Here is a 57,365-nt window from a genome sequence, read left to right as displayed (position 1 = left end):
AGCCACCGGCCCGCCCGTTGTGCCCGCCGCGCATCCGCCAGCCCGCTATTCACCCCCCACGGCACCGACCGCGCCAGCCGCAAGGCAGCCCGCCGCCAACTCGCCGAGGCCACCGCCAAAGCCCGCGCTCAAGCCGGCCACCCGAGCGAAAGCACGCCCGCAGAGCAGCAGATGCCCACCGCGCTCTACCCTCCGAGCGGACGTCCCGGGCCCGCCTCCGCGCGCAACAACCGGCTGAAGCTGCCCGCACACCGTATGACGACCGCGGTGGCCGCCGGCGCGTACCCGTTCCTGGCCGAAGGGGGGCTCGGCGCCGAGGGCATTTACATCGGCCGCGACGTCCACGCGGAAGCGTCGTTCGTCTTCGACCCGTTCGCGCTGTACGGGAAGGTCGAGGGGTTCACCAACCCGAACCTGCTCCTCGCCGGCGTGATCGGCCAGGGCAAGAGCGCCCTCGCCAAGTCCTTCGCCCTGCGGTCGGTCGCCTTCGGATACCGCGTCTACGTACCGTGCGACCCGAAGGGCGAGTGGACGCCGGTGGCGGAGGCCCTCGGCGGCCGGTCCGTCGCCCTCGGGCCCGGACTGCCCGGACGCCTGAACCCCCTGGACGCGGCCCCGCGCCCGCATGGCGTGGCCGAGGCCGACTGGGTCGGCGAGATCCGCAAGCGGCGCCTGCTCCTGCTCGGCTCCCTGGCCCGCACCGTCCTGGGCCGGGACCTGATGCCCATGGAGCACACCGCCCTGGACGTCGCCCTCGACGTCGTCGTCGCCCGCGCCGCCGACACCCGCCGTACCCCGCTCCTCGGCGACGTCGCCTCCACCCTCAACAATCCCGGTGCGCTCGACGAAGCGGCCGGGATGATGTCGGGCCAACTTGGCGACGCGGCCCGCGACCTCGCCCACGCCATGCGGCGCCTGGTCCACGGCGACCTGGCCGGCATGTTCGACGCCCCCTCCACCGTCGCCTTCGACCCGAACGCGCCGATGCTCACCATCGACCTTTCCCGCCTCGGCGGCTCCGGCGACGACACCGCCCTCGTCCTCGCGATGACCTGCGCCAGTGCCTGGATGGAATCCGCCCTCTCCGACCCGGACGGCGGCCGTCGCTGGATCGTGTACGACGAGGCATGGCGCCTGATGCGGCACGTCGGCCTCCTCCAGCGCATGCAGGCCCAGTGGAAGCTATCCCGCGGCCTCGGCATCGCCAACCTCATGGTGATCCACCGGCTGTCCGACCTGCTCACCGCCGGCGACGCCGGATCACAGGGCCGCGCCCTGGCCGAGGGACTCCTCGCCGACTGCTCCACCCGGATCATCTACCGCCAGGAGACCGACCAGCTCCACGCTGCAGCCTCCCTCCTCGGTTTGACGTCCGTCGAGATGGACGCCATCGCCCACCTCAACCGAGGGCGCGGTCTGTGGAAAGTCGCAGGTCGAAGCTTCATTGTGCAGCACCTCCTGCACAGCCACGAACTGGCGCTCTTCGACACCGACGCCCGGATGCACTGACAGTAAGAGGACCGTGAACCCCGACTTCCCACGCGACCTGATCCCGCGCGACGACGCCCTGCACCTCATCCACGCACTCCACGCGACGAAGGACAAACTGCACGACGCCGCCCAGCGGTGGGAGCTGCTCGACGAGGAGGGGCACGTTCCGGCCGCGCCGTCCTACACCGCGCTGCTCCAGCACGCCACCGACGCGCAGGACCTCTCCCGCGATGTCCTCCGGCTGGCCGCTGACTTCGCCCGGAGCCCCCACCACGCCACCCGGACCGGCAGAACCGTCCTGAAGCACCTCGCCTCGGCGGCGACCATCTCCAGCCACGCAGCCCCGCACTTCACCGAGGCCGCGGAGAACGCCCTGGCCCTGTCACGGACCGCCGACCCCACCGACCGGCACTACCTCACGAATCGCATGGTCATCGACCACGCCTCAGCGCGCGCTCTTCTGCGGCGTGCCTCGGAGTCCCTTCGCGACGCAGCCATAGAACTCGACGACCACCTCGGCGTCCAGCGCTTCCTTGCGCCTCTGACCCGCCGGGAGGGACCGCCGGAGCCTCCGCCGTCCCGGCCTGGCGGTCTCCACCGCTGACCGCGCCGGAGCCGTGAACTGTTTGTGCAACAGAGCGCCACCCCAGTGCAGTTCGACCGCAACGACCTGCAGCCCGCACCAGCCCGAAGGACTCCTGCATCATCCCCCGCGACCCAGACTTCGATCTCTACGACAATGTCGGCCGCGACGCCGACCAGATCCATGCCGCCCGGTACAACCTCGCCACCGACAACGACCTGAAGCGGTGGGCACGACGGGACGCACGGGCCTTCCGTGAAGCACACCCGCTGCCCGACCAGCCCTGGGCCGCACCCCACCTCGGCCCGTACCTGGACGCCCTCACCGCGGCTCGGGCCCCGGCGGAGATCGACGCGGTCACCGACCACGTCCTGGACGCCGCCGAACCCGCACTGCGCGCCCTGAGCAACTACCTCATCGCCGCCGCCCGGTGGCGGGGCGAGAATCGCGACGCTGTTGAGGGATCCCCCTCGCACCTGCTGATGACAGCGGCCAGCCGGGCGCTGTCCGCGCTCGCTCTCGCCGACGAAGCCGGTGTGAACAGGCTGCGCGCCGCCTATGACCCGGTCCCCGCCCCCACAGCGTCGGGCGACGCCTCGCGTGGAGCTACCGCGAGTTTGCCGCCCGCTCCCCCGTCCACCGGCCCCGCGCCTCGCAGGTAGCTCTCCATCGGCCGCGCCCGTGCGCGCCCCCACCCACTGCACTCCGGAAATCCCCGACGCAACACCCGTCGCCGCTCTGCCTGCCGACAGGAAGGATCACCACCTTTGACCTCTCCCCCGCGCCCCGACAACGCGCACCCCTACCTCCGGGCCGCAAGCGGCGGCAGCCGCAGGAGGAGCCATGGCCGCTGACGAGACGACCACCCCGGACCCCCACCCGATACCGCTCGCGCCGCTGCCCGAGCACCGCGACGCGAGCACCCCGTGGTGGCAGGAACTGTGGCGCCGCCACGCGCACGTCACCACACCGCTGCGCGAGCGCGGACTGCCGTGTGACATCGAATTCGGTCTCAGCGCGTACGTCGTGCGTGTCTCGCTGCCCGACGGCAGCCACCTGATCATCGGCCCGCCCCAGGACCCTCCCTCCGAGCGCCGGCCCGGAGACCCCGAGGGGTGGATCGCGACCCGGGAACACCCCGACGACCCGACACTCTTCGAGGTCCTCTACGACTCGGCCCCCTCCGCGGGCCCCGCAACCCCGCAGCGACCCGAAGCGCTCCACGGCGGCAGCGCCCAACCCCTGATCGAGGCGATCGACACCCGTCTCGCCCGACTGGGGCTGCTGGCCCACTCCGCCCCGACTGCTGAAAGCCCCCACGTTCCCCCTACTGACGCGACGCCCCCGACCCGCCGGGAGGTCCCGGGCACGCCGGACCGTGCCGCCCGCTACGTCTACGGTGACGCGCTGCGTGCTCTGACCGACCGGATCAACGGCACCGAGTCGCACGCGGACGCAGCCGCCCTGCTGCACCAGGTCCTGGATCCGATCAACGGTCTGCTGCCGCAACTTGGTGAGTTCTTCGAAGCGGCCGGGGAGAAGGCCAAGGAAGCCAAGGAGGACGACGGCTTCGACCTGTCCTATGATCTCGCCGACGCCGCCGCCGAGATACGCCACCTCGGAGAGGTCCTGCATGTGGCCGAGGACCGGATGCGGGCCCTCACCCCGCTCATGCCCCGACCACAGCGACCCTCCGCCCCCGCGCCGTCCCTCCCACCGCAGGCCCCGTCGGCACCGCCGCGGCACAGGCGCTGACCCCGGCCCTACAGCGCCATCCTGGCCGCACCGCGCACAGACGCGCCCTGACGGCCGCCGCACCTCCCCCGCCGCCTGTCCGCTCCCTCACCGCAGCCCGGCCCGCGCTCCGCGGCCACTGGCCGCTCTGTCCCGACACCGTCTGGAGTCTCCCGCCCCCCGTTGCAACCCACCTCCCTCTTCTCCTTCGGCGACCACGAGGAACACGGCTTCGTCGCCTCCTTCAACGCCTCCGTCCCCGAGCACCTCGCCCACTGGTTCCTGGAGCGCGAGCAGTTCGAGCCCGTCCCCGGTAAATCGAGGCTGTACCGGCTCAGCGAACCCGAGCGCGACGGTCCCCGCCGTACCCGCCAGGCCGTTCACGACGCACGCCGCCTCGGCTACCTCGTGCATGCCGACATCCGCCTCGACCCCGCCGTCTCGGCCGGCCCGCCGCGCCCCGTCCGGCCCAACGGCTCCCAGGAACGCCGCAGCCGTCTCGCCCAGGCCGCCGCTGGCCGAACGACGCAGCGCACACCGCCCACCACCTCGCCGCCGGCGGCCCGGCCGATCCCTCCGAAACCCGCCTACGCACCGACCGTCCACCTGACGGCCACGGCCGGCAGGCAGGCCCGATGACGCCCGGGAGCGGTCCGGCCCCCCACAGCCACCCGCCGGCGCCCGACCTGGCGAACAGCGCACGCGACTTCCGGCTGCGGATGGCAGTCATCGACCGCGAGACCGAAGCCGCGCTCGACATGACACGCGACCGCTACGGCCGCACCGTCCACGCAGGCGCCGCCGCAGCCGCACGGGCCCACCGTGACCAGGCGGCGGTGGCGGCGTACGCCACCCATCTCGGCCCGCACGCCGAGGCTCTCCTCGATACCGCCCGCCTCGCGCTCGACGAGCTGCCGCCCGCCCGGCACCTGAGCGGATGGCGGACCGTACTGGACGGCCTGGCCTCCTCCGCCGCCGAAATCGACCGGGCCCTCGACCGGCCGGCCGCCCCCGGCTCCCCGGCCGAACTGGCGCAGCACGCGGCCCTGTGGCCACACCTCACCACCTGGGCGGACCACGGCCCGATCGCCAGCAACCTCGTTGACCAGCGCCAGGGCCAGCACCACAAAGCACCGCTCACCGACGAGGAACAGCGGACGTGGACGGAGAGGGCCCGGACCGCGCAGCGACGCGGCGAGCTGGAGCCGACCGAGTCGTGGTACGCCGCCGACGGACAGCCGATCACCCTCGCCCACCTGGTCGAGAACGACGACTCGACGGTGGTCGCGCTGCGCGGCGACCCGGATGCACCGGGCTGGCAGGTGATCGGGCACTATGCCCACGAGTACGCGGCAGGGAAGGTACTGCCCGCCCCGGCCCCGCCCGGTGTGCTGCGCGCCGACGTCTCGGCGTTCAACCGGCCTGAGCCCGTCCCCGAGATCCCGCTGCAGGAACTCATCCGGGATGTCGTCGAGGCCCAGCACGCCGGCGACGCCTCCAACGCCCTGCTCAGCGCCACCCAGCGCGGCTATGACGCAGGGCCGATGGTCCGCCTCCAGGAACTCCTCGAAACCAGCCGGCAGTTCGCCAGCGCGCTGGAGACCGTGCAGGGTCGCCAGATCGCCGCCCGTCTTTCGGTGCTGAGCCGGCAGATCGAGTTCCTCACCCGCGAAGTCGAAGAGGCGGCCGAGGACCTCGGCGCAACCGTCGCCGTCCTGCCCCCGCACCGCACCCCCGTGCCGCGCGCCCGCCAGCGCCCGGCCGTGGACACCACCCCACCCACGCCGTCACCCCGCGCCAGCACGACCGCCCGCCACCGCTGAACACCGAGAAGGCCCCCGCTGTCGCGACCGTACCCCGCCATCGCGGATCACCTACGACCCCGGGCCGGCCACCGCCGCACACTCCGAGGCCGGCACAAGACGCCCTGATCTGGGCGCAACCCACTCCTTCAACCGCCCCACCACTTTCCCGCCACCACTGATAGGAGATCCGCCTTGCCCGAAGCACCAGCAGAGCCGTTCATGACGATCCGACACACCATCACCGGCGAGATCACCACCACCGGCTACAACGCCGCCGCCCGGCGGATCCTGCTCCAGACAGGCTTCGAAGAGACGCCAGGCTGCGCCTGCCGCACGACGGAATCAGGTACGGAGCGGACGCACGGGCCTGCTCGGCAGCCAGCGAGCTGCTCGTCGCCGGCCATCTCCTGCACCTGGACCGAGCCCTCGGTCGGCCGGTGAGCGCCGACAGTACGCCCCGGTTGACCCTGTCGCCGATGTCGGCGCAGTCCGTGATCCGCTCCGAGAGCGGCCAGCCTCTCCAGCACATCGCCAACCCCGCCCGTACTCGCACCTGTTGAAGGGGAGTCGTTTTTGACCACACCCCGAACGCCTACCAGTCCAGCGCGCACCAAGGGCGGCGAACTACGGGCCAAGGTGGCCCGACTGCTGGCCGACCGGCCGGCGGACACGCTCACCATCGGGGACATGGCCAGGCATCTGGGCCACTCCCACGGCGCCGTCCGCAACGCCGCCCTCACCCTGGTGCGACGCGGCGAGGCCGACCAAAGCGGAACCGGACAAACGGAGTTCCGCGCGAACGCGAAAACTGCCGCAGCCGCGCAGACCGCTGTGATCAGCCCACCGGGCACCCACTCTCCCCGCGCCCAGGCGGCCACGGTCCGCACGACCATTACCGCAGCAGCCACGCCCAGGCAAACCGGCCCGATCCGCCGCGCGGGGGGCCAGCTCTACCATCCCCGGGAGCTGGCCGATCTGCCCGACGTCGAGGCGTTGAATCGCTTGCGCGACGCCGACGTGCCGGTGCTGCTCTACGGCCCTCCGGGCACCGGCAAGACGAGTCTGGTCGAGGCGGCGTTCCCGGACCTGCTCACCGTCGCCGGTGACGGCGACACCGAGGTCAGCGACTTGATCGGCGGGTACACACAGGCCGACAGCGGAGGCTACGTCTTCCAGTACGGTCCGCTGGTCACCGCGATGACCGAGGGTCGCGCCCTGCTGATCGACGATGCCACCCTGATCTCGCCGAAGGTGTTGGCGGCGCTGTATCCCGCGATGGACGGGCGCCGGCAGATCCAGGTCAAGGCCCACAAGGGCGAGACGATCAAGGCCGAGCCTGGCTTCTACGTGGTGGCGGGCCACAATCCCGGCGTCCACGGGGCGGTTCTGACGGAGGCGCTGTCGTCCCGGTTCAGCGTGCAGATCCAGATCGGCACGGACTATGACCTCGCCCTGGCGCTGAGGATCGATGCACGGGTGGTACGGGTCGCCCGACACCTCTCCCGCCAAGTCGAACTCGGCGAGCTGGGCTGGGCCCCCCAACTGCGGGAACTGCTGAGCTACCAGAAGACCGAGGCCGTCCTCGGCACCAAAGCCGCGCTCGCGAATCTCGTCGGCATCGCTCCTGCGGAGGATCGCGACGCCGTCGCCGCCGCCGTCATCAAGGCTGCCGGCGTCAAGGAGGTCGCTCCCCTCACTCTCGGCAAGCAGCTCCCCTCCTCGGCCGTCCGGCAGCCCCCAGGCAGCACCGGCTCCGCGCACCGGGGCCGCTCGCGGTGAGCGCCCACCACCACGTCCAGTCCCCCGCCACCACGCCGGACGACGACGCCGACCTCGCGCGATGGGACGACGACGGCGCCCCGCCCGCACAACCCCGTTCCTCCCCGGCCGCGTGGCTGCGCGTGGGAGCCGAACTCGGCGACCGGCTGGTCGCCCTCTCCGGCCGCCAGGACCTCCTCGTCACCTGCCGCCCCGGCACGCGCAGCGGCGCACCGGCCGCGTTCTTCCCCACGCTGGGCGAGGTCGAGTTCGACGCCCGCCTGTTCGCCCCCCTCCAGCCCCACGAGGTCAATCCGCGGATCATGGGCGACGAGGAGCGGTATCCCGCCGCCTGGGGAGTGTTCGTCCACGAGGCCGCGCACGCCGCCCACTCCGTCTGGACGGCCCCTGCCGGAGCGGACCCCCGTGTCGTCGAGGCCGCGCTCCTGCTGGAGGAGAGCCGCGTCGAAGGCGCACACCTGATCACGCGGCCCACGGACCGCACGTACCTGCGCACCAGTGCCCGCACCCTGGTCATGCCCGACATCGCCCACCCCACCCTCCGGGGCATCGAGCACGCCGCCGCCGTGGCGGCCCTGGTCCTCGGCCGCCGTGACGTCGGCATCCTGGACGCCGGCGAGACCCGGGCCGTCGCCGATCTGTGCGAAAAGGTGCTGGGCGCAGACCTGCTGGCCACCCTCACCCGCATCTGGACCGCAGCCCGCCAGTGCGCCGACCACGACGCCACGACCATGCTCGCGCGCGGTCAGGAATGGTGCGACGCCCTGGACACCGCGGCCCCTGCCCTGCCCGTGCCGGAGAACCTCACCGATCTGCTGTCCGGCGCCGTGGGGGTCGTCATGGACAGCACGGCAGCCACCGACGCCGCCGACCTAGCGGCACAGGCCGCAGCGACCAACGCCATGGCCGCGCAGTCCAAGGCGCAGGCTCGGAACCGCGCCCAGCGGGCCGGCCAGCGACGCAAAGCCGCCGCCACCGCCAAGTCGGTCTTCAACGCCCGTGGCACCACCGTCACCCCCGACGGCACACCGGCGCCCTACAACAACCCAATCACCGGCACCCGCAGGCCCACCGCCGCCGAGCGGAGTGCCGCCGCGCGCCTGAGCCGCGCCCTGCGTGCCGCCGCCTACCGCGAGCGGACCGAGGAGCGGACCACCAGCCCCACCCCGCCCGGCCGCCTCAACATGCGCGCGGCCCTCGCCCGCGACGCCCAGCGCGCGGCCGGGTCGGTCCCCACCGCGGAACCGTTCACCCACACCCGCCGCCGGAACTCCCCCACCCCACCGCTGCGTGTGGGTATCGCCGTCGACGTCTCCGGCTCCATGCGTGCCGCCTGCGCGCCCGTCGCGTCCGCTGCCTGGATCGTGGCACGCGCAGCAGCCCTGACCGACCCCGACTCCCTTACCGCCACCATCGCCTACGACAGGCACCTGACCGCATTGACCCGACCCACCCACCGAGCCCCCGAGCGCGTGACGACGTTCGATGCCAACGGCGGCCACCACAACCTCGGCGACGCCATCGACGCACTCGACCACGGCCTCGAACTCAGCCGCCCCGGCGCCGGCCGCCTCCTCGTGATCGTCACCGACGCCCACTACTACAGCGACGAAACCGCTCAAGCCGTCACCCGCGTCAAGCAGCTCACGACCGCCGGCTGCGCCGTACTCCAGCTCACCCTCACCGCAGAGTCCCACCACTTGCCGGGGACCACCTTGCTGCACCTGCCCCAGCCCTCCAGCGCTCCCGTCGCCATCGCCAAGGCGGCCACAGACGCCATCCGCAGGACACGCTGAGACGACGCCAAAGGCGGAAGCGTCCCCGAAACCACCGCGAAGCACTCCAGACCAGCTCCGTCCGCCGCATGCATCGTGCATCTCATGCAAGACCCTCCGCGACGAGGCAGGCCACCACCCCAACCGCCGACGAAAGGCACTCGATTTGAAGCCCCGGACCAGCAGCCCGACCTCAAACGTAACGCCCATCAAACGGAACTCCCCCGGGGTGAGCACGCACTGGACCGTCGAACACGGCTGCTCCCACGCCGTAGTTCATGACCTCTCCGGCCGTCCCGCCGACAAGCGGGCGGGCTTCGCACGCTGGCTCGCCTCCAAGGACTGCACCGACTGCTGGAAGGCGGCGCGCGACGCCGACACCGAGTCCAAGGAGGAGTGGCTGGCCGCCCGCCGCGCCGCCGAGCAGGAGGCAGCCCAGGAGTGGGCGACGAAATTCGACATGCCACCGCTGGAGGGGCCCGAGAAGGCCCTGAACTGGGGCGAGCGCTCCCGCCACCAACTGATGACAGCCGCGCACACCCTGCTCGTCGTGGAGGGAACGTGGGACGAGGCGGACTGGGCGGAGCTGGAGGAGAAGGCCCGCGCCGTCACCCGTGCCGGGTGGTGGATCGACCAGCGCGACGCCGAGGGCGCTGACCTGCTGGAACTCCTCGACGCGGCGACCGCGGCGGACCGCGTGACGGAGAACCCGTTCCACTGACGGCGAGGCAACATAATCGGAGAACGCCGGTTAGCCAAACCGGCGTTGCTGCGGACCATTGATGTTCCCACCCCGCCAGCAATCGCGTGGAAGGACCTCATGTCCCAGCCCCCGACTCCGCCCGCCTCGGCGTTCGCGCCGGTACCCGACCCGCTCACCCCCGACCGGGACATCACCCACGGCCACTTCCAGGCCGGTGACACCGTCGTCGTCCTGAAGGGAATCGCCGGCGGGGAACTGTGGGGTGACGCGATGCGGGTCGTCGCTCCGTCCTGGCACACCCCGACCGACGAGGACGGGTGGCGGCTGCGGGATTCGACCGGCGGCGCCCAGTCCTACGTCACCGCCCACCCCCGCTACCTCGCGCACCTCTCCCGCCGCTGCCCGGACTGCCTGATCTACCTGCGGGCCATGGAGGACAGCCTCCTGCCGCAGTTCGCCGGCCGCGACGAGCTGATCGACTGCGGCTGGTACACCGTCACCGCCCTGGGCCAGCTCGTGCACATCGCCGACATCCGCAGCGGCCGGTGATCCCCTACCTGCACGAGCGGACTCACACCCCGCGCGACCCGCTCGGAGAAGCGCTCGGACGACCGGTCTCACCGCACGAGGTGCTGACAGAGCACACGATCGTCGCCCACTGGCCCGGCCTGGATCACTTCACCCTGGACGACGAGCAGAAGACCTGGACGTCCCTCCAGTGGGCCGAGCACCTCGAAGGGGCTCTCCTGGAGCATCCGTTCGCGGCCAGTCCCGACGACGACCGGCGGGCGATCCTGCACCTCAAAGTCCGCCTGCACCCTGACGACCGAGACCTGAGCGGACCGGAGTGGGCCGAGGCCGCTCACCGGCTCGCACGGGCCGCCGGCATCGAGAAACCCGGCAAGGACAGCGGCTGCCGGTGGATCGCCGTCCGGGCCCAGCCCGGGCGCCTCGACCTGATCGCCAACCTGATCCACCTCGACGGCGCATGGCACACTCCGGCCGCGGTCGAACTGATCGCCCATGAGGCACGGCGCATCGAACAGGACCTCCGCCTGATCCCCGCCCGCTCCCACGCCGCCTCACAGCCCGCCGACGAGCAGACCGGCCCTCTGGCCGCGGTGCGAGGACTTGTCGAGCACACCGCGCACCGGATCGCCCGCCAGCCGGGCGCGGCCGGCACCGAGGCGGCACTGCGCCTGGAGTTGATCGCCCGCCGCCTCCACGCCATCCAGCAGGACCTGGACACCATCGCCACTCTCCTGGCCCAGCCCCGCCCCGTCCCCGCACCAGCCACCGTCCGGCGCGACACCCACCGATCGCCTTAGGAGAAACGTCTCCTTGCCCCGCACCGACCGCTTCCTGGACATCCGCCGCGACCCGCACTCCGACGAACTCCTCGCACGCGGCGGCGACTCCGGGGCACACGGCTTCCTCCAGCGCGCGGGCCTCGTCGCTGTCGTCCGCGTCCACGAGACGTACCACCGCGCCCCGACCGGCCTCGCCGGGGACGACGTGTCCCGGCTGGCCACCGACGCCGTGGCCCGCCTGCGAACAGCCGGATACCACGTCGACTGCGATACGGGCCTCGACACCGACTCGCGTCCGGCCAGTTACCTGCCGCTGGGCGCCTCGGTCGCGCATCTCGCCGAGCGCCTTCGCGAGGCCGCCACCACCGGCGAGGCGGCCCAGGTGCTGACCGAGCTGACCGCCTCCCACGACGGCGTCCTTGCCGCGCTGGAGGAAGTCCTCACCGCCACCGCCGAATTCCACGAAGGACTCGGCCAAGCGGTCGGCCCCTCCATCGCGCGGCGGCTGCGCTACCTCGCCGACGAGCACCTCCGCGTCATCCGCAGCGACCTCCCCGAGACCCGCGACCAGCTCGCCGACCGGCACGCACCGCACCCCGGCCGCAGCACGTGCACCGGGGAAGTCCCGTCGACCGAGCAGGAGCGCTCTGCCGTGTGCGCCTGCCCGCCACCGCCGCGCACCCTCCCGGTCCCGCCGCGCCCGATGGCTGCCGGACCGCGCCGCTGACTCCCACCTCGCCCAAGGACACCATGCACGACCACGACACCTCCGAGCGCCTCGCCTCGTTCGCCGACGTTCTCGCCGGCGAACTCCCCGGCAGATGGACCAGCTCCCACCTGCCGGCCGACGCCAAGGACGACCTCGCCGAACTCACCGACCGCACGTGGGACTTGGACCTGGTCGCCGCCTCGCTCACCCGGCACCCCCTGCGGCAGGCCGCCGTCCTGAGCCGCCCGGATGGCGCACAACTCGTCCTGCTGCACCGGCACGACGAGCGCGACGGCTTCCTCATCGCCGCCGTCGCCCCGCCCTCCCTGCCCGACGAGGCGTTCCGCGACGTTCCCGAGCCCAACGGCATCGCCCTGGCCGACGACCCGTTCCTGAGCGCCGAGCAGGTCGCCGGCGACCTGCTCGCCCGCTACGACGGCGCCCTCGCCCAGGTCCGCCACAACGCCCTGGCCAGCGTCCAGCCCTCCCAGCCGGACCAGATCGTCCTGACCTGGCAGTCGGACGGCAGCATCGCCACCGCCCCCGCCGACGACCGCGCCGGAGCCGTCCTGGCCGCCCACGGCTTCGTCACGGACCCGCACAGCGGCCTGTACCGCCTGAGCGGGGACGACACCCAGGCTCAGGCCCGCGCCCTGCGCGAGATAGGCCCGCGCCTCGACGCGCTCGGCATCGGAACCGCTCTCCAGCATCCCGCAGCCCGGACCACACCGACCGCCGTGCCCGCTTCCGGGCCGCCCGTCCCGGCCGGTTCCCGCACACCGGCCACCCGCTCTCGGTGAAACAGACGGAGCCCGACTTCTGGGTGCTGGAGTACGTCACGATCACCAAGGCCCCCGCACCGACCTTGTCGTGGCCATCGGCGGCACCGAGAAGGCCGCGGACATCCTCCAGCGAACCGGCGGCTTCCTCTCCGCTCCCGGACCGCGCGGGGATTATCACCGCCTCCCCCACGGCCTGCCCGTCGAGCAGCAGCGCCGGAAAGCGACCGCCGCCTCGCCCGCCCTGCTCGCCGCCGGACACAGCGTCCACCTCGACCCCGTGTGAACATGCTGGCCGCACCGGACAGTGAACGCGAGGCCGCCCAGCGCTACCTGGCCCGTCTCACCGAGCGGGCCAGGCGCCGCCGAGAACGGCAGCGAGGTGGCCGAGGTCCTGACCGAGGTAGCCGCCCCCGTGAACGGCCTGCTGACCCTGACGAGAGAAGTGATCGTCCGTGCCTGGCTCGCCGCCGCAGCCTCCAGGGCGCCAGACCCGGCGAGGAAGCAGAGCCCCTCGCACGGCTCGGGGAGACCGCCGACTTCCTGAGCCAAGCCACCCTCGTCATCCTGCGCGCCCGTAACCACGCCGCCCGCACCGCGCAGCAGACGGCCACCACCCCACCACCGCCGAGCCTTGGCCGGTCCCCGGCAACCCGTCCCCGTTGACCGGTAATACGCGTGCCGCCGTGCGCGACTCCTGCCCGGACCGACCGAGCCGTCCGCTGCCGGGCCATCGCCGGCTGATCTCTCACCCCCTTCTCCGAGAGGTACTCCCTTGCCCTTCATACCCGCTTCCCTCGCTCGCCCCGCCACCGCTCTCGCCTGCGCCGCGGCGTTGGCGTCGCTCACCGCGTGCGCAGGAGGCGACACCAACAGCGCTTCTGCGCAGAGTTCTTCAGCGACCCGGCCCGCCGCGGCGCCGTCCGGCGCCCAGCCGAACGGCATTGAGAGGAAGACCGCCGCGGAGGTCTACAACCTCTCCCACGCGGCGAACGCGGAAGCCGGGAGTTCGCGCCAGCAGATGTCCCGCTCGGACGCCGAGTCCGACCTGCGCGTGTCCGCGACCGAGTGCGCGGGCACCGTGTCACTGCGGGACACCGGCTCCTACGACCTTGTCCTGAAGAAGGACGAGGCATGGGTCCAGCCGGACGCCTCGTTCGCCAAGTGGATGAACGAGGCGACGGGCGAGGAACTGCTGACGGCCGGCACCTGGTACCACGCCACCCTGGAGAACCGGTTCATCAGCAGCCTGGCCTCCTACTGCCACACCGACCAGTTCACCTCCCCCGACACACTCGACGACGACACCACGGCCACCAAGGGCCCGGTGACCACCCTGGACGGCCGGCGAGTCGTCCCGGTCACCCTCACGGGAAACGGCGAGACGGTGACGTGGTACGCGGCAGCCACCGGTGAGCCCTTCCACGTCGCACAGGTCAGCTCCCGCGAGGACATGGCCGACGTCACGTACTCGGACTTCGGTACACCGGTGAAGGCCACCGCGCCCTCCGGCTCCGTCCAGGAGGCGCCGACAGGCTGACGCGCGCCACCGGGGCTCCGGATCGTCGTCCGGAGCCCCAGGTCACCCCTCGCCTGACCACCGCCCTGTTCCGCCGCTACCTGCGCGCCTGCGTCGTCACCGGTCCCCACCCCGCCGCGCCGCTCCCGGAGACGACCGGGACACCGTCCATGCCGTTGGCCGGCCCCTCGGCCGCTGACATCGCCCCTGATTTCGCAGCCCGCCCCGGAGGACCATGCCCCAGCACACACCTGCCCACATCGAGCTGGCCGACGACATCACCCGCCAACTCGGACGTTTGACCAGGGATCTCACGAAGCTTCCCCCCCGCCACGCTGCCCAGCTCCTCGCCCACATCCTGCACGCCACGGACGGCGTCCTCAGTGAACTCACCCACCTCATAACCACCGACAGTTGGCTCGCCAAGCGACAGGCCGAGTGCGGCGCGATCTCACCGGAGGTGGCACTCGCCCTCGGCCAAGCCTCGAACGAACTGCACGCTCTCAGCCCGGACCTGGAAGAGGCGACCGAGGCCCTGATCACCTTCGGTGCCCGCCCGGCCGCCACCCCAGCCAGGCTGCCGACCCCTGACCCGCTCGTCATACGGCGGCGCCGGTGAAGCGGAACACGGCGCGCGGCAGGCCGCCGGTCGAACAGGCACAGCAGCACTACCTCGTGGAGCCCCGGGGACTGGCCGGCGGAGGCGACATCCGCCATGTCTCCGCCTATCTGCACGCCTGCGGTTGGCGGAACAAGTCCAAGCGGGACGGTCCCCTCGTACTCGTCAGCCCCGACCGCAAGATCCATGTCGGCTACGACCCCCAGGGTTCGCCCGGCGGATGGACCATCCACCAGGAGGCGAGTGCCCACCAGGGACAGTGGACAGCGTTCCTCGGCAAGCAGACACCCGTGGAGATCGTCGCCGGGCTCACCGACACGCTGCTCGATCCCCGCTCCGCGCACGCCCCCAGCGTGTGGGCGCCGCTGCAGGAACAGCAGTGGAAGACCGGCTGGGCCGCCGGACAGTTCACCGCAAGAAGCCCGGACGGGACCGGCTGGGTGCAGTACCACGAGGACGAGCCCGGCCAGGCGCTCTGGTGGGCTGGGGCCGGCGACCAGCAGGGCAACGGATGGACGGCGACCTTCACCACCGCCACCCCCCTGCACGTGGTCCAAGCCTTCGCCACCGCGCTCGCCAGCCCCGTCCCCGTGATGCGACCGCGGGGACGGGTACCGCACAGCGCGAAGATCCGCACCACCTCCGTCTCGGTCCTCCCCTCCCAGCTCAGCACCTGGCAGCAGGCCCGCCTCCAGGCCGCCCACGCCGCCACATGGGCCCGCAACCGGACGGCCGCCCCTCCCCGCACCAGCACCGCGCCTGCCGCCGCAGGTCAGCGGGCCCGCGCCAGGCGCTGACCCGGCCGACCCCTACCCCGAGGAGCCCCTTGTCGTCCGCCCGCATCCACCACGTCACCGCGTCCCGGCCCCGGCCCACCGCGTACCCGCGCGAGGTCCCCCATCCTCACGCGCGACTCGCGCTCCGTGGCCGCTTGAGGACACCGGGGGGCTGCTCGTGCCGATGAGCCGACGGCAACGCGCCGAGTACGAGAAAACGCACCTGTGGCGTGTCCCGTACGACACCAGTCCCCGGTACCTGGCCGGCCCCGGCGACGCACGGCACGTCACCCATGGCCTCGCCGCCACCGGATGGACCCGCACCTCCGATCCCCTGAACCCCCACATGGTGCTGACCAGCCCGGACCTGACCCGGCGCCTGGAGTTCACCCCGGAGCCAGGCCACCTGTCCTCCTGGTGGAAGCTGACGAGCCTGCCCACCGACACCGACCCCTACTGGTGGATCGATCTGGGCCAATTGGTCCCCGTCGAGATCCTGGGCAGCCTGACCGACGCTCTCCTCGGTGCACCGCCAGCCGGGCAGCCGGATCCGTGGCAGTCGGTGCCCTCGGCCGGCTGGAGCCGCGAAGCCGAGAACAAGGTCCTCTCCGCAGACGGCATGTGCACCATCGAGCTACGGAACAGGCGGTACCTGCCGGCACCCGACGACGCACCGGCCTGGCACATCGAGACACACGAGAACAGCTTCGACGGCCATCCCGGCCGCCGGATCTGGCACGCCTCGTTCCACGAGAACACCCCCGCCCACCTGGTGAACGCCTTCGTCGCCGCCCTCACCGACACCACCCCGCTCGTGCGCGGGATGTACGACTCCGCCGCGCACCACACCGCCGCCAAGACGCAGAGCCGACTCACATCCGAGCGGGTGGTCGCCGCCCACAACACTCGGCTCGATGCCCTCCGAGCACAGGCACGCACCGTCCGGCGGCAGCAACGCCCGACCACCACCCAGCCCCCCGCACCGCCGGAGGCACCCGCACCGGCCCGGTGCTGACCTCCACGGACGCACCACCCACTGCCGACGACCGCAAGGACCCGCCATCCACCCCACCTCCCAAGACCGCCCCGAGCCGCTTCCCGAACTCAGCGGCTACCTCAAGGACAGCGAAGACATCCTCAGCTCCTGGGACGCCTACTCAGACGAGAACACCGACCTCGACGGCTGGCCGCTCGACGACGACGCCTACGGACGCCGGGCCAGCGCCCGCGACGCCTCGACCGCCGATGCCTTCGAGGCGGTCCGCGACAGCGCACACCACCTCCTCGCCACGGCGCAGGCCCAGCTCGGCCGACTGCCCGGGAGCACTATGCAGCCCCGCTGGGTCTGGCAACTGGGAGTCCTGCAGGACGCGCTGGAGCGCCTGGACGCCCTGGAAGAGGAGTGGCAGCAGACCCGGGGCGAACTTCCCGCCGGCGCCGGCCCCGGCAGCAGCGTCTACGACGACGCCCTCGCCGAGCACCACGCCGAGTGCTGGAGCTACCTCGATGACTGGGCGACCCAGGGACACGCCCTCATCGAGATCCACACCGCTGCCCGGAACACCCCCTCCCCCCTGGCCCCCCCGCCGACCACCGCGCCCGCACCCTCCATGTCACAGGCCGGGAAGGTACGCCGGTGACGCTGAGAATGGCTTTCGTCTCCCCGCTCTACCTGGCCGGCGGCGGCGATCCGGCCTGGGTAACCGTGCCCCTGCACCGGGCCTGCGGGTGGAGTCACGGTCATGACCCGCTGCAGCCGCGCGTGCTGCTGTCCAGCCCCGATCAGAAGGTGCTGCTGCGGCTGGAGCCGAAGGCAGACGGCCCCTGGTGGACCATCCAGCACGCCCGCACCGCGGACCAGCCAGCCTGGTATGCCAGCTTCGGCGCACGCACACCGGTGGAGATCATCGCGGGGTTCACCGATGCGCTGACCGACCTCACTGCCGATCGAGCAGACGACTGGGATCCGCAGGAACCGCTCCTGAACGCGGGCTGGTCTCCGGCCTACGGCCACCACCGGCTCGCCTCACCGGACCGTACCGCCCGCGTCGAGGCCGACTGGACAAGCGGGTCCTGGTGGGTCGACACCGCCCTCCGCGACTTCCGGTCTCCTCAATGGCAAGCCCACTTCAGTGAGCACACCCCACCTCACCTGATCACCGCGTTCACCGCCGCGCTCGCCGATCCCCGACCGGTGCCGCGCACCGCAGACCCCTCAAGCCTCCCGACGCACGACCCGGATCTCATCACCCTCTCCCACCGGGAAGTGCCCGCCACACAGGCCGCCGCTGCCCTGAAAGACCGCATCCGCTCCCTCGCCGCACGCCGATCCGGCCCGCCGGCGAGTACGAGTCCTCCGCAACGGCCGCAGGCAGAACGCCACCGCCTGCGCTGATCCCTCCGTCCCCGCCCGGAAGCACCGAGCCCCTTGCCTCCTTCCTCCTCCAGCACCAACACCGACGGATACGACCTCGTCCTGCGCATCCTCCTCGGCGTGCTCGCCGTCGTCGTCCCCCTATCCCACCTGGCCTGGGCGTCCGGCAATATCACCGCCTACCTCACCGGACACAGCTTGGCCTCCTACCAGCCGACCAACGCCTTGCTCCACCCGAAACAGGTCTGGCCCGAGGCCGGGGAGAACTCCCTGCTCATCGGAGCACGCATCGTTCCAGTTCTGTTCCTTCTGGCTCTCGGGGTGACGGTGGTCGCCCTGTGGATCCGGTACAAGAACCGCAGTGGCGGCCGGAAGAGGATCACCGGCATGGCCAAGGCCCGGGACATCAAGCCCTTGATGGCCAAGGCGATCACCGACAAGGCCCGCTCGCTGCGCCCGAGCCTGAAAGACGCCAAGCACATCAAAGCCCGCGACACCGGCGTGCTCCTCGGCAACCTCCAGGGCACCCGGCGCGAGGTCCGCATGGGATTCGAGGACGTCGCGGTGGCGATCATGGCGCCGCGGTCCGGGAAGACCACGTCGCTTGCGATCCCTTCCATCCTCGCCGCCCCCGGCCCGGTCCTGCTCACCTCCAACAAGGCCGCCGGCGACGCCTACACCGCCACCCGGGACGCGCGCTCCGCCGTCGGACGGGTGTGGTCGATGGACCCACAGCAGATCGCGCACGCCGCCCGCGAGATGTGGTGGAACCCGCTGGCCGACGCCAAGACCCTCGACGGCGCCGGCCGCTTGGCCGGGCACTTCCTCGCCGCGTCCGTGGACGCCTCCCAGCAGGGCGACTTCTGGTCCAAGGCCGGATCCAACATACTCAGCCAGTTGTTCCTCGCCGCCGCGCTGGACGAGCGGCCGATCACCGACGTGATGCAGTGGCTGGCCTTCCCCGCCGACCGTGGCCCGCTGGACGTCCTGCGCGACCACGGCTTCGCGGCCGTCGCCGCCCAGCTCAAGGGCACCGTGGAAGGCCCGCCCGAGACCCGGGACGGCATCTACGAAACCGCCCGCCAGTACGCCGCCGCGCTCCTCAACAGCGAGATCGCCGCCTGGGTCACCCCACAGAAGGACGTCCCCGAGTTCCGCCCGTCGGAGTTCGTCACCTCCACCGACACCCTCTACCTGCTGTCCAAGGACGGCGGCGGCGGCGCCAGCGCGCTGATCGCGGCCTGCGCCGACTCGGTGATGCGCGCGGCGACCGCCCAGGCCGAGCGAGCCGGCGGGCGCCTGGACCCGCCGATGCTCGCGATCCTCGACGAGGCCGCCAACGTGTGCAAGATCAGCGACCTGCCCGACCTGTACTCCCACCTCGGCAGCCGCGGCATCATCCCGATCACCATCCTGCAGTCCTACCGCCAGGGCCAGAAGGTCTGGGGCGACGCCGGCATGGACGCCATGTGGTCCGCCTCCACCGTCAAGGTCATCGGATCCGGCATCGACGACCCCGACTTCGCCGACAAGCTGTCCCGGCTGATCGGCGACCACGATGTGGAGACCACTTCCACCTCGCGCTCCGAGTCAGGCAAGTCGACCTCGGTGTCGATGCGGCAGGAACGCATCCTGCCCCCGGACGCGATCCGCGCCCTGCCCAAGGGCACCGCACTGTGCTTCGCCACCGGCATGCGCGCCGCCATGCTCGACCTGCGCCCCTGGTACCTCGAACCCGGCGCCGACGAGCTGTCCACCGCCTCCGCCCGTGCGTCCAAGGCGATCACCGCGCGCGCTGTCGCCAAGCACTCCCCCCAGCAGAGCGACTACGACACAGCCACCTGATCCACCGACTCCCTCGAAAGCAGCATGGCACTCACCGACCATCACGACGTCTTCATCGGCGCGACCTTCGACGGGCACACCTTCCTCGTCCTCAACCGCCCGATCCCCGGGGCCGTCCACATGCTGACCGGCGCTGGCTTCACCGTCCGCCGGCACCAGGGCCGCACCCTCTACCTCTTGCCGCCCGATACCGCCGAGGACGCCCACGAGCGCGCCGGCGTCGCGGCGTACGGCCTGATGGCCCACACCCACGACCTCGTCGACCTGGCCTGGACCACCCGCCATTACGACGGCGGGCAGAATCCGCCCGATGTGACGTTCCAGTTCACCGACGGCACTGTCACCGCGACCGCCGCCACGGACGCGGCACACGCCGTCCTCGTCCGCCACGGCTTCACCACCACCGGACAAGAACGGCACTACCTCCTGACGGACGCCCTCAGCGAGCGCACCACCCTGCACGCCGTGGTCAGCGCCGAGGCCCACCTGCACGCCCACGGCGTGAGCGTCCACGTCGACCTCGGCATCGCCACCGTGGCGGACATCCCGCCGGCCCCGCCTCGCCCCAACCCCGAGCCCATGTCGGCGCCCAATTCCGCAGTCATCCGGCGCACCCGCTGACCGCCCATACGCCCCTCTCGGAGCCCTATGCATCCCATCGACCTTGAGGCCGAGGCCACACGGCTGCGCACCCTCGGCAGCGACTTGGAGGACCTGCACAGCACCATCCTCCACCTGCGGCTGCAGCCCGGCACCGACGCCCGGCAGAAGATCACTACGGCGATCGTGACCACCAACCGGCTGGTCGAACGCGCCCTGGAGCGTCTGGAAGCACTCGCCCGCAGCCAGTACACCGCGGTGCCCGGCAGCCGTCCCTCACTGGAAGCACTCGCCTCGGTCGTCCACACCGCCACCACCGCCGCCGGCTACCTGGCCACCGCCCTGAGCGGCAACCCGGCCGGGGGAGCCCCGTTCCCCGGCTGGACCGGCGGCCAGGACACCCGGCACCAGACGGCGTCCACCGCACTCCCCAAGCACCTCGCCAAAGCCGCCCACCAGCTCGATCTCGCCTTCACCGGCTGCTACTACATCGCCCGCGGCATCCCCCAAGATGTTCGACAGCATTCCGGGCAGCAGCGTGCCGTCACAAGGCCCAGGCTCTCCGCCACCCAGTACGAGGCGCTCGTCCGGCTGTCCGAAGGCGGCGGCCAGCTCCACAACAGGGGCCGCTTGGCGATCCGGGCCATCGACGCAAACGGTCGCACCCTCAACCAGGCCGCACTGAGCGCCCTGGTCAAGCACCAACTGGTCACGGTGGACACCCCCACCTCCCCGTTCACGGGGCAGCGCCTGGTGGTCACCGAGGCGGGCCGGCAGGCCGTGGCCGCGTACGAGCCCTCCGTCTCTCCCGTCCGGCCGGCAGCCCCCGCTGGCGCCCCGGCGGTACGGCGAGGACGATGACGAGCTTCGCTCCCTCCGACCGTGTCCTGGTCTCCCCGCGTCACCTGGCAGGTGGCGGAGCGGACCGGCTCGGCAGCGCCCTCGGCCCGCTGATCACCCTGTTCGGCTGGCATCACACGCACGATCCGCACACCGGGCACACTGCCCTGACCAGCCCCTGTGAGAGCCTCTTCGTCGACTTCGACCCCTGCGACCCGCGCGGCGTCTGGTGGCGGATCATCCACCATGAGCCCTACTGGCAGGCCCGCTTCACCCGGCAGACGCCGATCGAGGCGATCGCCGCCGTCACCCAGGTACTGCCCCAGTCTCTCGGCGACCGTCGGCACGCAGAGCGTATCCCGCTCACCACGAGCAGCCTCGCACAGACCGCCCGTCTCACCGACTGGGCCGAGACCCGCGACGGACAGTCGACGACGTTCACCTCCGCCGACGGGCACTGCACCCTCACCCACCAGCCGGACGATCACCTGCGCTGGCACATCCGGCACTCCTTGTTCGACGGCTTCGACACCGACTGGAGTGCCGCCTTCACCCGCGCCGCCCCCGCCCGGCTGGTCGCCCAGTTCTTCGCCCACCTGACCGCAGACACCCCGGTCGAGCGGACGTACGGCGACCTGCCCTACCTGGCACAGCGCTCCAGCGACGCACTGATCACGCCCGTCCACGGCGCGGCGGTCAACCCGCATGTCCACCACGCCCTCGCCCGCGCCGTCCACCCCCAGGGCCGCCCTCGTTGACGCGGCGCCCGCGACCGTCTCGGAGAAGATGACGTCCGTTCCTTCCCCGCCCGAGCGCCTGCTGGCCCTCGACGCCGACTTCACCCGGCCCCACGACATCCCGCAGTCGGCCACGCTGCTGGACGGTCCCCGACCGGCCGGTCCCCTCGTGCAGCACATCTCCCGCACGCAGGCCATGGCCCGCGGCGCTCAGGACGTGCGGGACGCTGCGCAGGCCGTGCCGCACCTGCACCACGCCCTCGCCCGCGTCGGCCTGGACCGCACGGTCCAGCTCGCCACCCTGGCCACCCTCGCCGCCGACCACCTTCTGTACCTGCCCTCGAATCACTTCTCGGCACTGAGTGGGCCGGGCCCGCAGCACCACCGCCGTCCGCGCCGGCACCGAAGACCCCCGACCCGTCCCGAAGGGGCGGCAGCGGCCCGCCCTGGGCCCTGGCTCCGCCCGCCGCCGCTGACCCAGCCCACCTCACGGACCCACTTCCGATGACGAAATCACCCGACTCCGACCCCACCCCCATGTTCGACGTGGACGCGCCCGCGCCGCTGACGCCGGTGGAGCAGTTGCTGGCCCTCGCCGACCTCTACACCCGGCACAACGACCGGATCGACCTGCTGTTCGCCGGCCGTTCCACCGTCGCCCCGGATGTCTTCGTCTCCTCCGCCCGCGGGCTGGAACGCGAGATGCTCGCCTGCCTCAAGACCATCCGGCAGCAGCGCCTGCCCGCCCGGGAGCCGGTGCCCAGCGCCGTCGTGCGGCTCAAGCAGATCGCCCACCTGACCAGCGGCGCCACCCGCTACCTCACCTCCGCCCAGCAGGCCCTGCCCGCAGGCGATGGGGAACCCGGGCGCCCCGATCCCCGCCGCAGGTTCGGCCAGCACCTGCGCCTAGCCCGCGAACTCACCGCCCTCGCCCCGGCGACCATCGTCGAGTCCGCCCGGCACATCGCTCCCAGACTGCACAACAGGGCACGCACCAGCACCACCGTTCCCGGCATGGCCAAAGCCCAGCGCGACACGCTCCTGGAAGTCGCCCGCGGCCACGTCAGCCTCACCGAGCAGAACGGGCAGCCCGACTACGGCAACACCGCGACCGTCGACACCGACGTGCTGCATCACCTGGAAACCCAGGGATGGGTCACCCGCGAGCCCGGCTCCGCGCCCCCTTTCTTCCCCGGCGGACCAACGCGCGACCGGCTACGTCTGACAGCCCTGGGACTCCCAGTCCTCAGCACGGTCGTCGACGCACCCCTGGTCGTCAGCCTGCCCACAGCCCGCCCCGCCCCCGCCCCGGCTGCGACCACCGCCGCACGCACACGCCGCTGACAGCGCCGCACGCTCTCGCCACGTCTGTCCCGCAGCCCCGTCCACGTCAGGAAGTCCCCGATCACCGACTCGCCCACGTTTCTCTGCATCTCGCTGGGAGCCGGCGTCCAGTCCAGCGCCATGCTCGCCCTCTCCGCCAACGGCGTTCTCCCCAAAGCCGATTACGCGATCTTCGCCGACACCGGCTGGGAACCGAGAGCCGTATACGACCATCTCGACCGGCTGGAGCGGGAGATCGCCGCTCCCGCCGGAATACCGGTCCTGCGGGTGTCCTCCGGCAACATTCGCCAGGACGCCCTCGACCCGGCGCACCGCTTCGCGTCCATGCCCCTGTACATCCTCAACCAGGACGGCAAGCAGGGCATGACCCGGCGCCAGTGCACCGGCGAATACAAGATAAAGCCGATAAAACGACAAGTAAGGGGACTCCTCGGATACCCCTATCCGCAGCGCATCCCGAGGGACGTCTTCGTCGAGCAGTGGGTCGGCATCTCCACGGACGAGTTCCACCGCGCCAAGGACGCCGACGTCCGCTACATGCGCAACCGGCACCCGCTGATCGACCTCGGGTGGTCCCGAAGCGACTGCCTCCGGTACCTCACGTCCGTGGGGTTCGCGGACACGCCGAAATCGAGTTGCCTTGGGTGTCCGTTCCACGGCAACGCGCAGTGGCGGCACATCCGCGACACCAGCCCCGACGAATGGCAGGACGTCGTCGCCTTCGACGCCGCCATCCGCGCGGGCAACGCCAGGGCCAACGCGAGCGGCAACCCGCTGCTGGGGGAGGCGTTCCTGCACCGCTCCCGGGTGCCGCTCAGCCAGGCGCCGATCGATCACGTCACCGCCGCCGAGTGGGCCGCGCGCCAGGACGCGCTGCCCGACACCGATCCGGAGGAATGGGAGCGGGGCGTCGTGGACGGCTGCTCGCCGTGGGCGTGCCGCGGGGAGGCGGATGCCGCGCTGACACGGGACGATGTCGGACTGGCCTCTTGACCGTCCTTGATCTGTTCGCCGGTCCGGGTGGCTGGAGCCACGCACTGTCCGTCCTCGGCGTGCGGGACATCGGTCTGGAGTGGGACGAGTGGGCCTGCAAGACCCGGGTCCGCGCGGGCCAGTTGACCTTGCGGACGGATGTCGCCCTGTATCCGGTGTGGCCGTGGGTCGGCCGGACACGGGGGCTGATCGCGAGTCCGCCGTGCCAGGCGTGGTCGATGGCCGGCAAGCGCCTCGGGCTGGTGGACCAGCCGCTGGTGCACCAGGCCGTCACCGACCTCGCCGCCGGCCGGGACACCCGCGAGCAACTCCTCGCCGCCTGCCGGGACCCCCGCTCACTGCTGGCCGCCGAGCCGATGCGCTACCTCCACGCGCTGAACACGGTGGGCGAGCCCGAGTGGGTGGCGATGGAGGAGGTCCCCGATGTCCTGCCCCTGTGGCGGCAGTACGCGGCCGTCCTGCGCCGCTGGGGGTTCTCGGTGTGGACCGGCATCCTCAACGCCGCCGACTACGGCGTTCCCCAGACCCGCCGCCGGGCGATCCTGATCGCCTCCCGCGTCCGCACCGCCCAGCCACCCGAGCCCACCCATGCCCAGGTCGCGGAGCCGGAGTCGCTGTTCGGGCCGGGCCGCGCCCGGTGGGTCAGCATGGCCGAGGCACTCGGCTGGGGCGCCACCGACCGCCCTGTCCCCACCGTGTGCGCCGGCGGCGGACCGGGCGGCGGACCCGAACCCTTCCCCTCCGGCTCCCGCAAGACGCTGTCCGACGCCCGCGACCGCGGCACCTGGACACCCCGCTCCGGCGGGGGCGTCCCGCGCTCCCGCCGCGCGGGCGGGTGGAAGTCACAGCACGGTATCCCCGACCCCGCGTGCACTGCCGGAGCCCACCGCTGGTCATGGTCGCTGCGCAGCAACAACCAGGCCAAGGCCACCGTCCGTCCGCTGTCCGAGCCGGCGGGCACGCTGTTCTTCGGGCATCGCGCGAACGAGTGCACATGGATTGCCGAACCGGCCGGCCACGGGCTGGGAGAGCAGGAGGAGTGCCCGGTGGTGCCGGAGCCGATCCGGATCACCGCCCACGAGGCCGGCCTGCTGCAGACCTTCCCCGGCGACTACCCCTGGGCGGGGAACAAGGGCCAGCAGTTCTCCCAGATCGGCAACGCCGTCCCCCCGCTGCTCGCCGCCCACCTCCTCGCCCCGCACCTCGGCGTCCCCCTCGGCCCCGACGACTTCACCCTGGCAGCCTGATGCCCCACCCTCGCGTCCCCGACCCGGACGACGACACCCCGCTTCCCGCGCCGCAGCCGGTGTTCCACGTCGAGCAGGCCCTCCTCGGAGCCCTTCTCCTGGACCCTCACCGACTCGGTGACATCACCGGCATCACCGCCGACTCGTTCTCCACCGCCGCGCACGCCGCCCTGTTCACCGCGGTCAGCACGCTGCCCGCCCCCGACCCGGCCGAGCACGTGAAGAACACCCACTGGCTCGACCAGGTCCTCGCCACGGCCGGCGAACAGGTACGCGGGCTGACCGCCTCCTACCTTCACACCCTCATCCAGGTCTGCCCCTGGCCCCGGCACGCACCGGCCTACGCGCGCATGATCGAAGCTGAACACGCCCGCCGCCGCCTGCGCGCCGCCGCCGAGCACCTCCTGACCACCGTGCACGACACCGCCCTCCCGCACCCCGTCGACACGGTGCTCGCCGAGGCCGACACGCTCGCGACGGTCGTGGACGACATCGCCGCCCGCTTCCCTCCCCGCGCCGGCGTCCTGCCCCGCACCCCGGCGCCGCCGCCGGCCTCCACCCACCCTGACGAAGCACTGGCGGAGGAGCAGGCGCTGCTCGCGACCGCCGCCGCCTGCGCCGCGGACATGGAGTCGGTTCGGTGGCTGGTCCCCGAGGATTTCACCGTCCCGCTGCACGCCGGGCTGTGGCAGTGCCTGACCGCCCTGGCCCGCCGCCAGGAGCCCGTCGACCCCGTCACCGTCCTGTGGGAAGCCCAGCAGCGCGGTTTGCTCGACCACACCACCACGCCAGCCCAGGTTCTGCGCCTCCTGGCCCAGCCGCAGGTGTCCCTCGGACCCTGGGCCGAACGAACGCTGCAACGCTCGCTCCTGGCCACCGCCGCGCACACCGGCCGCCATATCCAGGCATACGCCGCCGACCCGGCCACCACACCGTTCCAGCTCGTCGTCGGCGCCCGCCGCTCCCTCGCCGACCTCCGCGCCATCCGCACCCGCTGGCACCACGCCACCACCGCGGTGGAGACCCGACAACCACACCGGAAGCCTGCCGCCCGCGCCGGCCCCCCGACCACCACGGCCGCGCGCGCCCCCCACATCCCCCGATGACCCCCCACGAACACGCCGGTGGCCGGACCCCCAGGTCCGGCCACCGGCAGGAAAGACAACGCCCCGCCATGAGCGATACCCCCGCCCTCGACGCGCACGTCCGCCTCGACACCCACCCACGCCATCCCAGCGCCGTCGTCGCCACCCTCACCGGCACCGACCGGCACATCCCCCACGCACATCTGAGCGTGCGCGGCTTCGACCACGTCGACGAGCGCACGCTGGTGATGGCCCGCATCGACCACGAGGAGCCCTACTGGGCCGAACGCGCCGCCCACGACCTGACCTCCCTGAACATCACCGTGGCGGTCACACCCGGTCTGCGCGAGGCCATCGACGACGACTGGACCTGGGCCAACTACCCCTACCCCTGGTGCAACCGCCAGGAGATCCGGCAGGTCTCCGACGAAGCCCAGAAGATCTACGACGACATCCGCCACGGGCGGCTCGTCATCCACGCCCACGCCCACGACCCGCACACCATCGTGGCCGTCGGCTCCTACCGCGACGGCAGCAGCGTCACCCTTCACGGAGAGAATCACCTGCGCACCGTCGAGCAGACCTTCGAAACCGCCGCCGAGGCCCTCGCCGACTTCCACGACCAGCACGGGGAGGCGGTACGTCCCGGGCCCGCTCCCTCGACCGACGTCGAACTACAGGCAGAACAAGCCCGCAGCCCCCTGCACTCCCCCGGCCTCACCGAACCCGAACCTGCCGAGCAACACCCCGAGACAGTGCCCGCCTACGCCGCCGACCCGGCCGACCACGACACCGTCCTCGACGCGTTCGTCACCGGGCACCGGGACTGGGAAAAGTGGCGCACATGGTCCGATGACACCACTCATCTCGTTCACGAGGACCAGACCCTACGCGCCGAACTCGTCCACGAAGCCGGCCCACGCGAGACCGCCTGGACGTTCGCCGCCTACGAGACCCCCGTCTCCGACCGCATGTGGCACCTCACCCTGACCGGCACCACCCCCGACCCGCTCCTGCAGACCCTCCTGATCAGCCTCTCCCACGGCGACGCCTTCGACACCGCCCTCGGCAGCCCCGTCACCGAGAGGACCGTCTCCAGCGCCACTCGCCCTCTCACCGACGCCGGCTGGAACCACACCGTCGACGGGCGCTGGATCCGCTGGGAGAACGCCCAGGGCGACGCCGGCGTCCAGTTCGACGCCTTCGCCGCCCAACACCCCAGCACTTCCGCCACCTGGACCCTCTGGGCCGGCCCCAGCATCGACCGCCCCACCTGGGCCGTCCACGCCTCCCCCTACACCCCCGCACCCCTCCTGGCCACCCTCACCGAAAACCTCGCCCACGGCACCGGCACCCGCACCCGCACGAAGCCGACAGCACCTCGCGCACCCGCTCGCCCCAGGACCACTCCCCCCGGCCTCCCACAGCCCACCACCCACCACTCCGCCAACCGGACCCTGCAGAGGGCCAAGCCATAAGCCCGATGAGGGCCGGCCCTCTCACATCGCGGTGGCCTGAACTGGCCATTGCCGACAACTCACCGCGCCCCAAACCCACCCCCGGGCTCCGGACGAGGTCAAACACAGGCACTAGCCCTCCAAATAGCCCAGCTCCGCGTCGGGGCGACACGTCCCGCACGCTGCCACCCCGTCTGCGAGCGCGCGCAGTGCCTGGTCCCGGTCGATGCCCCTGATACGCCCGCTCCCCCGCGTCTTCCAACAGTCGCCGTGATGGACATGAGCGGGCTCCCCGTTCAGGCCCCGCTCCAGCAGCCAGTCGGGCGCGGGAGGCCGCGCGGCGGGGGCACGTTGCCGCCCGGCCTCCCGTATCTCAACCTCCGCGATCTTCCTGCGCACCCTGTCCAGCCATAGGGCGTGCCACGTCTCCAATACACGGAGCCGGGGCAGGTCAGACGGCAAATCGATCACAGGTTCGATTATACGCCTCGGGGCTTCGAGGCCGCGGCGCGACCCGCGCATCCCGCGCCGGCGAACACTGAGCGCTTGCCACCGACCTTGAGCGCGGGGGCCGCAAGCCGTCGACCACTACCACGCCTTGAGCAATCAGCTTCGGCCATTTGCGCGTCTCACTTGATGGTCACGCAACGCATTAATGCGATTTACGCATTTACCTTTCACGACGCCCGAGGGGCACCCTTTCGGGGGACGGTGACGCGGACACCAGAGGACTAGAATTTCACGCATTCTCATCAGCGCGTGAAATTTTCACGCCCTCGCGAAAGTAGGACGAAGCGGTTCCGGAGTGACCGGCAGGCGAGCGAAGCCGCCGGTAGAACTAGGAAAGCGAGCAGACCATGAGTTCAATCTTCAACGGTATCAGCGCTGGCGAGCTGGCGGGCGCATGCTGGATCAAGGCGTCCCGAAGCGACGGTGTGGGAGAGTGTGTCGAGCTTGCCGAGGTCGGCGAGAACGTGGCCCTTCGCAATTCAAGGGACCCTGAGGGACCGGCACTGATCTTCACGCGAAGTGAACTGTCCGCATTCATCGATGGTGCGGCCAAGGGGGAGTTCCGGCAGTTGGCTGGCTGAAATACTCTGGCCCTGACTTGATCCGGGCTGACCGGGCCGACGAAGCTGTCTCCGCTGCGGCGAGGTGCCGCTCACGCGCAAGGAGTAAGCATCATGTCTGCTCGGATCGTCAGGCTCCCGGGCCAAGGCAAGAAGTCGTCACGGTCCGCGCCGCATCCGCTGGCGCGGACCGTCGGCGCCCTGATGAAGCAGCACCGCGAGGAGATGGGCTGGACACAGGGGGACGCGGTGACCGCGGTACCCACGATGGGTTCGGTGCCCACCCTGAGCCGCTACGAGACGGCTAGTCAGCCACAGGATCCCAGCAAGGTCGAAGCGTTCCTCCGCGCCTGCCGCGCACCGGCCGAGGTACTGGAGGAGGCTGCGCGGTGTCTGCGCCGCATAAAGGATTCTCCGTCCTGGGCGAACCCGTCGGACGTCGTCTCGGAGCCGCTGGCCGGGTTATTCGCGCTGGAGGCCACCTCCAAGGTAATCCGCACCTACCAGGAGAACGTCATCCCGGGCATGCTCCAGACCCGTACGTATGCCAAGGCCCTGATGACGGATGTTGTCGACGCCCAGCCCACGGCTGAACGCCGGCGCATCTACCGCGAGTTGCTCGCCCGGCGACTGGAAATCCGGCTGCGCCGTCAGACGCTCCTGGACGAAGAGGACGCGCCCCTTTTCGAGGCGGTCCTGGCCGAGGCTGTTCTGATCATGGAAGTGGGCGGCAGAAACGTTCTTCGCGAGCAGCTCATCCAACTGCTCAACTTGGCGCTGCACCGGCCGCACATCCATATCCGCATCCTCCCGGGGACCGCTCTGCACCAGGGCACGGCTCTACACCCGTCGATGGTGCTGCTCAAACCGCACGATGAAAGCGTCGGGCGAGCCGTCTACCTGGAAACACGGAACCGTTCCGGAGATCTGCTGGTAGATGACGAGGAGATCGAGATGTACCAGGCGTCGCTGGACGATCTGTGGACCAGGACGCTGTCCAAGCAGGACACCACCGACTTCCTGGTGCACCACATCAAGCGGCTCTGCGACTAGCTGCCTCAACCGCTACCAATCCTTGCCACGCCGCCGTACTCAATCCACTCCTCGCTGCGCTGACGGGGAGCCAAGTCGCTGTCCGGCTGCCAGCGGGAGACCTCCACCGGCCCTTCCGAGTCCAGCAGCTCCAGCCCGTCAAAGAACCGGCTAACGTCGCCGATCGACCGGACCTGACCCCACCGGCCATCGGTGATGTCCGCCATGAAGTTCGTAACATCCGCCCGCAGTTCGGCATCATCACTCGCGAGTTGTGAGATGACCATGAAGCTGCCGGCCGGAAGACGGTCAGCGACCCGCCGCACCAGCTCCCACGGATCATCGCGGTCAGGGATGCAGTGCAGGACCGAGACGAACAGTGCGGCAACCGGCTGCTCCCCTTCCAGCAGCCTTCGCACCTCGGGACTGGCGAAGATGCGGCCTGTGTCGCGCATGTCTGCCCCCAGGACCGCCGTGGTCGCCGGGTCCTCGGCGAGCATCATGCGCCCGTGGGCAAGAACCATCGGGTCGTTGTCGATGTAGACGACCTGGGCCGCCCGGTCCACCTCTTGTGCCACCTGGTGGACATTGGGCTGCGTCGGCAGACCGGACCCATGGTCGAGGAACCGGCGCACACCATGATCACGGGCAAGGCAGCGCACGGCGCGGACGAGGAACGCCCTGTTCACCAACGCCAATTCGCGTGAGCTGGGGGCGATCCGCAGAAGTTCCTCACACGCATCCCGGTCAACCTGGTAATTGTCGGTCCCGCCAAGTAAGTGGTCATACATTCGGGCCACACTGGGCTTACTGACATCAATGATGAGCCGCTCCCCACGCTCTCGGCCACGTACACGTCCCCTCCGGACGCTGCGGAACCCCGAAGCCAGGCACGCATGTTATGAGGCCGGTCCGACTGACTGCTACCCGTTGCCACCATCGAGCGAAACACCGCCGAAGCGTTTCATGCGCGGCTTGCGCCCCCGGTGCTCCGGCGTACGTTTTCCCAGGTCAGGAGGCACGCGACACTGACATATGCCCGTGCCAGTCGAGTCGGCTCACCGTGCGCAGGGCACTCCGCCGGAGCAGTTCGAACGTGACGGGCGGTACGCCCATGGCGCATCCGCCCTGCACTGCTGTCAGCCCCAGCCTGTAATGCAGCAGGAACGCATCTGCTTCTGGAGGGCGCAGACTGTCATGCAGTACTCGGACGGCGGGCGTGCGCTTGGCGCTGGTGGTGGCACGCAGCAGAGGCCAGGCAGCGGCGCACGGAGCAGCACTGCGGAGGACGGTCGGCCATTGAGCCCCCACTTCCCTCAGGGCCGCGTGGGCGAGAACGGAGGCATGGTCCGTGACGCCTGTGACGGCTCCGGCGTACCGCCGGTAAACGGGCCAGTGATTCTGGCAGAAAGCGGTGAAGGTGGCGGCGGCACGCGGCCCCACAGCGGCAGGCAGACCGTGCAAATGGTCCTGGGAGCCTGAGGTGGTCCGAAGCCCAGGCCGGCTGGAACACAACATGGGAATCACCTGGCAGCTTGCATTTGGTGGTTCAGCCGAGGGAGGGGACGTCGGCATCGCGTGCCGGTAGGGGATCTGGTATCAGCTCAGAGACAGCGGCTGCCGCTTAGCGGCAGCCGCTGTCAGGCGTTGGACACCGACGGGGTTACTCGGTGCGGCGCACCCGCACATAGGTGAGCCCGCTGCGATCCCAGGCCGCCGCGGCCAGCACCGCGATCACCAACCTCGCGGGAATCGGCTCCGGCCAGACGGCGGCACCCGCGGTGACGCCGGCGGTCAGCGCCGTACCGAAGCGAAGCGTCAATGTGGTGACGCTCGCGACTCCGTTTTGCAGGACCGTCGAAATTGGAATGCTAATCTCGTGCGTTACCGGAAGGAAGCTTTCGATCTTCCGGCGGGCGTGCTGAATCATGCCCAGCTCCTCACATGGGTGTCGGTCTGGCACGTCTGGGAGGGCCCCGTCGCTGACTCCAACCAACTCGGGGCCCTTTCGCGCCTTCCAGCACGCTAATCGCCCTCCTCTCAGGATCACTGCTCGCGAAAATCGTGAAAACGGAAACGGACACTCCACCGTGAGGCGCACAGGACCTTTCAGAATGACCGAACTGAAACACGAAGGCGCCGCAGAATAGTCGATAAAGGTTGGTTTCCGATCATTACCGGAGAGAGACTCCTACCCGTACCGTGAAAACGCACCCCCGCCCCACCTGACAAGGTCACTCTTTCGGATGAAGTCGTGATCCACTCAGCTTTTAGGGGTGTGACCGAGATACACCCCAGAACGGCGAACCGTCGTTGGCAGCGTTGGCGATGACCTCGCGGCGGGCAGAGGGCTCCGCCCGAGCAGAGGTCACCCGGGTAGGGTGATGAGCTTCCGCCCCCAGGCGCCGCACGGCTCCTCCGCTCGCGCCGCCCGTCAGTCAGGGATGCGCTCCGCCGCACCAACAATTGCCGTGGCCCAGGACGCGTCCATCCTCATGCCAAGGCCCCGCTGAAGCTAGGGCCTGCTGTTCATGCAGTTCAGACGGCTGTCCTGATGCAGAGTTCAAGGATGGACTCTCCCGATACACGTCCGAACGATCGGGCGGCCGCATCCAATACGTCGGCGGCCGCGTCGAGCAGCTCCCGAGCGCGGTCCCTCCCAAGTCCCTCTGCTGTGGCGCCGGCGTCCGGGCCGGCGAGCGCGGCGATGGTCGGCAGAATGCGCTCGGCAAGTCCTCGCGGGCCTTGGAGGACGGTGGGGCGGGTGCGAGCCTGTGAGAACGTGACGGCGGCCGCGTCCTGGGCTGTCATCAGAGGCTCCGGGTCGTGCCGGAGCTGGCGGGCGCACTCCGCCACAGCGGGCAGGGCATCGACGAGTGCGTCACGGCGCGCCCTCCGTCGGGGGATCGGGAAAGGCAAGATCATCCATCATGCAAGATCATGCGCCGACAGAACCTAGAAGTGGTCGGGTAGCCAGGGCTCATGCTCCGTGGTGACGTGGATCAGTCCGGTGAGCGCTTCCTTCGATCTGGCGGTGATTCCAGCGAGGTGTGCTGAGGCTGCTGTGCGGTAGCCGCCGGCGTACCAGACGGCCAGTTGTCGGAGGGTGAGCCGGACTTCGCCTGCGGCATGTGTCTTGGTGAGCTGTCCGGCGCCGTCCTTCACTTTGAGCAGGTACCGGTCCCAGGTGCCGCCGTTCTCCCCTTCGATCTCCAGGGGCATGGTGATCTCGTCGGCGGCGGGCCATCCGCGCAGCCGAACCGCTTCCTGGGGGTCGAGGATGCGGAGCATCCACGGATGCCACGCTTCTGCTGTCGGCCGGTACCGGTGGAGGTTGTGCAGCAGCGCGGGGTAGGGAGGGAGCGCGGATCGCCGGAAGCGGATGGCGGGGGCGCGGGTGTGGTGGCTGGCGAGAAACGCCATCATGGCGGTGATGGCCTCCTCGTCGGCGGCCCAGAAGTCGTGCACGGTCAGCTCCATGCCGTGCCGTGCGCTGCGTTTCGTGGTGAGGGACAGCAGCCCGGTCGGGGACTGCTCCGGGCCGAACCGGTAGGTGGTGAGTTCCTGCTTGCGGTCCGTCCAGGCCGGCCACCACGGCGGGCGCAGCACAGCGCCGTTCCAGTGGCGGGCGAGGTGGCGTTGGATGTCGTCGGATTGCGGTGTCCGGCCGTGCGTGACGGGCAGCGCCGGCCGGGTGTAGGCCCGTTTGAGGTCGTCGGTGGCGATGGACCAGGCGAATACGGGGACGGGTGCCTCCCAGTGGAGCCGGCGGACGTATGCGCTGGAGGTCGTCCACAGTGTGGAGACCACCGCGCCCTGGTCGCGGAGGTGGCGGAGTCGTTCGGCGAGCATGTCGACGGAAAGCTGGGCGCCGCGTTCCTCGGGGGCGACACACCCGGCGCTGAGCAGGGCGGAGGGCACAGGTGCCCCGCCGAAGAACTGCGGGACCAGAAGGCCGAGGCCGCCGGCGATGACTTGTCCGTCGCGGAGGGCGACGCGGATGTCGGCGTGCTCGCGCAGGCGTGTGATGTCGCCGACGGGGTGGCCGTAGCTGCGGGTGGCGAGGGCGTCGTACTGGCTCCACAGTTCCTCGTCGGCCTTCACGATCTGGATCGTGTCAGGCATGTCGCCTCCCTCGTTCAGTAGTTGGTGCGGTCGCGGGCCGTCTCGGCGTCGACCGGGACGAAGAAGCTGCGGGTGAAGGTCATGACGGCCGTGCCGTCCTGGTTGTGGCCGGTGGTGCGGCAGGTGACGATGCCGGTGTCCGGGTGGCTGCGGGACAGGCGGCGGCCGGTGATCTCCGTCTGCGCGTAGAGGGTGTCGCCCACGAACACCGGGTGGGTGAAGCGGATCTCCTGGAATCCGAGGTTGGCGGTGGTCAGGCCGCTGGTGCTGCGTACGGTCATCCCGCCGACGATGTGGAGGGTGATGCTGCCGCACACCACGGGCCGGCCCCACTCGGTGCGGCTGCTGTAGTGGGCGTCGGTGTGGATCGGGGCGTCGTTGCCGCCGAGTGTGGTCATCAGGACGTTGTCCGCCTCGGTGAGGGTGCGCCCGGGCCGGTGCTCGATGACGAGTCCTTCGTGCAGTTCGTGGTAGCCCGGGCCGACCACTTCCCGGTAGCGGCCGGCGTTGATCAGCCGGTATCCCGCGGGCGCGGGAACGCCGGGGGTCACGCGCCCACCTCTCGTGGCGTGTGGGCCGCCGCGCGGGCCAGCAGGGCCTGGGCGGCTTTGACCATGGGCGGGCCGACCATCTGTTCCCCTACGCGGATGATGCGGCCCCCGGCGTCCGCGGCGGCGGCCACGATGGCGCGGGCGGCGGTGATCTGCGCGCCGGTGGGGGTGAACACGTCGGTGACGATGGGGATCTGGTCGGGGTGTACGCAGCACTTCCCGGTGAAGCCGAGGTCCCTGGCCCGTTCGGATTCGTGCCGTAGCGCGTCCAGGTCGTCCAGGTCGAAGAACGGGGAGTCGATGGCGTGGATGCCTGCGGCGGCGGCGCTGGTGACGAGCGCGGACCGGGCGTGCAGCACGGCTTCCCATGCCTGGGAGCAGCCAGTGGCGGTCGCGTAGTCGGCGGTGCCGAACACCAGGCCGGCGATGCGGTCGGCCCGTGCGATCGAGGGCAGTTCCTCAAGGGCGCGCGGGGTCTCGATCAGGGCGTACAGGTGTGGCGTGTAGCCGGGTGCGTCGAGGGCCCCGGCGGCGATCTCGATGTCCCGGGCGGACTCGGCCTTGGGGATCAGCACGAGGTCCGGCCGGGCCGGGTAGTCGGCGATGGCTGTCAGGTCGAGGATGCCGTCGCGGGTGGTCGGAGAACTGATCCGCACCCCGCGCACGGGGCCGGCCGCTGCCGGGGTGGTGAAGAACGCGGCGGCGTTCTGGCGGGCCTGCGGCTTTGCCGCGGCCGGCACGGAGTCCTCCAGGTCGACCAGGGCGACGTCCGCACCGCTGCGGTGCGCGGCCGGGAAACGGGCGGAGCTGTGGCCGGGCGTGATGAACCACACCCCGGCCGGGGCAGGTGTCCGCGTCATCGGCTCGCCCTCTGCTCGGCCAGGGTGCGGGCCACGTCCGGGATGAGGTCCTCCTGCCCGGCGATGGCCCGGCGCCGGCCGAGTTCGGCGAAGATGTCCCAGGGGTGCACGCCCTCCTGCTCGGCGGCGGCCAGGACGGGCCTTTTGAAGCCGGAGAACACGCCGGCCAGCCCGGAGGCGAGGCTGGTGGAGTCGATCACCGGCGGTGCGGGCATCAGCGTCTTCTCGGCGAGATCGGCCGCGTCCGCCAGGCGCCGCAGGTCGATCCCGGTGCGGTGGCCGTAGCGCTCCAGCACGGCCACGAGGACTTCGAGCTGGGTGTTGCCCGCGCCGGCCCCGAAGCCTCGCGCGCACGCGTCGATCGTGCGGGCGCCGGCCTGGACTGCCGCCACCGAGTTGGCCACGGCCATACCGAGGTTGTTGTGCCCGTGGAAGGCGACCGGCACGTGCACCGCGGCGGTGATGGCGGTGATCCTTTCGGTGACGTCGGCGGGCAGGTAGTGGCCGGCGCTGTCGAAGACGCACACCGCCTGCGCGCCGTAGCCGGCCATCAGCGGGCACTGCTCGGCCAGGTCGCCGGGGCTGGTCATGTGGCTCATCAGCAGCACCCCGTGGGCCTCGGCGCCGAGTTCGCGGATGACGCCCAGGTGGCGTTCGGTGACGGTGGCCTCGGTGCAGTGCGCGGCAACCCGCACGATGTCGACGCCGTGCCTGATGGCGGTGTGCAGATCGGCGGTGGTGGCCCAGCCGGGCAGCATGAGAGCGGCCAGCCTGCTGCGGGTGAGGGCTTCGCGGGCCGTGGCGAGCATCTCGTCATCGCTGAGCCTGCCGTGGCCCACTTGAAGGGAGGATGCTCCGAGGCCGTTGCCGTGGCCGACTTCGACCACGGGGACACCGGCCGCGTCGACGGCGGCGGCGTAGGCGCGTATCTGCTCGCGGTCGAGCTGGTGCCGTACGGCGTGCTGGCCGTCGCGCAGTGTGGGGTCGTGGACGGTCACCTGGGCCGGTGCGGTCATCGGGCGATCTCCTTCGGCGCGAGGGCGTGCTGCTCGGCGGTGTGGATGGCGGCGGCGCTGAGCACTTCGAGGTTTCCGGCGTGTACCGGCATGCGGCCGCGGGTGGTGGTCACCTCCGCGATCACGCGGATGATGTCGTCGGTGACGGTGCACGAGGTCACCCGGTAGCCGGGCACCATGGTCCGCATGGCGGTCGCGGCCGTTTCCACGATGGTGCTGACCGGGTTCTGCTCCACGCCGGGGGCCACCATCGTCATCGTGATGCGGAACGGCTGCGGTGGTGTGGCCGCGGAGATGTTGAGCATCGTCTTGACGGCGGGGGTCCGCGTGAACTGGCGGATGGCGCCCTGGGTCGTCTCCACGTACTGGTCCAGGTTGAGGCGGCTGGCCCGGCCCACACTGACGCTGGCGGCGGTGGCCACCATCTCCACGTACTGGGGCCGGTAGTGCTGGGCGAGGGCGTGCAGGACGGGGATGGCGGCCTGCCCGCCGCAGGAGATGAGGCCGATGTGCTGGTGTTCGGCTGCCTGGGTGCCGTTCACGGTGGGCACGATCAGCGCACTGCTGCGTGTGGGGGTCAGGTCGATCAGGACCGCACCGGTGCCGGCGAGCCGGCCCCAGTGTTCCGGGTGCTCGAAGGCGTTGGTGGCGTCGAAGACGATGTCGAAGGACTGTCCCGATCCGAGCAGCGCGGTGACGCCGCCCGCGGCGGTGGCGCAGCCGAGGCCGGCGGCTTGGTCCAGTCCGCGGCTGTGGCGGGTGCGGCCGACGACGAGCCGGCAGTTCAGATGCGGGGAGTGCCGCATGCGCTCGACAAGGTCGAGGCCCAGCAGTCCGGAACCGAGGACGGCCGTGTTCAACACGGTGTTCGCAGGCATGTGTGCTCCCTGAAGGCGGTGGGTCAGAGGGCCCGCACTTGGACGGCGGGGAGCCGGGTGGAGGTGGCCCGGAAGGTGGTGCCAGGGGTCAGCGGGAGACTGGCGTGTACGGAGCCGGCCAGGATGATGTCGCCGGCGCGCAGGGTGGTGCCGAGGCCGGGCAGGCGGTGTGTCAGCCAGGACAGGGCCTGAAGCGGGTCGCCGAGGATGTCGCGTCCCTCCCCTCTCGCGACCGCCGTGCCGTCCGCCTCTGCCGTGATCTGCTCTTGGGCAAGATCCCACGATGGGGTGAAGGAAACAGGGCTGCCGGTGATGACGCCGGCGCATGCGGCGTTGTCGGCGATGCTGTCGACGAGCGTGATGTTCCAGCTTCTGAAGTGGGTGTCGAGGATCTCGAAGGACAGGAACACCTCCGCCACGGCCTTGCGGACGGCGTCCGGGCCGCAGGGCCGCGCGATGTCGCGGCCGAGCCGGAAAGCGATCTCCGTTTCGATCCGCGGGTTCATGAAGTCGGCCGAGCGCAGCCGGGCCCCGCTGGCGGCGACCATCCGGTGGATAACAACCCCGGAGTCGGGCTCGTGAATGCCCATCTGCTTCTGCATGGCGGCCGACGTGAGACCGATCTTGTGACCGGCGATCCGGGCCCCCTGCGCGACCTGCTGCCGCACATTGATCTGCTGGATCCGGTAGGCGTCCGGCAGGGACAGGCCCGGAACGCGTTCGGACAGCAACCGGACCGGGGTGCGGGTGCGGGCGGCTGCGGCCAGTTCCTGGGCCAGACCGGCGAGCACCTCCTCGCCCACCGCGGAGCCGGTCCCTCCCGCTGCGGCCGGATGCCGGGTACCGCTCTGGGACTTGGCCGTCATCTGCTACCTCCTCAAGTGATCGGTCGGCCTGCTCGCTGTATGGCGCGCGGCGAGCACCGGCAGGAAGTCGGCGCTGCGGCCGCCGAGGCCCGCCACGTCGCCAGCCGACCGGATGAACGCGAGGCGGTCCAGCTCCGGAGTGCGGCCCTGGGCCCTCTCGGCGGCCACGAGCGCCGTGTACTGCTCGCCCAGCGCCTCGGCCGGGCAGGCCGGTGCACGGAAGTGCACGCCCACGTTGCCCTTGTCGCCTCGGGTCACCGCCCACAGCTCCATGTCGCCGCAGGGGACGTTGTGCCCGATCTCCTCGGCGAGTTCGCGGGCCGCGTGGCGGCGCAACGCCTCCATGTCCAGAGCAGCGCCCGTCTCAGGGGGTTCGATCGTCCCGCCGGGAAGTTGCCAGCGGCCGGGAGCCGCCGTGGACGACGCCATGCGCCCCACCAGCAGCCGGCCGTCATCCGTGGGCTGAGCCACCGACACGAACACCGACGGCGCGGACACCGCATGGACAGGGTCCAGGCGCAGGACGTACAGGCGGTAGGTCGCCCGGTACCAGGTCACCAGCAGCGTGTCCGAACTCTTCCGCTCCAGCCCCGCACACACCACCGTCGGCCCGTCGAACAGCGCCGGATTCGCGGCGACAGCCTCCTCCCACCCGCGCGTCATGGCCACGATCTGCTCGTCAGTCAACGGAGGCGGAGCTGTCTCCCTCAGGAGCAGCCGGCGGACTCCAGGAAAAGCAACCGCGGCTGCGGGGAACTTCGGTTGGGTGGACATCGAAACCTCCTGATGGGCGCCCTGCGGGCAAGGCTGATCGAGAACGCGGAACACGGGTACGGCAGCGGGCCCCAGACCGTACCCGCCGCCCAGGGGCACCGCGCACCGGAACCGGCCGCCTGAGAAGAGGCCGCCCCGCGAACCAGTCCCCCTCCTCGGCCCGGATGAGGACGGCGGCCGTGGGTGGACCGCCAGGACGAGAGTGCGCTCACCCGTTCGACGCCGTCCACCGCCCGAGGGGGGTCCCGAGGGGGTCCCGTTACCGCAAAGGAGTCACCGGCCCTCGCGCTGAGTGATTCGATGGAATGCGTGGACGAGACCACCCCGCACCCTCTGATCGTGGCGCGCCTCGCGGCCGAGATGACCATGGAGGAATTCGTCTCCGGAATCCGTGCCGCGGCCGCGCGGCGCGGTCTGCGCTCAGGTACGGACGAGGCACGGGTACGCAAATGGCAACGCGGAGCCGCGCAGCCCAGCGAGGAATCCCAGGTCTACATCGCCGAGGCCCTGGGCTGGCCCGCGGACATCGTCCGGGCCGACGACTGGCCGAACTGGCTGCCGCTCACCACCAACGGCGTCGTCCCGCTCGGCCCGCGCAGCTCCGTGCCCGCCCTACGAGAGGCATTCCGAACAGCGATGCAACGCCGCACGTTCCTCACCATCTCCAGCACCGCGCTGTCCGCCCTGGCCGCAGACTGGGCAGCCCTCCCCGGCGACGCACTCGCACAGGCCCACAACGGCAAACCGATCGGCGAGGAACTCCTCTCCTTCCTGGAAACTTCCGCGCAGCACCTCACCGGCCTCGCCACCGAACAACGACAGCACACCGCAACCCTGCTGGCCGCCCACCTGGCCACAGTGACCGACCTCCTCGAACACGGCCACTACACGCCCGCGTCAGCACTGCGCCTGCACACCCTGGCCGCCTCTCTGGCACAGACCGTCGCATGGCACCAGTTCGACCAAGGCCGCCACACCCACGCCAGCCAGCACTGGATCGCCGCACTGCACAACGCACACGCGGTCCAAGACCACGACATGGGCGCCGGCCTTCTGAGCGATCTCGCCTACCAGGCCACCTGGCGCCACGACCACACCACAGCGGCCACCATCCTCAACCGGGCCCTGATGCGCGCCGAGAACCCGGCCGCCCGCTGCCTGCTCCAACTACGACTCGCCCGCACCATCGCAGCCCGCCGCGACCCGAGCGACCGCCACACCGTCCTGCGCGCCCTCGCCGCAGCCGAACAGCACCTCACCGACGCCGGCACCGACCGGCCCGCCTGGTGCGCCTGGATGTCCGAAGCCGACCTCGCCGTGGACACCGGCCAAGCCCTCCTGGACCTCGGCGACACACACCGTGCCCACCAACTGATCACCGAAGGCGAGTCGCTGCTGCCCGCGGCCCGGGACAAGACCCGCGGCGTCTTCCTGGCCTACCGGGCCACAAGCTACCTCGATCAGAAAGAACCCGAACCCGCAGCGGAAGCCGCCACCCAGTCCCTGCTCCTGGCCCGCCGTATCGGCGCCCCTCGCTGCATCAGCCTCATCGACAACCTCCTGCCCCGCTTCCAGCCGTACCACCGGGCCCAAGGCGTCGGCGAACTGCTGCAACTCGCTGCCTCATGAGCGGGCGGAACCCGGCCGCGCAAGGCCGGACGTGTCCGGTCTCCGCCCACTCTCCTTGCCACCCTGCTGTTCCCCTTCAGCCTGACGACAGCCGTCAGTAACGAACCCGGTACGAGAGGACCGCCACCTCACACGAAGCAACGGCCACACTCGCACCACCTCTGCTGTGGGCAAGACCGGTCGGAAGGCGGCCCCCAAAACCTGCACAACCGATCTGAGTGCTCAGCTTGACTCCGTCGGGGACTGGAAGGGGTTCTCCGCTCACCTGACCGAGACCTGTGCTCCCGACAGCCCCAACGTGATCACGGACGTGGCCACCACCGCGGCCACCACCCACGACAGCAAGGTCCTGCCCGGCATCCACACCCGCCTGGCCCGTCGCGGACTGCTGCCCGCCGAGCACCTGATCGACGCTGGCTACACCTCCCTGCGCCACCTGGAACAAGCCGCCCGTGACCACCAGGTCACCGTCTCCGGGCCGCTGAACAGCAACCCCACCCGCCAGCACCGTCGGAACGAGGGCTTCGCCCGGGACGACTTCCACATCGACTACGACCGCCAGCAGGTCACCTGCCCCCAGGGACAGGCCAGCGCCGGCTGGCACGGCCCCTACCCGACCTCCTCACCCACCGCAGCCCCGCTGATCGTGGCCAGTCGCTTGCCGAACCCGCGCCATTTGGCAGTGCTGGTACGTTCCGGCTTTGTCAGGGCCGCTCCCGCCCTCCCCGGCACCACCCGGATCAGGCTGCCCTCAGCCGCACTGACCTACTGCGACAGGCCAGAGGTGATGGTCCACCTCCACTCGAACCACAGCGCCTCACGGCGCAATCAAGATTCCCGACAGCGTCAGGCACTGAACGGCACCGGCACAGCACCCGCGTCTGCCCACTGGCGAGTGCCGTGCCGGGAGAAGCAGTCACAGACGTGCACGGCCACGAACAGGTCACCGGAGGTAACCTGCCCGCCGGGCCGCCGAGTTCACGGACCCGAACTTCCTGCTCTGCGCACACACGGGAGCGAACCGACAATTGGCGGGGGTTTCGCGACCGGCGCCACACCCGCCGCCCCCTCCGCAGGAGCTTCACTCACTCCCCTCGCCGTGATCACGCTTTCGGTATGCTCCGAGACGCTCCATTCGCACCACCGAGGGGGGAATCCTCATGCAGATCCGCCGTACCCTGACCACCGCCGCGACCACGGCTGCCGTCGCCGCGCTCGGCCTCGCCGCGGCCGCCCCCGCGCAGGCCGCGGAGTACACCTCCGCGCTGAAGATCAAGGGCGTGCAGTACGACGCCCCGGGCACGGACTCCAACAAGTGCTCCGGCGGCAACACCAAGAACGAGTACCTGGCGATCAAGAACTACTCGAAGACCAAGAAGGTGAACCTCAAGGGCTACGTCGTCAAGGACGCCGCCGGCAACTCGTTCACCTTCAAGGCCGGCCACACCCTCGAGCCCGGTGACTACGTCAGCCTGCGCGGCGGCAAGGGCACCGACTCCGACGCCAAGAACGTCGTCTACCGCCAGAACTGCAACTTCATCTGGAACAACGACAAGGACACCATCTACCTCCACAAGCCCGGCGGTGCCCGCGCCGACGTGCACTCCTACACCAAGAAGACCGACGACCGCGACGGCAACGGCTACATCAGGTACCACGGCTGACCCGCGGTGAGGCGACGGCTGCCCGCCGCTCGCGCAGCGCGGCCGGCGGGCGGCCGGGCGGGCGGGGGCGCTCTCCTTCGATGGAGTGAACCCGCGTGCATGCCTGTCCGGCCCGTCCACGGCAGCCGGTATCTGTGGTGCCGTGATGAAAAACGTGATGCGTGCCGCGGCCGTCGCCTCCCTCGCCGTCCTCCCGGTGACCGCCCCGGCGTCCGCTTCCAGCGAGACCAGCACAACGCGCGCGGCGATCGACTGCCCGGACGGCTACGTCTGCATCTACCCCGAGATCAATTTCGGCGGGCAGCCCTGGGTGCGGCGGGCAGTGGACGGCAGCGTGAAGGACCTGCCCTCCGCGATCCGGGACCGCGGCAGCTCGGTCCGCAACAACTCCGACCGCACCGCCCGCGTCTACGAGAAGCGCAACCACGCCGGCCGGTGGGTGTGCGTGACCCGAAGCGGCGGCTCCATCCATGACCTGCGCGGCTACAACCTCAACGACCAGACCCGCTCCCTGAAGATCAACCGCGACGACTGCGGCTGACCCCCAGCGTCACCCCGCGCCCGGGACCGGCCACCGGCAGCGCAGCGCGCCCCCGGCAGTGCGTGAGCCCGGGGGCGTTCGTCTGACTATCCGCCCCCGCGGGTGAACCTGTGCGGAATGCGGTGTGTCCGGGCCTCGCCGGCCGTTACGAAGATCTGGACCTGTCGGATCTTCTGCAAGAGGTGACCGTGCGTATCCTCGCCACTTTCGCCACCGTCGGTGCTGCCCTCGCCGCGCTCATCACCCCCGCCCACGCCGCTGACCCCGGCACGACCAGCACCCTGCCCGTGCGTTCCCTCCTGGAGGCCCTGCCCGTCCGGGAGGAGACCGGTGCGGGATACGACCGCGGGGCGTTCCGTCACTGGACGGACGCGGACAAGGACGGTTGCAGCACGCGTGTCGAGGTCCTCCTGGAGGAGGCCGTCAACGCCCCCGTGCTGTCCGGGCGTTGCACCCTGACCGGCGGCACCTGGTACTCCCCCTACGACGACACCTACGTCGACGGCGCCCGCGGCCTTGACGTCGACCACCTGGTCCCGCTGAAGGAAAGCTGGGATTCCGGCGCCGGCACCTGGTCGGCGGCCGAGCGCGAGGCATACGCCAACGACCTCGACGACCCCCGCGCGCTCATCGCCGTCACCGCCAGGTCCAACCGCAGCAAGTCCGACCAGGACCCCGCCACCTGGCAGCCCCCGGCCGAGGCATACCGCTGCAAGTACTTCTCCCACTGGGTGACCGTCAAGACCCGCTACAGCCTCGCCATCGACCCCGCCGAACAGGAAGCCCTCACCCAGCTCGCCGGCCAGTGCCCCAACGAACCCGTCACCGTCGAACACGCACGCTGACATACCCGAACCAGTGGACCTGTCCTGCCGGCAGGCCCACTGGCTGTCGGTGACCTTGATGTCGGTGTCGTAGGTGACCGGGTCGAGTGCGGCGTGGACGGTCCCCGGTGCGGGTCGTGGTCGCCGCGGTGCTGTTCACGACGACGTCGTGGCTGGTTAGCGGGCGACCGCGCCAGTTCATGGAGATGTGGGAGAACAGCCGGTGCTCGATCTTGTTCCACTTCGAGGTGCCCGGCAGCATGTGGCAGACCATGATGTCCAAACCTGTCTCGGCGGCCAGGGCGGCGAGTTCCCTCTTCCAGGCGCGGGTGCGGTAGCCGATGGACCCGCCCGCGTCCGCGGTGATCAGCAGACGGGTGGCGGCCGGATAGTCGTGCCGGCCCCGGGCCTGCCACCAGCAACGGATGGAGGCGGCGGCGAACGCGGCGGTGTCGTGATCAGTGGCGACTCTGACCCAGCCGGTGTTCGCGGCGATGTCACAGATCCCATACGGCGGGGAGGACGAAATCCTTCCCATCCAAATCAAAACCGGATTCGGGACACCCCCGCGTCGGCGGGGAGGACTGGTGCGACCAGACCCGCACCAACCCCTACGACGGAACACCCCCGCGTCGGCGGGGAGGACGGCCGGACGGGCTTGGGCCGGCTCGCTGCGATCGGAACACCCCCGCGTCGGCAGGGAGGACCCGCTGCCGGTCCCACGAGTCGTAGATCGCGCCGGAACACCCCCGCGTCGGCGGGGAGGACAACCCCCAGCCCAGGAGGACCTCCCGGACGGACGGAACACCCCCGCGTCGGCGGGGAGGACGGCGAGGGTGTCGGGGTGGACGTACCAGCCGTCGGAACACCCCCGCGTCGGCGGGGAGGACTACTGGCTGGCCTTGCCGAGCATCGCCGCGAGCGGAACACCCCCGCGTCGGCGGGGAGGACTATCGCTCAGACGGCAAGCACCGGACGAAGAACGGAACACCCCCGCGTCGGCGGGGAGGACGGCATGGGCTACTCCTTCACGTCGAATCCGTGCGGAACACCCCCGCGTCGGCGGGGAGGACTCCTGCAGGAACTCGCAGCCCAGCTCCGCCGACGGAACACCCCCGCGTCGGCGGGGAGGACGCCTCCACGACAGTCGTCTGTTCACGCGCCGCGGAACACCCCCGCGTCGGCGGGGAGGACCTCCAGGGCAAGGCGCAACAGCTCCGGCCGATCGGAACACCCCCGCGTCGGCGGGGAGGACATCTCCAGCTCGTACCGGGACACGCCCTCCGCCGGAACACCCCCGCGTCGGCGGGGAGGACGACTCGCGGCGCTCGCGGGCGTCGTCCAGCGTCGGAACACCCCCGCGTCGGCGGGGAGGACCCAACGGCATAGCGGATGACGAACTGCGGCGGCGGAACACCCCCGCGTCGGCGGGGAGGACGCCGAACTGCCCCCGGTCGATGGCCAGGCCGACCGGAACACCCCCGCGTCGGCGGGGAGGACGCTCCGGAAGGGGAAGTGACCATGAAGACGTCCGGAACACCCCCGCGTCGGCGGGGAGGACGATGCCGTCCTGGGCAACGTGCCGTACGGCAACGGAACACCCCCGCGTCGGCGGGGAGGACGGTGTCCCGCTCCGCGTCCGGCTCCTCGTCGCCGGAACACCCCCGCGTCGGCGGGGAGGACAAGTCAGGCTGGTGCTCCAGCTCCCCGTGCTGCGGAACACCCCCGCGTCGGCGGGGAGGACACCGGTCCGCAGCGGATCGCCTCGACCGCGCGCGGAACACCCCCGCGTCGGCGGGGAGGACCTCGCGCCTCCACACGTCGAACGGCATCCTCCGCGGAACACCCCCGCGTCGGCGGGGAGGACTCGTCCTGGAGCTGGAGGTCGCCGGGCATGAGCGGAACACCCCCGCGTCGGCGGGGAGGACGTCGTGACCGCCCACGCCCGCGCCGTCTGCGCCGGAACACCCCCGCGTCGGCGGGGAGGACCCTTTCTGACCTGCATCTCAAGAGAGGCTTTGCGCCTTCTTTGCCTTGCAGGGAACGCTGTGGCGTGACATACAGGACTGCACGTCGTCACCTTATCGGGGTGGGTGGCTGCAGCACTGCCGGCAGAGAGTGGTCGGATGCCGGTTCCGGCGGCGGTGCCTGTCCATAGGCTGGGATGGAGGCTGGGGGATGGCGAGGGAATGGGAAACGCCGGATGAGTCGGTGTGGGGGAAATCAAGGGGGCTGGACCCGGGGCTGCCGCCGTATCCGCTGATCAGACATCTGCTGGATGCTGCCGCGATGGCGCTGCACCTCTGGGATGCGTACTTGTCCGAGAACCAGCGTGTACGGATCGCCGAGGGAATGGGGCTGGCGGCCGATCTGGGACGTGCCCGGGCGGTCGTCGGGTTGTGTGCCGGTCTGCATGACATCGGCAAGCTGTCAGGGTTCCAATTCTGCTCTTCGCACGGGAGCCAGTACCTCAGCGCAGAGCTGCGCGGTGATCGCGCGAAGATGAGCACGGAGCGGTTCGGGCATGACGTGGTCGGCCTGCAGAGTGTGAAAAGGGTGCTGGCGGATCTGGGCCTTGCCGCCGAAGGGGAGTTTCGAGCCGCAGAGCGGCTGGCCGAGGTCATCGGCGGTCACCACGGGCGCTTTCACCGCGTCGAGAACGGCATCGCTCCGGCTTTTCTCGGTGGGACCACCTGGGCGCGGCAGAGGGCTGCGCACGCAGCCACGGTGTGCGAGTTGCTGGGGGCACCAGGTGTCCCAGGGGCGTTCAAGGCTCCGACCGCGGTACTGGTGACGGGGATGGTCATTCTTGCGGATTGGCTGGTCAGTCAAGAGGGCTATATTCGGGAACGGCAGCGAGGGCTTGAGCCGGCACTGGCGGATCATTTCGAGCGTTCCCGGAAGGATGCGCCCCGTCTGCTGGCCGAGGCCGGGCTGACGCGGGTGCAATTGCAGCGCAGGGGGTTTACGGAGGCGTACGGCATTCAGGGCGAGCCGAATCCGCTGCAGCGGTCCGTGATGGACGAGCTGCGACTGGCCGTGGGTGACGGGCGTCGCGGCGGCGTCTTCCTGGTCACCGCGGCCCCGGGGGACGGGAAGAGCGAAACGGCTCTGGAGGCCGAGCGGGTTCTGTCCCAGGCTTTCGGTACGCAGGGGTACGTGTTCTTGCTGCCGACGATGGCTACCAGTGATCAGATGCATGGACGAGTCGCGCATGCGTTGCTGCGTCAGTGCGGTGAGGATGCCGGGCTAACTCTGGTACACAGTATGGCCTGGTTGGACAGCGCTTATGCCGACGAGGACCTGGGTGTGCAGAGCGTGCTGACCGGTGAGGGTGACGAGGCCGGGGAGAGGGGCCGGAGGCCGGAGGCCGACATGCGGCCGCAGCGGTGGCTGCGCGGGTCCAAACGGCCGCTGCTGGCCCAGTTCGCGGTCGGTACGATCGACCAGGCCCTGATGGCGGTACTGCCGGTGCGGCACAACGCTCTGCGGTTGCTGGCGTTGTCGGGCAAGACGTTCATCGTTGATGAAGCCCATGCCTATGACCCCTACATGCAGGTGTTGTTGGGTCGGCTACTGAACTGGCTCGGGGCGTACGGGGTGCCGGTCGTTCTGTTGTCGGCGACGTTGCCCGCGTCGGTCAGCGACCGACTGATCAAGGAGTACCTGCAGGGTGCCGGTCACAAGTCGCGGGTCTTGAGCAGCCGGACGTTTCCGGCGCCCTATCCCGGTTGGCTGTATGTGGACGGGGAGAGCGGCCGGGCGACTGCGATTTCGTCCGCTCGTCAGGGTGAGCAGGCCCGGGCACGGGCCATGGAACTCGGTGTCGCGGTGGAACCGGTCGTCCACGGTTCGGGGGGTGGGGCCTGGGCTCGGCTGGGAGTTATCGAGCGGATCGTGACGCCGCTTTGCGGAGACGAGGGCGGCACCGCGCTCGTGGTGTGCAACACCGTGGGAGACGCGCAGGACACCTACCTCAGGCTCCGGGAGCGGTTCGACATGCGCTCCCATGACGAGGGTGGGAGCGTGCAGTTGCTGCATGCCCGTTTCCCCGGGGAGGTGCGCGAGGCCCGCACGCGGGAGGTGACCGAAGGGCTGGGGCGCGGGGGGCCGCGTCCGCTGCGCCGGATCGTCGTGGCCACCCAGGTCGTGGAGCAGTCACTCGATCTCGATGCGGACATCGTCATCAGCGACCTCGCTCCTTTGTCCCTGTTGCTGCAGCGGGCCGGACGGTGCTGGCGGCACGAGAATCACTGGGCCCGGCACGGCTATCCCGACGGTCGTGGCCGCCCGGCCTGGGCGAGTGGGCCGCGTCTTGTGGTGCTCGACCCGATCGCGGGCGGCGGCAGGGTACCGGAGCAGTGGGGTGAGGTGTATTCCGAGTACCTCTTGGCCACCACCTCAAAAGCTCTCGCCGGGATCGAGGGCGGGACCATCTCCATTCCGCGCGGTGTGCAGCCCCTGGTCGAGGCCGTGCATGGGGACAACGAGGATTTCGACTGGAACAGTCCGGGCGGCAGCGAGGTGAAAGTCTGGACGGCTCACAAGGGCAAAGAGGTGGCGGAACGCAGCATGGCCGGCCTCCTGGCCGTCCCGCGTGCGCGGAGCGTTTCCGCGTTGCACGATCTGCATGATCTGCCCGGTGAAGAGGATGAGTGGGAGGTGTCCACCAGGCTCGGCGCCGACTCGGTGCGGCTGTTGTGCGCGTACGTTCAACAGGACGGTCGAGTGACCTTGGACCTGGAGGGCGAGCACCTTCTGCCTGAGGCTGCGTCGGACGGCAGGTTTCCGGTCTCGTCCGTGCGGCAGGTGATGCGTCGCACCATTGCTATCCGCTCCGACTGGGTCAAGGAAGCAGACCCCGAGAGTGTCGCCCCGCCGAGGTCATGGACGGAGCACCCGATGCTCGGAGAGCTGTGTGTTCTTCACCAGCTTGTGCAGGGCGGGACCGCCCAGGCGATGAAGATCGGCGGCAAGACGCTTCGTCTGGACAAGGATCTCGGGCTTGTCCGTGAGTAACCGAGTTCCGTCGAGCGCCCCCACGTCGGTGGGGAAGGCGGAGGACTGAGCGCCCCTCCCTGCTCCTCGACTGAAACACCCCCGCTTCGGCAGGGGGGTGGCCCTCGAAGAGTGCCGAGGGCCATTTCGCGGAGATTATCGGGACAGGCGGCGGTGCGCCTCAGCAGTCCCCAGCAGCAAGGCGCTGCACGATGCGACCGTGGCCGGGTCAGGACGCATGCCGATCACGATCACGATGACGGCCACCACAAGCACCCAGGGTGCTGCAGCGATCCAGGGGACGGGAGGCGCCGATTGCAAGGTTATCCTCATGGCTGTGCCGCTCAATCCCGTTGTGAGATCGGCGTGTTGAGGAGGGTTGTAGCCCGCCCGAGACGGTGTGAGCAAGTCGATCTTCTTCGTCGTCACCCTTATATCCTTATTTCCCTCCTTAGTCTTCGACCTTCCAATTTCCCTCCTTAGTCTTCGACCTTCCAGGGAGTAGGTACGCACACGGTTCGGAGGTGCTCTACTGATCCTGCGTCCACCGGAAGTCGGTTCCACTGTCAGTGGTGGCTGCTTCAATGTCGGGACGCCGGAAGCAGGGCTTCTGGGGGACCGTGTTGTGCCCAAGTGCCGTCTGGAGCTGGGGCGTCGGAGGGGATGTTCGTGAGTGGGGGATTCGATCTGCGGGTCGAGCCGTGGATTCCTGTGCGTCTGCTGGCCGGTGAATCGGTGTGGGTGGGCCTGTGCGAGTTGTTCAGGCGAGCGCATGAGATCGAGGACTTGGAGGTTCCGGTGCCGCCAGCGGCGGCGGGCCTGTTGCGGGTTCTGGCACCGATCGCGGCGAGGATCGCCGCCGCCGATGACGACCGGCTCGACGATCCGGACGTTGCGGAGGACATCGACGACTGGTTCGATCTGCGCGAGCGGGTCCTGAAGGTCGGCCGGTTCGATCCGCGGGCGGTTGACGCCTACTTCGGCCGGGAGGACCTGGGACGCCGGTTCGATCTGTTCCATCCCGAACGGCCGTTCCTGCAGGATCCGCGGCTGCGTACGGAGTGTGTGGACCCGAAGGGGGCACCGAATCCGTCGGGAGTCAACAAGCTCGTGATGGGTCGCCCCACAGGAGTCAACGGGGCGGTACTGTTCGGGCATTTCACCGACACCACGCCCATGCCGGTACCGGCCGCCGAGGCCGCTTGGCACCTGATCTCACAGTTGTACTACGGGCCGTCGGGGCAGTGCACACCCCGACGGATCACCGCTGAGCGGGTCGGCAGCAGTGACGCGGCCCCGCTACGCAAGTCCGTTTCCTACTTCCCGTGGGGACCCGACCTGTTCACCACGCTGGTGCTGGCCGTGCCGAGCCCTCAGGCCGAAGCCGACTGGGAGGCGCAGGACGCGTGCCCGTGGGAAGGGGATCTCAACACCCCCCTGGAGCCGTTGCCGCCGATCACGTGGCCGGGCCGGATGCTGACCGGACGATTCCGTCATGCCGCGTTGCTCGTGCCCTCCGAGGACGGCCGGACGGTGACCGACGCCTACCTGACCTGGTCGACGCACGAGCCGCCGCAGAAGGTGCGTGACCCGTATCAGATCCTCGACCGACGCAAGGACGGGGATTTCCAGCCGCGGGAGGCTGACGGAGCTAGGGCCTTGTGGCGAGACCTCGACTCACTGCTTCTGAAAGACAGCCGTCAGGACGCCCGGCGCCCCCCGTCCCTCGAGCACCTGCCCGGGTGGCTGCTGCCGCGGCTGCGGGTGCGCGCCTACGGCTTCGACCAGGACGGGCAGCAGAAAGACAGCGTCTGGTTCCGGGCGACGAGTCCTCAGATCCTGCAGTGGCAGGAGGAGAACGACGCGGAGATGGCCTATTACGTCAAGCGCTGCCACGCCGCCGCGGAAAGAGCGGGTGACCGGCTGGACTTCGCGGCGAGAATGGCCTGGAAGATCGCCACCGACGCCGGTGTCGACCTCTCACCGAAGGCCAGGATCAAGCTGGACGCCCGCAGACCCGGCCCGTGGACATCTGCCGCGCTGACCCGTTACTGGCCGGCCGCAGAGAAGGAGTTCTGGCATCTGACCGATGCCGGCCTCGCCACGGACCGAGTCGACAAGCCGTTCGTCGACGCAGCTCTCGCCGCTCTCGACGACGCTATCGGCCAAGCCAACCGTGCGGACATCCGCGTAGCGCGCGCCCGTCATCGCGCCCGCAGCCTGATTCTCGCACTGCTGCAGACGCCCTCAGCCGACTAGAAGCATTCGGCTGTGCCCACGCTGACGCGGTCGGCGTTTCGTCAACCACCCCTTTCCCGTAGCACCAGGGATGTCTCATGACCGATTCCACACCGGCGGCGCCTGCTCCGCCGGTCTCCTCGCCCGTCCGCGTCTCGGACCGGTTCATCGCTTACGTGCACCAGGTGTGCGAGTCCAATCAGGCCCGTGCCGCCCTGCGGCGCGGACTCGGGCTGCCGGTGGAGCGGTGTAACCACATGCACCGTTACCTGGTGCCGTGGCTGCGCGACCACGACGATCCGCACCATGCCGATGTGCGGCGGGCGTACTACGCGGTGGCCTCGCTGATCGCCGCACGTCCCCGCTCGGCCCGCGACACCACGCCCGGCCACGGCGGGTCCCTCTCCTGGTACGAGCGGTCTAATCTGGGCGCTTCGCTCGGCCAGGCCGTCGCCGCGGGCGTGTTGAAGGAGAACTCCGCTGAAAGCGCTCTGCACCTGATGACCCGGCAGAGCAGTGACGCCGTGCACCCGGGGCTGCCCGCCCTCGTCCGCCAACTCCTGTTAGGCGGCGTCGCGGTCGACTGGGCGGTCCTCCTGGAGGACCTCGCCTGGTGGAACCGCAGCCGCGACCGCATCGCCACCCGCTGGCTCGAAAGCTACTTCCGCACCGCCGACGGCACGACCGATCCCGCCGGCTCTGACCCTGCCCAGGAGAACGACCGATGACCCTGTACCTGGACCTGAGCGCCCTGCAGTCGGTGCCCGCCGCCAACCTCAACCGTGACGACCTCGGCTCCCCCAAGCAAGTGCGCTACGGCAACGCCTTCCGCATCCGGGTCTCCAGCCAGTCCTGGAAGCGGGTCATCCGGCTCGGTGTCGAGCAGGATCTCGGGGAGCGGGCCGCCCGCACCCGACTGGTGCCAGCAAAGGTGCAGCGCACGCTTGAGAAAGCTGGCTGGCCCACGGAGCTGGCCGCGTTCGCCGGAGCGCAGGTCGCCGCGAGCGCCGGGAAGAAGGGTATCGGCACGGAGTCGGCCGGCCACACCTCGGTGCTGCTGTTCCTGCCGGAGGCGGCCATCGAAGAGCTGGCCACCGTGTGCGCCGAGCACCGCCAGGCCCTGGAGGCGACCCAGGGTAAGAAGAAGCCCGGCCAGGTCCTGCCGCCCGAGCGGATCGAGGAGATCCTCAAGCGACGCACCGCCTCCATCAGCCTGCTGGGCCGCATGCTCGCCGAACTCCCCAACGCAAACGTGGACGGGGCGGCCCAGGTCGCCCACGCGTTCACTACGCACGCCGCCGAGCCGCAGCGGGACTACTTCACCGCCGTCGACGACTGGCTGGGCGAAGCCGAAACCGGCAGCGGTCACCTCGATACCGCCGAGTTCAGCGCCGGCGTCTTCTACCGGTACGCGACCGTCAACATCGCCGACCTACTGAAGAACCTGGAAGGCGACGCCAAGGCCGCCCGAACCGTGCTCAGCTCCTTCGCCGAGCACTTCCTGCTCTCCCTGCCGCAGGCCAAGAAGAACAGCACCGCCCCGCACACCGTTCCGGACCTGGCCTACCTCGCCGTGCGGGAACACCGGCCGCTCTCCCTGGCCGCGGCCTTCGAGACCCCCGTCACCGGCGACCGGCACGGCGGCTTCTCCCAGCCCTCCCGCCAGGCCCTCGCCACCTACGCCGGCAACCTCAACCGCCTCCTCGGCAACCGCAACCGCCGCTTCCACGGCCACACCGTCATCGACCCCGCCGAGAAGTACACCGGCCTCGGCACCGCCCACGACTCTTTCGACCATTTGATCGACGCCACCGTCGAGGCTGCCGTGCCCGCCGCGCAGGACCAACAGTGAGCGGGCTCCTGCTCCGCCTGGCCGGACCTCTGCAGTCCTGGGGTGAACGCTCCGTGTTCACCCCAGTGCGGGACACCGCTCCCTTCCCGACCCGCTCCGCACTGATCGGCATGTTTGCCGCCGCCGAGGGAATCGGCCGCGACGAGGCAGACCCGGACCACTACAGGGACCTGCGGCTCACCGTGCGCGTGGACCGGCCCGGCCTCCGGATCGTCGACTACCACACCGTCGGCGGCGGATTCCCCAAGGACCGCACCGCCGCCACCAGCGGAGGCAGCAACAAAGGCGCCGCTGTCATCACCCGTCGGCACTACCTGTCCGACGCGGTGTTCGTCGTCGCCGTCACCGCAGCCGACGAAACCCTCACGCGCCTGGCGGACGCCCTGAGCCGCCCGCACTGGGCACCGTACCTGGGCCGCCGCTCCTGCGTCCCCGACGAGCCGTTCCTCCTGCGCCGCCACGTCGACGACCCCGAGGAAGAACTCCGCGCCCGCGTGCCGCTCAGCCGCACCGCACCGCGAGGCAAGGACGGCAACACTCAGGAAACCGGGACGATCACCGTGGAATTCCTCCACGAACAGCCACCCGGCGACGCGAACGAAGAGACTGCGCCGGCCGACGTGATCGACGTGAACGACATGCCGGTGAGCTTCGCCCAGCACAACCGCAGCCACACCGGCCGCCGCCTGCACCGCACCCTACTCCCGGTCCCCGGCTCCCTCGCAGGCTCCCCGGAGACCCTGATGCAGCGCCTGATCGACTACGTCCGCCTCGAGGAAAGCGCATGAACGACTACCCGGTGCTCGCACGCATCCGCCTCAACCCGCACAGCCGCGACGTGCAGCGCGACCTGCGCGACGCCACCCAGATGCACCGCACCGTCATGCGGATGGTCCCCGACGGCCTAGGCGACGCCCCCCGCCACAAGGCCGGGCTGCTGTACCGCCTGGACGAGACCGATACATCCAGCACCCTCCTCGTCCAGGCCACCAGCCTCGACACAGCCCGCTTGCCCACCGGATACGGCCAAGCCGACGTCAAAAGCCTCACTCCGATGTTCACCGCACTGCGCCAGGGACTCGGCATCCGCTACCGCATCGTCGTCAACCCGGCCAAACGGGAGCGGCTCTCCCTGGAGGAGAAGGACAAGCGAGGACCGATCGTGCCGCTCTCCGGCACGGACGCCGACCAATGGTGGCTGCGCCGCGCCGCCGAAGCCGGCCTCGACCTTCACGTCCTGGCCCCCACCAGCGTGGAACCGGCCCGCCCCCGCGGGCAAAACACACCCGGCATGCGGCACAGCCTCCTGCGTTATGACGGCACCGCCTCCGTTACAGATCCCGACGCCCTCCGCGACGCCGTCATCCGCGGCATCGGACGCGGCAAACCGTACGGCGCGGGCCTGCTCAGCCTCGCCCCGGCAACAACCACGTGAGCGCCCCACGACGGGGCGGCGACGCGCGAAGACGGCTGGCCGCCCCCACCCTGACCATGCTCCCCCGCGTCGCGGACTCACTGTCCTTCCTCTACCTCGACATGGTGCGCGTCGTGCAGGACGACACCGGAGTGTGTGCACAGATTCAGGTCGACGAACACCGCACCGACCTCGTCTACCTCCCCACGGCCGCCCTCTCCTGCCTGCTCCTCGGCCCAGGCGTATCCATCACCACCCCGGCCTTGACCACCCTCGCCCGCCACGGAACCAGCGTCGTCTGCGTCGGAGCCGGCGGCGTCCGCGCCTACGCGGGCATTCTCCCGGACTCCCTCACTACCCATTGGCTCGAACAACAGGTCGCAACGTGGGCCGACTCGACGCAGCGCCACGACATCGCGGTTCGCATGTACCAGATGCGCTTCAAGGACACCGACGTACCGCAATCCGTCACTCTCAACCAACTACGCGGTATGGAAGGCCAGCGCATGAAGGCCCTCTACAAACTCCTCGCCCAACAGCACGGCATCGGACGCTTCCGCCGCAACTACCGGCCCGACCAATGGGACAGCCAGGACCCCGTCAACCTCGCCCTCTCCGCCGCCAACACCTGCTTGTACGGCGTCGTCCACGCCGCCCTGCTCGCCCTCGGACTCTCACCGGCCCTCGGCTACGTCCACGCCGGCACCCAGCACGCCTTCGTCTACGACATTGCCGACCTCTACAAAGCCGACATCACACTCCCCCTCGCCTTCGCGCTCCACAGCTCCGAAAACCCCGAGCAGGAAGCCCGCCGCCGCTTCCGCGAGGACCTCCGGCTCCTGCGCCTCCTGCCCCGCATCGTTCAGGACGTCCAGACCCTGTTATCCCCGCCCCACGTCCACGCCACCACAGCCGACGACGACACCGACGAGGAACACTTCGAACGGCGTGACGTGAAGATGGTCCACCTCTGGGACCCCAAAACCGGAGCGCTCCCAGCAGGCGTCAACTACGCCGACGGAGGCGATTGATGCCCTCCATGGTAGTCATCGCCACTACTGCGGTCCCCGACCACCTGCGCGGCGCTCTCAGCCGATGGACCAGCGAGGTAGTACCCGGCATATTCGTCGGCAGCGTCTCCGCCCGCGTCCGCGACGAACTCTGGCACGCCGTCACCGAAGTCGTGGGCAACGGCGCCGCCGTCCTCGTCCACCCCGCCGCCACTGAACAGGGATACGCCATCCGCACCGCAGGGACGCGCCGCCGCGTCCCCGCCGACTTCGACGGCCTCACCCTGATCCGCATGACCGCCGCACCAAAGGTAAAGAAAATGCAAACCCCCTCTTAAAGCGCAGGTCAGGAAGAGTCCTCCCCGCCGACGTGGGGGTGATCCGCAGGCGCCGACCCTGCCGATGCGACGGGCCAGGTCCTCCCCGCCGACGTGGGGGTGATCCGGTCGCCGCGGGCTCCGTGCTGGCCTACCTCGCGTCCTCCCCGCCGACGTGGGGGTGATCCGACTCCGGTCCATGGCCGACCGGCTGGCCGGTGGTCCTCCCCGCCGACGTGGGGGTGATCCGTACGTCACGACGTCGCCCCGATCCACTCCAGCGTCCTCCCCGCCGACGTGGGGGTGATCCGCCTCCCAGTTCGGGCTCGCCTCCCGCCGTGAGGTCCTCCCCGCCGACGTGGGGGTGATCCGCCGCGGGCACTGCTCGCACCCCGCCGCACCACGTCCTCCCCGCCGACGTGGGGGTGATCCGATCGATCCGCGCGGCCCGGTCGATGGCTACGGGTCCTCCCCGCCGACGTGGGGGTGATCCGTTCGAGGAGCCCCCCGCCGAACTGACCTGGTAGTCCTCCCCGCCGACGTGGGGGTGATCCGACCCTCGCCTTCCCGGCCGGGGACCCGCGCGTGTCCTCCCCGCCGACGTGGGGGTGATCCGTTCTTCGCCTTCTGGTCTCCGTCCGCATCGCGGTCCTCCCCGCCGACGTGGGGGTGATCCGGTGAGTGGTGGACTGTCGAATACCGGGTGTCGGTCCTCCCCGCCGACGTGGGGGTGATCCGCCGTCTACCAGGACCGTTCGGGTAACGAGGTCGTCCTCCCCGCCGACGTGGGGGTGATCCGGCGGTCAAGTCCTTGGTCGAGGCCGGGGAGGTGTCCTCCCCGCCGACGTGGGGGTGATCCGTCCACCGTTCTGGCAAAGAGGGAGAAGCCGTGGTCCTCCCCGCCGACGTGGGGGTGATCCGCCGTCAAGAAACCTTGACCGATTGTCTCTTTCGTCCTCCCCGCCGACGTGGGGGTGATCCGCTGGGCTGGAGTTGCAGCAGCAGGTCTTGCAGGTCCTCCCCGCCGACGTGGGGGTGATCCGCTCATGTCGATGGCCCGCACGAAGAGGGACCTGTCCTCCCTGCCGACGTGGGGGTGATCCGAGGGCACCTCGGTGGTGGAAGTGCCGCCCAAGGTCCTCCCCGCCGACGTGGGGGTGATCCGCTCATCGATGCGCACAGCGAGCAGTTTCCTCCGTCCTCCCCGCCGACGTGGGGGTGATCCGCACCTCTGGCGCGGCACCGCTGTGACCGTCCGGTCCTCCCCGCCGACGTGGGGGTGATCCGCCCGCGGCGTTGGTGACGGTCGACTGCCCGGTGTCCTCCCCGCCGACGTGGGGGTGATCCGGCCCGCGACCAGGACGGAGAGGACGTCTCCGAGTCCTCCCCGCCGACGTGGGGGTGATCCGGAACTGTCGCCCCGCCTCGGCTGGGCCGTCCGGTCCTCCCCGCCGACGTGGGGGTGATCCGCCGCTCGCGCAGGGACGGCAGCGGAGACGTCCGTCCTCCCCGCCGACGTGGGGGTGATCCTGGTACCTGGTGCCGCCGGGCCTCGCCATCGCCGTCCTCCCCGCCGACGTGGGGGTGATCCGGAATGCGCTA

At 70.4% G+C, this 57,365-nt stretch carries 55 protein-coding genes, 2 pseudogenes and 2 CRISPR repeat arrays (1 of these 59 running past the window's edge); of the genes and pseudogenes, 44 read left to right on the top strand and 13 right to left on the bottom strand.

The features are described from left to right. The 30 genes from ABEB00_RS00285 to ABEB00_RS00140 form a co-directional block, all read left to right on the top strand. Window positions 1-1,509: the 3' portion of a VirB4 family type IV secretion system protein gene (locus ABEB00_RS00285; protein WP_345616657.1), read on the top strand. It extends 3 nt beyond the left edge of the window; only the last 1,509 of its 1,512 coding nucleotides appear in the window; its start codon lies beyond the left edge, outside the window; its stop codon occupies window positions 1,507-1,509. Window positions 1,510-1,522: 13 nt separating this feature from the next. Beyond that, the gene (locus ABEB00_RS00280; RefSeq protein ID WP_345616656.1) at window positions 1,523-2,095 is read left to right on the top strand and encodes a hypothetical protein; all 573 of its coding nucleotides are present in this window, start codon (window positions 1,523-1,525) and stop codon (window positions 2,093-2,095) included. Window positions 2,096-2,917: 822 nt separating this feature from the next. Beyond that, a complete protein-coding gene (locus tag ABEB00_RS00275; protein WP_345616655.1) occupies window positions 2,918-3,829 on the top strand; it encodes a hypothetical protein in 912 nt (303 codons plus the stop codon). A 162-nt stretch (window positions 3,830-3,991) separates the two neighbouring features. After that, window positions 3,992-4,447, top strand: coding sequence for a hypothetical protein (locus ABEB00_RS00270; protein WP_345616654.1), 456 nt, complete (start codon window positions 3,992-3,994; stop codon window positions 4,445-4,447). After that, window positions 4,444-5,631: a hypothetical protein gene (locus ABEB00_RS00265; protein ID WP_345616653.1), complete on the top strand. Its 1,188-nt coding sequence runs from the start codon at window positions 4,444-4,446 to the stop codon at window positions 5,629-5,631. The genes ABEB00_RS00270 and ABEB00_RS00265 overlap by 4 nt, the downstream gene beginning before the upstream one ends. A 201-nt stretch (window positions 5,632-5,832) precedes the next feature. Beyond that, complete coding sequence (locus tag ABEB00_RS00260) at window positions 5,833-6,054, top strand: hypothetical protein (RefSeq protein WP_345616652.1); 222 nt, start codon at window positions 5,833-5,835, stop codon at window positions 6,052-6,054. A gap of 195 nt (window positions 6,055-6,249) precedes the next feature. Beyond that, window positions 6,250-7,392: an AAA family ATPase gene (locus ABEB00_RS00255; RefSeq protein ID WP_345616651.1), complete on the top strand. Its 1,143-nt coding sequence runs from the start codon at window positions 6,250-6,252 to the stop codon at window positions 7,390-7,392. Continuing rightward, the gene (locus tag ABEB00_RS00250; protein WP_345616650.1) at window positions 7,389-9,188 is read left to right on the top strand and encodes a hypothetical protein; all 1,800 of its coding nucleotides are present in this window, start codon (window positions 7,389-7,391) and stop codon (window positions 9,186-9,188) included. The genes ABEB00_RS00255 and ABEB00_RS00250 overlap by 4 nt, the downstream gene beginning before the upstream one ends. A gap of 208 nt (window positions 9,189-9,396) precedes the next feature. Beyond that, window positions 9,397-9,888: a hypothetical protein gene (locus tag ABEB00_RS00245; RefSeq protein WP_345616649.1), complete on the top strand. Its 492-nt coding sequence runs from the start codon at window positions 9,397-9,399 to the stop codon at window positions 9,886-9,888. 99 nt (window positions 9,889-9,987) lie between these two features. Continuing rightward, window positions 9,988-10,419, top strand: a complete 432-nt coding sequence (locus tag ABEB00_RS00240; protein WP_345616648.1) for a hypothetical protein — start codon at window positions 9,988-9,990, stop codon at window positions 10,417-10,419. Beyond that, on the top strand, window positions 10,416-11,198 hold the full coding sequence (locus tag ABEB00_RS00235; RefSeq protein ID WP_345616647.1) for a relaxase/mobilization nuclease: 783 nt from the start codon (window positions 10,416-10,418) through the stop codon (window positions 11,196-11,198). The genes ABEB00_RS00240 and ABEB00_RS00235 overlap by 4 nt, the downstream gene beginning before the upstream one ends. A gap of 13 nt (window positions 11,199-11,211) precedes the next feature. Further along, window positions 11,212-11,907, top strand: coding sequence for a hypothetical protein (locus tag ABEB00_RS00230; protein WP_345616646.1), 696 nt, complete (start codon window positions 11,212-11,214; stop codon window positions 11,905-11,907). Window positions 11,908-11,930: 23 nt separating this feature from the next. Further along, window positions 11,931-12,689: a hypothetical protein gene (locus ABEB00_RS00225; RefSeq protein ID WP_345616645.1), complete on the top strand. Its 759-nt coding sequence runs from the start codon at window positions 11,931-11,933 to the stop codon at window positions 12,687-12,689. Between the two features lie 70 nt (window positions 12,690-12,759). Beyond that, a complete protein-coding gene (locus tag ABEB00_RS00220) occupies window positions 12,760-12,954 on the top strand; it encodes a hypothetical protein (RefSeq protein WP_345616644.1) in 195 nt (64 codons plus the stop codon). A gap of 489 nt (window positions 12,955-13,443) precedes the next feature. Beyond that, entirely contained in the window at window positions 13,444-14,208 is a 765-nt protein-coding gene (locus tag ABEB00_RS00215) for a hypothetical protein (RefSeq protein ID WP_345616643.1), read from the top strand. Between the two features lie 214 nt (window positions 14,209-14,422). After that, complete coding sequence (locus ABEB00_RS00210) at window positions 14,423-14,806, top strand: hypothetical protein (RefSeq protein WP_345616642.1); 384 nt, start codon at window positions 14,423-14,425, stop codon at window positions 14,804-14,806. Then, complete coding sequence (locus tag ABEB00_RS00205) at window positions 14,803-15,603, top strand: SPDY domain-containing protein (RefSeq protein WP_345616641.1); 801 nt, start codon at window positions 14,803-14,805, stop codon at window positions 15,601-15,603. Before ABEB00_RS00210 ends, ABEB00_RS00205 begins: the two co-directional genes overlap by 4 nt. Window positions 15,604-15,766: 163 nt before the next feature. After that, window positions 15,767-16,597 (top strand): SPDY domain-containing protein, encoded by an 831-nt coding sequence (locus ABEB00_RS00200; protein ID WP_345616640.1) that lies wholly within the window; start codon window positions 15,767-15,769, stop codon window positions 16,595-16,597. Then, window positions 16,497-17,222, top strand: a complete 726-nt coding sequence (locus tag ABEB00_RS00195; RefSeq protein WP_345616638.1) for a hypothetical protein — start codon at window positions 16,497-16,499, stop codon at window positions 17,220-17,222. Before ABEB00_RS00200 ends, ABEB00_RS00195 begins: the two co-directional genes overlap by 101 nt. 8 nt (window positions 17,223-17,230) lie before the next feature. Continuing rightward, complete coding sequence (locus ABEB00_RS00190) at window positions 17,231-17,977, top strand: SPDY domain-containing protein (RefSeq protein WP_345616637.1); 747 nt, start codon at window positions 17,231-17,233, stop codon at window positions 17,975-17,977. Between the two features lie 33 nt (window positions 17,978-18,010). Then, complete coding sequence (locus ABEB00_RS00185; protein WP_345616636.1) at window positions 18,011-19,801, top strand: type IV secretory system conjugative DNA transfer family protein; 1,791 nt, start codon at window positions 18,011-18,013, stop codon at window positions 19,799-19,801. Between the two features lie 24 nt (window positions 19,802-19,825). Then, window positions 19,826-20,422 (top strand): hypothetical protein, encoded by a 597-nt coding sequence (locus tag ABEB00_RS00180; RefSeq protein WP_345616635.1) that lies wholly within the window; start codon window positions 19,826-19,828, stop codon window positions 20,420-20,422. Window positions 20,423-20,449: 27 nt separating this feature from the next. Further along, entirely contained in the window at window positions 20,450-21,262 is an 813-nt protein-coding gene (locus ABEB00_RS00175; protein WP_345616634.1) for a hypothetical protein, read from the top strand. Further along, complete coding sequence (locus ABEB00_RS00170; protein ID WP_345616633.1) at window positions 21,259-21,999, top strand: SPDY domain-containing protein; 741 nt, start codon at window positions 21,259-21,261, stop codon at window positions 21,997-21,999. Before ABEB00_RS00175 ends, ABEB00_RS00170 begins: the two co-directional genes overlap by 4 nt. A 28-nt stretch (window positions 22,000-22,027) precedes the next feature. Next, window positions 22,028-22,486, top strand: coding sequence for a hypothetical protein (locus ABEB00_RS00165; RefSeq protein ID WP_345616632.1), 459 nt, complete (start codon window positions 22,028-22,030; stop codon window positions 22,484-22,486). Beyond that, window positions 22,483-23,322, top strand: a complete 840-nt coding sequence (locus tag ABEB00_RS00160; RefSeq protein ID WP_345616631.1) for a hypothetical protein — start codon at window positions 22,483-22,485, stop codon at window positions 23,320-23,322. The genes ABEB00_RS00165 and ABEB00_RS00160 overlap by 4 nt, the downstream gene beginning before the upstream one ends. A 120-nt stretch (window positions 23,323-23,442) precedes the next feature. Next, on the top strand, window positions 23,443-24,315 hold the full coding sequence (locus tag ABEB00_RS00155; protein ID WP_345616630.1) for an adenine nucleotide alpha hydrolase family protein: 873 nt from the start codon (window positions 23,443-23,445) through the stop codon (window positions 24,313-24,315). After that, window positions 24,312-25,562, top strand: coding sequence for a DNA cytosine methyltransferase (locus tag ABEB00_RS00150; RefSeq protein WP_345616629.1), 1,251 nt, complete (start codon window positions 24,312-24,314; stop codon window positions 25,560-25,562). The genes ABEB00_RS00155 and ABEB00_RS00150 overlap by 4 nt, the downstream gene beginning before the upstream one ends. After that, a complete protein-coding gene (locus ABEB00_RS00145; protein ID WP_345616628.1) occupies window positions 25,562-26,668 on the top strand; it encodes a DnaB-like helicase N-terminal domain-containing protein in 1,107 nt (368 codons plus the stop codon). The genes ABEB00_RS00150 and ABEB00_RS00145 overlap by 1 nt, the downstream gene beginning before the upstream one ends. A 68-nt stretch (window positions 26,669-26,736) precedes the next feature. After that, entirely contained in the window at window positions 26,737-28,125 is a 1,389-nt protein-coding gene (locus ABEB00_RS00140; RefSeq protein ID WP_345616627.1) for an SPDY domain-containing protein, read from the top strand. Between the two features lie 111 nt (window positions 28,126-28,236). On the opposite strand, the gene ABEB00_RS00135 is transcribed toward ABEB00_RS00140, so the two are convergent. Beyond that, window positions 28,237-28,626: a DUF6233 domain-containing protein gene (locus ABEB00_RS00135; RefSeq protein ID WP_345616626.1), complete on the bottom strand. Its 390-nt coding sequence runs from the start codon at window positions 28,624-28,626 to the stop codon at window positions 28,237-28,239. Window positions 28,627-28,961: 335 nt separating this feature from the next. Between ABEB00_RS00135 and ABEB00_RS00130 the strand changes: the two genes are divergently transcribed. Together ABEB00_RS00130 and ABEB00_RS00125 are read left to right on the top strand one after the other, a co-directional pair. Then, on the top strand, window positions 28,962-29,195 hold the full coding sequence (locus ABEB00_RS00130) for a DUF397 domain-containing protein (protein WP_345616625.1): 234 nt from the start codon (window positions 28,962-28,964) through the stop codon (window positions 29,193-29,195). Between the two features lie 93 nt (window positions 29,196-29,288). Then, a complete protein-coding gene (locus ABEB00_RS00125; protein ID WP_345616623.1) occupies window positions 29,289-30,227 on the top strand; it encodes a helix-turn-helix domain-containing protein in 939 nt (312 codons plus the stop codon). A gap of 5 nt (window positions 30,228-30,232) precedes the next feature. Here the strand turns inward: ABEB00_RS00125 and ABEB00_RS00120 are convergent, their stop codons facing one another. From ABEB00_RS00120 to ABEB00_RS00075, 10 genes and pseudogenes are all read right to left on the bottom strand, one after another. Next, a complete protein-coding gene (locus ABEB00_RS00120) occupies window positions 30,233-31,027 on the bottom strand; it encodes an SAM-dependent methyltransferase (protein ID WP_345616718.1) in 795 nt (264 codons plus the stop codon). 842 nt (window positions 31,028-31,869) lie between these two features. Next, window positions 31,870-32,136 (bottom strand): hypothetical protein, encoded by a 267-nt coding sequence (locus ABEB00_RS00115; RefSeq protein WP_345616622.1) that lies wholly within the window; start codon window positions 32,134-32,136, stop codon window positions 31,870-31,872. Window positions 32,137-32,792: 656 nt separating this feature from the next. Further along, window positions 32,793-33,131: pseudogene (locus tag ABEB00_RS00110) on the bottom strand (FUSC family protein); the annotation flags it as partial. A 30-nt stretch (window positions 33,132-33,161) separates the two neighbouring features. Beyond that, on the bottom strand, window positions 33,162-34,331 hold the full coding sequence (locus ABEB00_RS00105) for a GNAT family N-acetyltransferase (protein ID WP_345616619.1): 1,170 nt from the start codon (window positions 34,329-34,331) through the stop codon (window positions 33,162-33,164). A 14-nt stretch (window positions 34,332-34,345) separates the two neighbouring features. Then, entirely contained in the window at window positions 34,346-34,882 is a 537-nt protein-coding gene (locus ABEB00_RS00100) for a MaoC family dehydratase (RefSeq protein WP_345616618.1), read from the bottom strand. Beyond that, a complete protein-coding gene (locus tag ABEB00_RS00095; protein WP_345616617.1) occupies window positions 34,879-35,742 on the bottom strand; it encodes an HpcH/HpaI aldolase/citrate lyase family protein in 864 nt (287 codons plus the stop codon). Before ABEB00_RS00095 ends, ABEB00_RS00100 begins: the two co-directional genes overlap by 4 nt. Beyond that, window positions 35,739-36,758 (bottom strand): 4-hydroxy-2-oxovalerate aldolase, encoded by a 1,020-nt coding sequence (gene dmpG, locus ABEB00_RS00090; protein WP_345616616.1) that lies wholly within the window; start codon window positions 36,756-36,758, stop codon window positions 35,739-35,741. Before dmpG ends, ABEB00_RS00095 begins: the two co-directional genes overlap by 4 nt. After that, window positions 36,755-37,636, bottom strand: a complete 882-nt coding sequence (locus ABEB00_RS00085) for an acetylating acetaldehyde dehydrogenase (RefSeq protein ID WP_345616615.1) — start codon at window positions 37,634-37,636, stop codon at window positions 36,755-36,757. The genes dmpG and ABEB00_RS00085 overlap by 4 nt, the downstream gene beginning before the upstream one ends. Before the next feature lie 23 nt (window positions 37,637-37,659). Continuing rightward, window positions 37,660-38,502, bottom strand: coding sequence for a 2-keto-4-pentenoate hydratase (locus ABEB00_RS00080; RefSeq protein WP_345616614.1), 843 nt, complete (start codon window positions 38,500-38,502; stop codon window positions 37,660-37,662). A 3-nt stretch (window positions 38,503-38,505) separates the two neighbouring features. After that, window positions 38,506-39,189 carry an NUDIX hydrolase gene (locus ABEB00_RS00075; RefSeq protein ID WP_345616613.1) on the bottom strand — a complete coding sequence of 228 codons (684 nt, stop codon included), beginning with the start codon at window positions 39,187-39,189 and terminating at the stop codon, window positions 38,506-38,508. A gap of 396 nt (window positions 39,190-39,585) precedes the next feature. Here ABEB00_RS00075 and ABEB00_RS00070 point away from each other — a divergent pair, with 396 nt between their 5' ends. From ABEB00_RS00070 to ABEB00_RS00055, 4 genes are all read left to right on the top strand, one after another. Beyond that, window positions 39,586-40,905: an NsdA family TPR-like regulatory protein gene (locus ABEB00_RS00070; protein ID WP_345616612.1), complete on the top strand. Its 1,320-nt coding sequence runs from the start codon at window positions 39,586-39,588 to the stop codon at window positions 40,903-40,905. Between the two features lie 1,160 nt (window positions 40,906-42,065). Continuing rightward, entirely contained in the window at window positions 42,066-42,569 is a 504-nt protein-coding gene (locus tag ABEB00_RS00065) for a lamin tail domain-containing protein (protein ID WP_345616611.1), read from the top strand. A gap of 145 nt (window positions 42,570-42,714) precedes the next feature. Further along, entirely contained in the window at window positions 42,715-43,110 is a 396-nt protein-coding gene (locus tag ABEB00_RS00060; RefSeq protein WP_345616610.1) for a peptidase inhibitor family I36 protein, read from the top strand. A gap of 173 nt (window positions 43,111-43,283) precedes the next feature. Continuing rightward, entirely contained in the window at window positions 43,284-43,955 is a 672-nt protein-coding gene (locus tag ABEB00_RS00055; protein ID WP_425586408.1) for an HNH endonuclease family protein, read from the top strand. 39 nt (window positions 43,956-43,994) lie between these two features. On the opposite strand, the pseudogene ABEB00_RS00050 reads toward ABEB00_RS00055, so the two are convergent. Beyond that, window positions 43,995-44,448 (bottom strand): annotated as a pseudogene (locus tag ABEB00_RS00050) (ISAzo13 family transposase); the annotation flags it as partial. A 42-nt stretch (window positions 44,449-44,490) separates the two neighbouring features. Then, window positions 44,491-45,923: a CRISPR direct-repeat array (repeat unit 29 nt; unit sequence CGGAACACCCCCGCGTCGGCGGGGAGGAC). Window positions 45,924-46,112: 189 nt separating this feature from the next. On the opposite strand from ABEB00_RS00050, the gene ABEB00_RS00045 reads away from it, so the two are divergent. Beyond that, entirely contained in the window at window positions 46,113-48,953 is a 2,841-nt protein-coding gene (locus tag ABEB00_RS00045) for an HD domain-containing protein (protein WP_345616608.1), read from the top strand. A gap of 135 nt (window positions 48,954-49,088) precedes the next feature. Here the strand turns inward: ABEB00_RS00045 and ABEB00_RS00040 are convergent, their stop codons facing one another. Beyond that, window positions 49,089-49,361: a hypothetical protein gene (locus tag ABEB00_RS00040; protein ID WP_345616606.1), complete on the bottom strand. Its 273-nt coding sequence runs from the start codon at window positions 49,359-49,361 to the stop codon at window positions 49,089-49,091. Window positions 49,362-49,595: 234 nt separating this feature from the next. Here ABEB00_RS00040 and casA point away from each other — a divergent pair, with 234 nt between their 5' ends. The 7 genes from casA (at window position 49,596) to cas2e (ending at window position 55,784) form a co-directional block, all read left to right on the top strand. Next, window positions 49,596-51,191: a type I-E CRISPR-associated protein Cse1/CasA gene (gene casA, locus ABEB00_RS00035; RefSeq protein WP_345616605.1), complete on the top strand. Its 1,596-nt coding sequence runs from the start codon at window positions 49,596-49,598 to the stop codon at window positions 51,189-51,191. A 77-nt stretch (window positions 51,192-51,268) separates the two neighbouring features. After that, complete coding sequence (casB, locus tag ABEB00_RS00030; RefSeq protein WP_345616604.1) at window positions 51,269-51,898, top strand: type I-E CRISPR-associated protein Cse2/CasB; 630 nt, start codon at window positions 51,269-51,271, stop codon at window positions 51,896-51,898. After that, complete coding sequence (cas7e, locus tag ABEB00_RS00025; protein WP_345616603.1) at window positions 51,895-53,022, top strand: type I-E CRISPR-associated protein Cas7/Cse4/CasC; 1,128 nt, start codon at window positions 51,895-51,897, stop codon at window positions 53,020-53,022. Before casB ends, cas7e begins: the two co-directional genes overlap by 4 nt. Continuing rightward, window positions 53,019-53,810, top strand: coding sequence for a type I-E CRISPR-associated protein Cas5/CasD (gene cas5e / locus ABEB00_RS00020; protein ID WP_345616602.1), 792 nt, complete (start codon window positions 53,019-53,021; stop codon window positions 53,808-53,810). Before cas7e ends, cas5e begins: the two co-directional genes overlap by 4 nt. After that, window positions 53,807-54,457: a type I-E CRISPR-associated protein Cas6/Cse3/CasE gene (cas6e, locus tag ABEB00_RS00015; protein WP_345616601.1), complete on the top strand. Its 651-nt coding sequence runs from the start codon at window positions 53,807-53,809 to the stop codon at window positions 54,455-54,457. Before cas5e ends, cas6e begins: the two co-directional genes overlap by 4 nt. 56 nt (window positions 54,458-54,513) lie before the next feature. After that, the gene (cas1e, locus tag ABEB00_RS00010; protein ID WP_345616716.1) at window positions 54,514-55,467 is read left to right on the top strand and encodes a type I-E CRISPR-associated endonuclease Cas1e; all 954 of its coding nucleotides are present in this window, start codon (window positions 54,514-54,516) and stop codon (window positions 55,465-55,467) included. After that, entirely contained in the window at window positions 55,467-55,784 is a 318-nt protein-coding gene (gene cas2e / locus ABEB00_RS00005) for a type I-E CRISPR-associated endoribonuclease Cas2e (RefSeq protein ID WP_345616599.1), read from the top strand. Before cas1e ends, cas2e begins: the two co-directional genes overlap by 1 nt. Window positions 55,785-55,801: 17 nt before the next feature. Beyond that, a CRISPR array of direct repeats spans window positions 55,802-57,355; the repeat unit is 29 nt; unit sequence GTCCTCCCCGCCGACGTGGGGGTGATCCG. Window positions 57,356-57,365 lie beyond the last annotated feature (10 nt).

The organism is Streptomyces ziwulingensis (genome assembly GCF_039542605.1).
Lineage (GTDB): Bacteria > Actinomycetota > Actinomycetes > Streptomycetales > Streptomycetaceae > Streptomyces > Streptomyces ziwulingensis.
This window is presented reverse-complemented; position numbering and strand designations above follow the sequence as displayed.

What these genes read in the sequence shown, in the direction of transcription:
- ABEB00_RS00045 (WP_345616608.1), top strand. Translation starts at nt 46,113, where the DNA reads ATGGCGAGGGAATGGGAAACGCCGGATGAGTCGGTGTGGGGGAAATCA.
- ABEB00_RS00210 (WP_345616642.1), top strand. Translation starts at nt 14,423, where the DNA reads ATGCCCCAGCACACACCTGCCCACATCGAGCTGGCCGACGACATCACC.
- ABEB00_RS00130 (WP_345616625.1), top strand. Translation starts at nt 28,962, where the DNA reads ATGAGTTCAATCTTCAACGGTATCAGCGCTGGCGAGCTGGCGGGCGCA.
- cas1e (WP_345616716.1), top strand. Translation starts at nt 54,514, where the DNA reads ATGCTCCCCCGCGTCGCGGACTCACTGTCCTTCCTCTACCTCGACATG.
- ABEB00_RS00265 (WP_345616653.1), top strand. Translation starts at nt 4,444, where the DNA reads ATGACGCCCGGGAGCGGTCCGGCCCCCCACAGCCACCCGCCGGCGCCC.
- ABEB00_RS00170 (WP_345616633.1), top strand. Translation starts at nt 21,259, where the DNA reads ATGACGAGCTTCGCTCCCTCCGACCGTGTCCTGGTCTCCCCGCGTCAC.
- ABEB00_RS00135 (WP_345616626.1), bottom strand. Translation starts at nt 28,626, where the DNA reads ATGCGCGGGTCGCGCCGCGGCCTCGAAGCCCCGAGGCGTATAATCGAA.
- ABEB00_RS00160 (WP_345616631.1), top strand. Translation starts at nt 22,483, where the DNA reads ATGACGAAATCACCCGACTCCGACCCCACCCCCATGTTCGACGTGGAC.
- casA (WP_345616605.1), top strand. Translation starts at nt 49,596, where the DNA reads ATGTTCGTGAGTGGGGGATTCGATCTGCGGGTCGAGCCGTGGATTCCT.
- dmpG (WP_345616616.1), bottom strand. Translation starts at nt 36,758, where the DNA reads ATGACCGCACCGGCCCAGGTGACCGTCCACGACCCCACACTGCGCGAC.
- ABEB00_RS00085 (WP_345616615.1), bottom strand. Translation starts at nt 37,636, where the DNA reads ATGCCTGCGAACACCGTGTTGAACACGGCCGTCCTCGGTTCCGGACTG.
- ABEB00_RS00065 (WP_345616611.1), top strand. Translation starts at nt 42,066, where the DNA reads ATGCAGATCCGCCGTACCCTGACCACCGCCGCGACCACGGCTGCCGTC.
- ABEB00_RS00175 (WP_345616634.1), top strand. Translation starts at nt 20,450, where the DNA reads ATGCATCCCATCGACCTTGAGGCCGAGGCCACACGGCTGCGCACCCTC.
- ABEB00_RS00165 (WP_345616632.1), top strand. Translation starts at nt 22,028, where the DNA reads ATGACGTCCGTTCCTTCCCCGCCCGAGCGCCTGCTGGCCCTCGACGCC.
- ABEB00_RS00260 (WP_345616652.1), top strand. Translation starts at nt 5,833, where the DNA reads ATGACGATCCGACACACCATCACCGGCGAGATCACCACCACCGGCTAC.
- ABEB00_RS00105 (WP_345616619.1), bottom strand. Translation starts at nt 34,331, where the DNA reads ATGCCTGACACGATCCAGATCGTGAAGGCCGACGAGGAACTGTGGAGC.
- ABEB00_RS00140 (WP_345616627.1), top strand. Translation starts at nt 26,737, where the DNA reads ATGAGCGATACCCCCGCCCTCGACGCGCACGTCCGCCTCGACACCCAC.
- ABEB00_RS00195 (WP_345616638.1), top strand. Translation starts at nt 16,497, where the DNA reads ATGCCCTCCGAGCACAGGCACGCACCGTCCGGCGGCAGCAACGCCCGA.
- ABEB00_RS00095 (WP_345616617.1), bottom strand. Translation starts at nt 35,742, where the DNA reads ATGACGCGGACACCTGCCCCGGCCGGGGTGTGGTTCATCACGCCCGGC.
- ABEB00_RS00190 (WP_345616637.1), top strand. Translation starts at nt 17,231, where the DNA reads ATGGCTTTCGTCTCCCCGCTCTACCTGGCCGGCGGCGGCGATCCGGCC.
- ABEB00_RS00200 (WP_345616640.1), top strand. Translation starts at nt 15,767, where the DNA reads ATGAGCCGACGGCAACGCGCCGAGTACGAGAAAACGCACCTGTGGCGT.
- ABEB00_RS00180 (WP_345616635.1), top strand. Translation starts at nt 19,826, where the DNA reads ATGGCACTCACCGACCATCACGACGTCTTCATCGGCGCGACCTTCGAC.
- ABEB00_RS00275 (WP_345616655.1), top strand. Translation starts at nt 2,918, where the DNA reads ATGGCCGCTGACGAGACGACCACCCCGGACCCCCACCCGATACCGCTC.
- cas7e (WP_345616603.1), top strand. Translation starts at nt 51,895, where the DNA reads ATGACCCTGTACCTGGACCTGAGCGCCCTGCAGTCGGTGCCCGCCGCC.
- ABEB00_RS00225 (WP_345616645.1), top strand. Translation starts at nt 11,931, where the DNA reads ATGCACGACCACGACACCTCCGAGCGCCTCGCCTCGTTCGCCGACGTT.
- ABEB00_RS00145 (WP_345616628.1), top strand. Translation starts at nt 25,562, where the DNA reads ATGCCCCACCCTCGCGTCCCCGACCCGGACGACGACACCCCGCTTCCC.
- cas6e (WP_345616601.1), top strand. Translation starts at nt 53,807, where the DNA reads ATGAACGACTACCCGGTGCTCGCACGCATCCGCCTCAACCCGCACAGC.
- ABEB00_RS00060 (WP_345616610.1), top strand. Translation starts at nt 42,715, where the DNA reads ATGAAAAACGTGATGCGTGCCGCGGCCGTCGCCTCCCTCGCCGTCCTC.
- casB (WP_345616604.1), top strand. Translation starts at nt 51,269, where the DNA reads ATGACCGATTCCACACCGGCGGCGCCTGCTCCGCCGGTCTCCTCGCCC.
- ABEB00_RS00080 (WP_345616614.1), bottom strand. Translation starts at nt 38,502, where the DNA reads ATGACGGCCAAGTCCCAGAGCGGTACCCGGCATCCGGCCGCAGCGGGA.
- ABEB00_RS00115 (WP_345616622.1), bottom strand. Translation starts at nt 32,136, where the DNA reads ATGATTCAGCACGCCCGCCGGAAGATCGAAAGCTTCCTTCCGGTAACG.
- ABEB00_RS00155 (WP_345616630.1), top strand. Translation starts at nt 23,443, where the DNA reads ATGCTCGCCCTCTCCGCCAACGGCGTTCTCCCCAAAGCCGATTACGCG.
- ABEB00_RS00240 (WP_345616648.1), top strand. Translation starts at nt 9,988, where the DNA reads ATGTCCCAGCCCCCGACTCCGCCCGCCTCGGCGTTCGCGCCGGTACCC.
- cas2e (WP_345616599.1), top strand. Translation starts at nt 55,467, where the DNA reads ATGCCCTCCATGGTAGTCATCGCCACTACTGCGGTCCCCGACCACCTG.
- ABEB00_RS00125 (WP_345616623.1), top strand. Translation starts at nt 29,289, where the DNA reads ATGTCTGCTCGGATCGTCAGGCTCCCGGGCCAAGGCAAGAAGTCGTCA.